The 57010-nt window shown below is 58.7% G+C and carries 50 protein-coding genes (1 of these 50 running past the window's edge); 21 read left to right on the forward strand and 29 right to left on the reverse strand.

What is annotated here, in order from left to right:
• Positions 1–931, reverse strand: the 5' portion of a protein-coding gene (locus tag ACMXYI_RS16990; RefSeq protein ID WP_415768078.1) for an IS4 family transposase. The gene continues 239 nt to the left of window position 1, outside the view; 931 of the gene's 1170 nt are visible here — the first part of the coding sequence; its start codon is at positions 929–931; its stop codon lies off the left edge, out of view.
• A 235-nt stretch (positions 932–1166) separates the two neighbouring features.
• On the opposite strand from ACMXYI_RS16990, the gene ACMXYI_RS16995 reads away from it, so the two are divergent.
• The 4 genes from ACMXYI_RS16995 to ACMXYI_RS17010 all read left to right on the forward strand — a co-directional run bounded on the left by ACMXYI_RS16995 (position 1167) and on the right by ACMXYI_RS17010 (position 5922).
• A complete protein-coding gene (locus tag ACMXYI_RS16995; protein WP_008146086.1) occupies positions 1167–1640 on the forward strand; it encodes a MarR family winged helix-turn-helix transcriptional regulator in 474 nt (157 codons plus the stop codon).
• Positions 1637–3106 carry an efflux transporter outer membrane subunit gene (locus tag ACMXYI_RS17000; RefSeq protein ID WP_415768219.1) on the forward strand — a complete coding sequence of 490 codons (1470 nt, stop codon included), beginning with the start codon at positions 1637–1639 and terminating at the stop codon, positions 3104–3106. The genes ACMXYI_RS16995 and ACMXYI_RS17000 overlap by 4 nt, the downstream gene beginning before the upstream one ends.
• 15 nt (positions 3107–3121) lie before the next feature.
• Positions 3122–4327, forward strand: a complete 1206-nt coding sequence (locus tag ACMXYI_RS17005) for an efflux RND transporter periplasmic adaptor subunit (RefSeq protein ID WP_415768220.1) — start codon at positions 3122–3124, stop codon at positions 4325–4327.
• A gap of 65 nt (positions 4328–4392) precedes the next feature.
• Positions 4393–5922, forward strand: a complete 1530-nt coding sequence (locus ACMXYI_RS17010) for a DHA2 family efflux MFS transporter permease subunit (protein ID WP_095128971.1) — start codon at positions 4393–4395, stop codon at positions 5920–5922.
• 124 nt (positions 5923–6046) lie between these two features.
• On the opposite strand, the gene lpxH is transcribed toward ACMXYI_RS17010, so the two are convergent.
• Both lpxH and ACMXYI_RS17020 read right to left on the reverse strand, forming a co-directional pair.
• Positions 6047–6799: a UDP-2,3-diacylglucosamine diphosphatase gene (gene lpxH / locus ACMXYI_RS17015; RefSeq protein WP_415768222.1), complete on the reverse strand. Its 753-nt coding sequence runs from the start codon at positions 6797–6799 to the stop codon at positions 6047–6049.
• Positions 6796–7302 carry a peptidylprolyl isomerase gene (locus tag ACMXYI_RS17020; protein ID WP_415768223.1) on the reverse strand — a complete coding sequence of 169 codons (507 nt, stop codon included), beginning with the start codon at positions 7300–7302 and terminating at the stop codon, positions 6796–6798. The genes lpxH and ACMXYI_RS17020 overlap by 4 nt, the downstream gene beginning before the upstream one ends.
• Before the next feature lie 260 nt (positions 7303–7562).
• On the opposite strand from ACMXYI_RS17020, the gene ACMXYI_RS17025 reads away from it, so the two are divergent.
• Together ACMXYI_RS17025 and cysS are read left to right on the forward strand one after the other, a co-directional pair.
• Positions 7563–9260 carry a glutamine--tRNA ligase/YqeY domain fusion protein gene (locus ACMXYI_RS17025; protein WP_415768224.1) on the forward strand — a complete coding sequence of 566 codons (1698 nt, stop codon included), beginning with the start codon at positions 7563–7565 and terminating at the stop codon, positions 9258–9260.
• A 17-nt stretch (positions 9261–9277) separates the two neighbouring features.
• Complete coding sequence (gene cysS, locus ACMXYI_RS17030) at positions 9278–10660, forward strand: cysteine--tRNA ligase (protein ID WP_415768225.1); 1383 nt, start codon at positions 9278–9280, stop codon at positions 10658–10660.
• A 128-nt stretch (positions 10661–10788) separates the two neighbouring features.
• On the opposite strand, the gene ACMXYI_RS17035 is transcribed toward cysS, so the two are convergent.
• A complete protein-coding gene (locus tag ACMXYI_RS17035; protein ID WP_415768226.1) occupies positions 10789–12639 on the reverse strand; it encodes a sigma-54-dependent Fis family transcriptional regulator in 1851 nt (616 codons plus the stop codon).
• Positions 12640–13066: 427 nt separating this feature from the next.
• Here ACMXYI_RS17035 and ACMXYI_RS17040 point away from each other — a divergent pair, with 427 nt between their 5' ends.
• From ACMXYI_RS17040 to ACMXYI_RS17065, 6 genes are all read left to right on the forward strand, one after another.
• Positions 13067–14161 carry an ABC transporter ATP-binding protein gene (locus tag ACMXYI_RS17040; protein ID WP_415768228.1) on the forward strand — a complete coding sequence of 365 codons (1095 nt, stop codon included), beginning with the start codon at positions 13067–13069 and terminating at the stop codon, positions 14159–14161.
• On the forward strand, positions 14161–15252 hold the full coding sequence (locus ACMXYI_RS17045) for an ABC transporter ATP-binding protein (protein WP_415768229.1): 1092 nt from the start codon (positions 14161–14163) through the stop codon (positions 15250–15252). The genes ACMXYI_RS17040 and ACMXYI_RS17045 overlap by 1 nt, the downstream gene beginning before the upstream one ends.
• 2 nt (positions 15253–15254) lie before the next feature.
• Positions 15255–16121, forward strand: a complete 867-nt coding sequence (locus ACMXYI_RS17050; RefSeq protein WP_030130907.1) for a carbohydrate ABC transporter permease — start codon at positions 15255–15257, stop codon at positions 16119–16121.
• Between the two features lie 8 nt (positions 16122–16129).
• Positions 16130–16930: a carbohydrate ABC transporter permease gene (locus tag ACMXYI_RS17055; protein ID WP_129436919.1), complete on the forward strand. Its 801-nt coding sequence runs from the start codon at positions 16130–16132 to the stop codon at positions 16928–16930.
• 10 nt (positions 16931–16940) lie between these two features.
• Entirely contained in the window at positions 16941–17213 is a 273-nt protein-coding gene (locus ACMXYI_RS17060; RefSeq protein WP_309677437.1) for a DUF2160 domain-containing protein, read from the forward strand.
• Positions 17214–17380: 167 nt separating this feature from the next.
• On the forward strand, positions 17381–19123 hold the full coding sequence (locus ACMXYI_RS17065; protein WP_415768230.1) for an ABC transporter substrate-binding protein: 1743 nt from the start codon (positions 17381–17383) through the stop codon (positions 19121–19123).
• A gap of 150 nt (positions 19124–19273) precedes the next feature.
• Here ACMXYI_RS17065 and ACMXYI_RS17070 read toward each other — a convergent pair whose 3' ends face one another.
• From ACMXYI_RS17070 to ACMXYI_RS17145, 16 genes are all read right to left on the reverse strand, one after another.
• Positions 19274–19588: a helix-turn-helix domain-containing protein gene (locus tag ACMXYI_RS17070; protein ID WP_415768231.1), complete on the reverse strand. Its 315-nt coding sequence runs from the start codon at positions 19586–19588 to the stop codon at positions 19274–19276.
• Positions 19578–19928, reverse strand: a complete 351-nt coding sequence (locus ACMXYI_RS17075) for a toxin (RefSeq protein WP_095128979.1) — start codon at positions 19926–19928, stop codon at positions 19578–19580. Before ACMXYI_RS17075 ends, ACMXYI_RS17070 begins: the two co-directional genes overlap by 11 nt.
• A 251-nt stretch (positions 19929–20179) precedes the next feature.
• On the reverse strand, positions 20180–21643 hold the full coding sequence (nuoN, locus tag ACMXYI_RS17080; protein WP_283180873.1) for an NADH-quinone oxidoreductase subunit NuoN: 1464 nt from the start codon (positions 21641–21643) through the stop codon (positions 20180–20182).
• A gap of 7 nt (positions 21644–21650) precedes the next feature.
• Positions 21651–23183, reverse strand: a complete 1533-nt coding sequence (gene nuoM, locus ACMXYI_RS17085) for an NADH-quinone oxidoreductase subunit M (protein ID WP_415768232.1) — start codon at positions 23181–23183, stop codon at positions 21651–21653.
• A gap of 39 nt (positions 23184–23222) precedes the next feature.
• On the reverse strand, positions 23223–25076 hold the full coding sequence (gene nuoL / locus ACMXYI_RS17090; RefSeq protein ID WP_415768233.1) for an NADH-quinone oxidoreductase subunit L: 1854 nt from the start codon (positions 25074–25076) through the stop codon (positions 23223–23225).
• On the reverse strand, positions 25073–25381 hold the full coding sequence (nuoK, locus tag ACMXYI_RS17095; RefSeq protein ID WP_007946416.1) for an NADH-quinone oxidoreductase subunit NuoK: 309 nt from the start codon (positions 25379–25381) through the stop codon (positions 25073–25075). The genes nuoL and nuoK overlap by 4 nt, the downstream gene beginning before the upstream one ends.
• Before the next feature lie 2 nt (positions 25382–25383).
• Entirely contained in the window at positions 25384–25887 is a 504-nt protein-coding gene (gene nuoJ, locus ACMXYI_RS17100; RefSeq protein WP_415768234.1) for an NADH-quinone oxidoreductase subunit J, read from the reverse strand.
• A 9-nt stretch (positions 25888–25896) separates the two neighbouring features.
• The gene (gene nuoI, locus ACMXYI_RS17105) at positions 25897–26442 is read right to left on the reverse strand and encodes an NADH-quinone oxidoreductase subunit NuoI (protein ID WP_200889382.1); all 546 of its coding nucleotides are present in this window, start codon (positions 26440–26442) and stop codon (positions 25897–25899) included.
• Between the two features lie 12 nt (positions 26443–26454).
• Positions 26455–27462, reverse strand: coding sequence for an NADH-quinone oxidoreductase subunit NuoH (gene nuoH, locus ACMXYI_RS17110; protein ID WP_008146046.1), 1008 nt, complete (start codon positions 27460–27462; stop codon positions 26455–26457).
• Entirely contained in the window at positions 27459–30173 is a 2715-nt protein-coding gene (gene nuoG / locus ACMXYI_RS17115) for an NADH-quinone oxidoreductase subunit NuoG (protein WP_415768235.1), read from the reverse strand. Before nuoG ends, nuoH begins: the two co-directional genes overlap by 4 nt.
• A gap of 137 nt (positions 30174–30310) precedes the next feature.
• Positions 30311–31666 (reverse strand): NADH-quinone oxidoreductase subunit NuoF, encoded by a 1356-nt coding sequence (nuoF, locus tag ACMXYI_RS17120; protein ID WP_008146041.1) that lies wholly within the window; start codon positions 31664–31666, stop codon positions 30311–30313.
• Positions 31663–32160 (reverse strand): NADH-quinone oxidoreductase subunit NuoE, encoded by a 498-nt coding sequence (gene nuoE / locus ACMXYI_RS17125; protein WP_008146039.1) that lies wholly within the window; start codon positions 32158–32160, stop codon positions 31663–31665. Before nuoE ends, nuoF begins: the two co-directional genes overlap by 4 nt.
• A gap of 2 nt (positions 32161–32162) precedes the next feature.
• Positions 32163–33947 (reverse strand): NADH-quinone oxidoreductase subunit C/D, encoded by a 1785-nt coding sequence (gene nuoC, locus ACMXYI_RS17130; RefSeq protein WP_415768236.1) that lies wholly within the window; start codon positions 33945–33947, stop codon positions 32163–32165.
• A gap of 72 nt (positions 33948–34019) precedes the next feature.
• Positions 34020–34694, reverse strand: a complete 675-nt coding sequence (locus tag ACMXYI_RS17135; protein ID WP_008146035.1) for a NuoB/complex I 20 kDa subunit family protein — start codon at positions 34692–34694, stop codon at positions 34020–34022.
• A gap of 10 nt (positions 34695–34704) precedes the next feature.
• On the reverse strand, positions 34705–35118 hold the full coding sequence (locus ACMXYI_RS17140) for an NADH-quinone oxidoreductase subunit A (protein ID WP_008146033.1): 414 nt from the start codon (positions 35116–35118) through the stop codon (positions 34705–34707).
• Positions 35119–35675: 557 nt separating this feature from the next.
• Complete coding sequence (locus tag ACMXYI_RS17145) at positions 35676–36437, reverse strand: SDR family NAD(P)-dependent oxidoreductase (protein ID WP_415768237.1); 762 nt, start codon at positions 36435–36437, stop codon at positions 35676–35678.
• A gap of 320 nt (positions 36438–36757) precedes the next feature.
• Here ACMXYI_RS17145 and ACMXYI_RS17150 point away from each other — a divergent pair, with 320 nt between their 5' ends.
• The 8 genes from ACMXYI_RS17150 (at position 36758) to ACMXYI_RS17185 (ending at position 44606) form a co-directional block, all read left to right on the forward strand.
• Complete coding sequence (locus ACMXYI_RS17150; protein WP_415768239.1) at positions 36758–37996, forward strand: aminotransferase class I/II-fold pyridoxal phosphate-dependent enzyme; 1239 nt, start codon at positions 36758–36760, stop codon at positions 37994–37996.
• A gap of 9 nt (positions 37997–38005) precedes the next feature.
• The gene (locus ACMXYI_RS17155) at positions 38006–38833 is read left to right on the forward strand and encodes an HpcH/HpaI aldolase/citrate lyase family protein (RefSeq protein ID WP_415768240.1); all 828 of its coding nucleotides are present in this window, start codon (positions 38006–38008) and stop codon (positions 38831–38833) included.
• 10 nt (positions 38834–38843) lie between these two features.
• On the forward strand, positions 38844–39368 hold the full coding sequence (locus tag ACMXYI_RS17160; RefSeq protein WP_415768242.1) for a MaoC family dehydratase: 525 nt from the start codon (positions 38844–38846) through the stop codon (positions 39366–39368).
• A gap of 129 nt (positions 39369–39497) precedes the next feature.
• Entirely contained in the window at positions 39498–40487 is a 990-nt protein-coding gene (locus ACMXYI_RS17165; protein ID WP_415768243.1) for an ornithine cyclodeaminase family protein, read from the forward strand.
• A 62-nt stretch (positions 40488–40549) separates the two neighbouring features.
• A complete protein-coding gene (locus ACMXYI_RS17170) occupies positions 40550–41527 on the forward strand; it encodes an NAD(P)-dependent oxidoreductase (protein ID WP_415768244.1) in 978 nt (325 codons plus the stop codon).
• Positions 41520–42263 (forward strand): class II aldolase/adducin family protein, encoded by a 744-nt coding sequence (locus tag ACMXYI_RS17175; RefSeq protein WP_415768245.1) that lies wholly within the window; start codon positions 41520–41522, stop codon positions 42261–42263. Before ACMXYI_RS17170 ends, ACMXYI_RS17175 begins: the two co-directional genes overlap by 8 nt.
• Complete coding sequence (locus ACMXYI_RS17180) at positions 42260–43405, forward strand: pyridoxal phosphate-dependent aminotransferase (protein WP_415768246.1); 1146 nt, start codon at positions 42260–42262, stop codon at positions 43403–43405. Before ACMXYI_RS17175 ends, ACMXYI_RS17180 begins: the two co-directional genes overlap by 4 nt.
• Positions 43362–44606 carry an MFS transporter gene (locus ACMXYI_RS17185; RefSeq protein ID WP_415768247.1) on the forward strand — a complete coding sequence of 415 codons (1245 nt, stop codon included), beginning with the start codon at positions 43362–43364 and terminating at the stop codon, positions 44604–44606. The genes ACMXYI_RS17180 and ACMXYI_RS17185 overlap by 44 nt, the downstream gene beginning before the upstream one ends.
• Positions 44607–44731: 125 nt before the next feature.
• Here ACMXYI_RS17185 and aceA read toward each other — a convergent pair whose 3' ends face one another.
• From aceA to ACMXYI_RS17230, 9 genes are all read right to left on the reverse strand, one after another.
• Positions 44732–46057 carry an isocitrate lyase gene (aceA, locus tag ACMXYI_RS17190; RefSeq protein WP_415768248.1) on the reverse strand — a complete coding sequence of 442 codons (1326 nt, stop codon included), beginning with the start codon at positions 46055–46057 and terminating at the stop codon, positions 44732–44734.
• Between the two features lie 507 nt (positions 46058–46564).
• Positions 46565–47326 (reverse strand): secretin N-terminal domain-containing protein, encoded by a 762-nt coding sequence (locus tag ACMXYI_RS17195; RefSeq protein ID WP_415768249.1) that lies wholly within the window; start codon positions 47324–47326, stop codon positions 46565–46567.
• A 160-nt stretch (positions 47327–47486) separates the two neighbouring features.
• A complete protein-coding gene (locus tag ACMXYI_RS17200; RefSeq protein WP_017339601.1) occupies positions 47487–47912 on the reverse strand; it encodes a GNAT family N-acetyltransferase in 426 nt (141 codons plus the stop codon).
• The gene (locus ACMXYI_RS17205) at positions 47905–49074 is read right to left on the reverse strand and encodes a JmjC domain-containing protein (protein WP_415768250.1); all 1170 of its coding nucleotides are present in this window, start codon (positions 49072–49074) and stop codon (positions 47905–47907) included. Before ACMXYI_RS17205 ends, ACMXYI_RS17200 begins: the two co-directional genes overlap by 8 nt.
• A gap of 86 nt (positions 49075–49160) precedes the next feature.
• A complete protein-coding gene (gene purB / locus ACMXYI_RS17210) occupies positions 49161–50531 on the reverse strand; it encodes an adenylosuccinate lyase (RefSeq protein ID WP_027925117.1) in 1371 nt (456 codons plus the stop codon).
• A gap of 126 nt (positions 50532–50657) precedes the next feature.
• Complete coding sequence (hflD, locus tag ACMXYI_RS17215) at positions 50658–51281, reverse strand: high frequency lysogenization protein HflD (RefSeq protein ID WP_008146025.1); 624 nt, start codon at positions 51279–51281, stop codon at positions 50658–50660.
• Complete coding sequence (mnmA, locus tag ACMXYI_RS17220; protein WP_415768251.1) at positions 51278–52423, reverse strand: tRNA 2-thiouridine(34) synthase MnmA; 1146 nt, start codon at positions 52421–52423, stop codon at positions 51278–51280. The genes hflD and mnmA overlap by 4 nt, the downstream gene beginning before the upstream one ends.
• Before the next feature lie 59 nt (positions 52424–52482).
• Positions 52483–52929 (reverse strand): NUDIX hydrolase, encoded by a 447-nt coding sequence (locus tag ACMXYI_RS17225; RefSeq protein WP_149630301.1) that lies wholly within the window; start codon positions 52927–52929, stop codon positions 52483–52485.
• A gap of 75 nt (positions 52930–53004) precedes the next feature.
• A complete protein-coding gene (locus ACMXYI_RS17230) occupies positions 53005–55230 on the reverse strand; it encodes an NADP-dependent isocitrate dehydrogenase (protein WP_415768252.1) in 2226 nt (741 codons plus the stop codon).
• A 496-nt stretch (positions 55231–55726) separates the two neighbouring features.
• Between ACMXYI_RS17230 and icd the strand changes: the two genes are divergently transcribed.
• Complete coding sequence (icd, locus tag ACMXYI_RS17235; protein WP_010458895.1) at positions 55727–56983, forward strand: NADP-dependent isocitrate dehydrogenase; 1257 nt, start codon at positions 55727–55729, stop codon at positions 56981–56983.
• Positions 56984–57010: the final 27 nt, after the last annotated feature.

Raw genomic sequence — 57010 nt, forward strand, 5'->3', positions numbered from 1 at the left:
GCTTGAGGTTTTGCTTGATCCACTTAAAAAACAGTTCGATCTGCCAACGTTGTTTGTACAGATCGGCGATCTCCTCCGCTGAGCGAGAGAAGTCGTTGGTGACCAGAATCAATGGCGTTTCGTGGTCCTCTCGGCGGATCTGAACCCGACGCACAGCCTGATTTTGGTAGAGATTCGGACGTCGAGTGTTCAGGTATTTCTTCCCGAACAATACCGATTCGTCCGCCTCAATGAATTCGGGTGCATCCTTTTCCCTCAAATTTTCTACCGGCTTTAGATTGGCGTTTTTCTTCAGTCGGGTGACGAAGAAAGAACCCATCTGATCAATCTGGTGCCACCAGTTGTAGTCGCAGTAACCCTTGTCGAAAACGTACGTCATACCTGCTTCAAGCGGCATGGTCAGGGCATCGCTCAGATCGTTGACGTTGGCGGCGGTGATGTTTACGTAAGTCGGGGCTGTTTGCTGTGGATCGATGGCCACATGTACCTTCAAGCCTTGGGTTATGCGGGTTTTCGTCGCGGTGGTCCATTCGTCAAAACCGGGTCCGCGCAGGCTGATCGAGGTCGAATCGATCAGGGTGATCATGGCTTCGAGCGACTTGCGCTGCTTGCGGCCAATGCCTTGAAGCAAGTGCTCACAGGCCAGCCGAAACGGCTCTGAGCTGCGCTTGTTCAACGCATCACAAAGGGTCGAACGCACCATGTTCTTGGCGTTGAGGTGGTGGCGATGGGGTTGCAGCGACTGCGAGGCTGTCGCCAACGTACGCAAGCTTTTGGCTTGCGTCAGCTGACCGTAAATCAGCGTGACGAGCAGATCCCAGGACGTGAATTGTTTGGCGTAACGATCAGCGCCACAGCGTTTGACGGCGGCTTTGAAGAGCTGATGAGGAAGGGCTTGAAGCATTTGCGCAAATCGAGTGCTGCTGAACATGGGCGAAAATCAAGTCTGAAAACCTGATTATTGCTTACGAAGCAGGCACAGCAAGGGGGAGCAAGCTCCCCCTTCGGTTTTTACCGGACACTAGTGACGCAGAGCGTGGGAACGATCAGTCGTGAGCCATTTATCAGCTAAATAGCAAGCAACCTAACTATTACGTTGACATTCGCTGCCTAGGCAGTAACATCTCGACATATATTCTCTGCCTAGGCAGCTAATTGGTGGTCAGATGAAACATTTCACCCCGGACGAATTCCACACTTGCCATCTCGGCCTCCTGCTCGGGCGCGCTGCGCTGCTCAAGGACCGGATCATCGACACGCACATGGAACCCCACGGCATCACCGCCGCGCAGTTCAAAGTGCTGATCATCATGGCCCAGTTCGGCGTCGATACGCCGGCCGAGCTGTGCCGTCACCTGTCGCTCGACAGCGGTTCGATGACCCGCATGCTCGATCGTCTGGAACAGAAAGGCTTCCTCGCCCGCCAACGCTCCGAGGCGGATCGCCGTCAGGTTCAGCTGGTGCTGACCGAACAAGGCCAGCAGTTGACTGACCGCCTGCCGGAGATCGGCGCCGACGCCATGAATGAACTGGCCGGCGCGATCACCCCAGAGGAGTTGCAGACCCTCGAACAGATCCTGAAGAAAATTTTGGTGGCAGCCGGTGACTCGATCACCCTGCTGCGGGTAGGTGACAAATGAGCAGTAGAACCCTGCGTACCGGCCTGAGCCTGGTGCTGGCGGCCATGACCCTGGCCGGTTGCGCCAGCTACAGCGGCCTGACCACCGAAGGCAAAAGCCTGGATGCGAAAACCCTCAAGGCCGGGCAATCCCTCAGCGGCGTGACCCTGTCGCCCGCGGCCTGGCCGAAAAGCGACTGGTGGAAAAGCCTCGGCGACCCACAGCTCGACGGCTTGATCCGCGAAGCCCTGCACGACAGCCCCGACATGCAAATCGCCGACGCCCGCGCCCACCAGGCCAGCGCTGCCGCGTATGCCGCCGATGCCGAGCGGATGCCGACCCTCGATGCCAGCGCAGGCGTCAGCCGCTCGCGTCTGGCCCGCGATCAAGACCCGAGCGGGCAGGGCGGCACCTATTCCACCGTGCGCAACATCGGCGCCGTTTTCAATTACAACTTCGACCTCTGGGGCGGTCAGCGTGATGCCTGGGAAGCCGCACTGGGCCAGGCCCGTGCTGCCGAAGTCGATCAGCAAGCCGCTCAGCTGACGTTGTCCGCCGACGTCGCTCGCGCCTACAGCGATCTGGGTCAGGCGCATATCGTCTATGACCTGGCCAATGAAGACCTCAAGCGCACCAAGCAAATGCTCGACCTGAGCCAGCGTCGCTTGAGCTCGGGGATCGACAGTCAATACCAGTTCCAGCAAACCGAAAGCCTGGAAGCCACGTCCGAAGCCAGCCTGATCGATGCCGAAAAACGCCTGCAAAGCGCGAAAATCGCTTTGGCCGTCTTGCTCGGTAAAGGCCCGGATCGCGGCAACGAAATCGCCCGGCCGAAAATCCTTCAGGCCAGCGCCGTCGCGTTGCCCTCGGTGCTGCCGGCCGAGCTGTTGGGTCGCCGTCCAGACCTGGTGGCCGCGCGTTGGCGGGTCGAGGCGGCGAGCAAGAACATCGACGCCGGCAAAACCCAGTTCTATCCAAACTTGAACCTTAGCGCCGCGGCCGGTGCCGAATCTTTGCTGGGCGACGCGATGTTCGGTTCGGCCAGTCGGTTCTTCAATATTGCGCCGACGATCTCGGTGCCGATTTTCGACGGCGGCCGCCTGCGTGCCGACCTCGATTCCCGCGACGCCGATTACGACCTCGCCGTGGCGCAGTACAACAAAAGCCTGGTGAAAGCCCTGGGTGATGTCAGCGACGCCATCAACCAGTTACGCGATATCGGCCGGCAAATCGGGGCTCAGCAGCACGCCACCGACATTGCCCAGGATTCTTACAACACCGTGGTCCAGCGGTACGGTTCCGGCATCGGGAATTACCTGGACGTGCTCAGCATCGAGCAGCAATTGCTCCAGGCCCAGCGTCAGCTGGCCAACCTGAATGCCGAGCAGATCGACCTGTCGATCCAACTGATGCAGGCGCTGGGCGGCGGCTTCCAGGGCGAAACCCTGACCGCAGCCAACGCAACCCCAGCCACGCAGCACAACTAATTCAAGGTATTTGTCATGGCCACTGCCGATACAACAACACAAACCCCTGACAACGCTCAAGACACGAGCAATTCGCGCAAACGCAAAGTCATGCTGGTCGTTCTGGCTATCGTGGTAGTCCTCGCCGGTATCGGCGTCTGGGGTTATCACGAATTCTACGGGCGCTGGAACGAAAGCACCGACGACGCCTATGTGAACGGCAACGTGGTGGAAATCACTCCGCTGGTCACCGGCACGGTGGTCAGCATCGGTGCCGACGACGGCGACCTGGTTCACGAAGGTCAGGTGCTGATCAACTTCGACCCGAACGACGCCGAAGTCGGTCTGCAAAGTGCCCAGGCCAATCTGGCCCGCACCGTGCGTCAGGTGCGCGGCTTGTACAGCAACGTCGACGGCATGAAAGCCCAGGTCAACGCCCAACAGGCCGAAGTGCAGAAGGCTCAGGACAACTTCAATCGCCGGAAAAACCTCGCCGCTGGCGGCGCGATTTCCCAGGAAGAACTGTCCCATGCTCGCGACGACCTGACCTCGGCGCAAAACGCCCTGGCCAACGCCAAGCAGCAACTGAAAACCACCAGTGCTTTGGTGGATGACACCGTGGTGTCGTCGCACCCGGACGTGATGTCCGCTGCCGCGCAATTGCGTCAGGCTTACTTGAACAACTCCCGCAGCACCTTGATCGCGCCGGTCACCGGTTACGTGGCCAAACGCTCGGTACAACTGGGCCAACGCGTCCAGCCGGGCACCGCATTGATGGCGGTCATTCCGCTGGATCAGCTGTGGATCGACGCCAACTTCAAGGAAACCCAACTGCGTGACATGCGCATCGGTCAGCCCGTAGACATCGAAGCCGACCTCTACGGCAGCGACGTGAAGTTCAGCGGCACCATCGACAGCCTCGGTGCGGGCACCGGCAGTGCGTTTGCCTTGCTGCCGGCGCAGAACGCCACCGGTAACTGGATCAAGATCGTCCAGCGGGTGCCGGTGCGGATTCACATCAACGCCGAAGAACTGGCCAAGCACCCGTTGCGGGTCGGCCTGTCGACTCAGGTCGATGTGAACCTGCGCGACCAGAGCGGCCCGGTGCTGGCGCAACAACCGCCGCAAAAGGCCTCGTTCAGCACCAACGTCTATGACCGTCAGTTGGCCGAGGCCGACGCGATGATCACTCAGTTGATCCACGACAACAGCGCTGCGGTCAGCAAAACCGTTCAACGCTGATTCGCCAATCCCTCAGCGGCGCCCGTTAAAAGGCGCCGCGCCAGCCAAGTTTCAAAGGATTCGCGATGAGCAATAACGCGTCTTTCACGCCGCCCAGCCTGCTGCTCAGCACCATCGGCCTGTCTCTGGCGACCTTCATGCAGGTGCTCGACACCACCATCGCCAACGTGGCGCTGCCGACGATTTCCGGCAACCTGGGCGTGAGTTCGGAGCAGGGCACTTGGGTGATTACTTCATTCGCCGTGAGCAACGCCATCGCGCTGCCACTGACCGGTTGGCTCAGCCGGCGTTTCGGCGAGGTGAAGCTGTTTCTCTGGGCGACGATTCTGTTCGTGCTGGCTTCGTTTCTGTGCGGTATCTCGACCTCGATGCCGGAGTTGATCGGCTTTCGGGTGCTTCAAGGTCTGGTAGCAGGTCCGTTGTACCCGATGACTCAAACGCTGCTGATTGCCGTCTATCCGCCCGCCAGGCGCGGCATGGCCCTGGCGTTGCTGGCGATGGTCACGGTGGTGGCGCCGATTGCCGGTCCCATCCTCGGCGGCTGGATTACCGACAGCTATAGCTGGCCGTGGATCTTCTTTATCAACGTGCCGATCGGTGTTTTCGCGGTGATGGTGGTGCGCCAGCAACTCAAGGCGCGGCCGGTGGAAACCAGCTACCAGCCGATGGATTATGTCGGTTTGATCACCCTGATCATTGGCGTCGGCGCGTTGCAGGTGATCCTCGACAAGGGCAACGACCTGGATTGGTTCGAGTCGAACTTCATCCTCATCGGCGCGGCCATTTCGGTGATTGCGCTGGCGGTGTTCGTGATCTGGGAAATGACCGACAAACACCCTGTGGTCAATCTGCGCCTGTTCGCTTACCGCAACTTCCGCATCGGCACGATTGTGCTGGTGTTGGGTTACGCCGGGTTCTTCGGGATCAACCTGATCCTGCCGCAATGGCTGCAAACCCAGATGGGCTATACCGCCACTTGGGCGGGTCTGGCGGTGGCGCCGATCGGGATTCTGCCGGTGCTGATGTCGCCGTTTGTCGGCAAATACGCACACAAATTCGACCTGCGACTGTTGGCTGGTCTGGCGTTCCTGGCGATTGGCCTGAGTTGCTTCATGCGTGCCGGGTTTACCAACGAAGTGGACTTCCAGCACATCGCTCTGGTGCAGCTGTTCATGGGGATTGGCGTGGCACTGTTCTTCATGCCGACCTTGAGCATTCTGATGTCGGATCTGCCACCGAGCCAGATCGCCGACGGCGCGGGCTTGGCGACGTTTCTGCGGACGTTGGGCGGTAGTTTTGCGGCCTCGTTGACGACCTGGATCTGGATTCGCCGGGCGGATCAGCACCACGCCTATATGAGCGAAAGCATCAGCACCTATGAGCCGGCTACCCGCGAGGCGTTGAACAGCCTGGGCGGGGCGAGCAATCCGGCGTATGCGCAACTGGATCATGTGCTGACCAGTCAGGCGTACATGCTCTCCACCGTGGATTACTTCACGTTGCTGGGGTGGGCATTCATGGGCTTGATTGTGCTGGTGTGGCTGGCGAAACCGCCGTTTGCGGCGAAGGCGGGGCCTGCTGCTTCCGGCCATTGAGTCACCACAATCCTCTGTGGGAGCGGGCTTGCCCGCGATGACGGTGTATCAGTCAACACAGGTGTTGAATGTGATTCCGCCATCGCGGGCAAGCCCGCTCCCACAAGGGTTTTGTGTTCGGCGGTTAGTTCGCGGGTGCTGCGAGTTGTGGCGGCGGTGCGAAATCAAACGGCGCCAACGCAAACCCTTGTTCATCCACCTGCAACGCCCACCCCTGACGATCCCAATCCCCCAACACAATCCGCTTGGCCGCCTGCTCGCCAATCTGCAATTTGTGAATGGCCGGGCGATGGGTATGCCCATGGATCAAGGTCTTCACGCCATAGGCCTGCATGATCCGGGGCACTTCTTCCGGCGTGACATCAACGATGTCATTGGCCTTCATCCGCGTCTGCGCACGGCTTTCACTGCGCAGCTTGCGCGCCAGTTTATGGCGAGTGTGCAAAGGCAAGTGCCGCAGGATGAACAGGGTGATCGGATTGCGCAGGTAACGACGCAGCTTCATATAAGCCTCGTCGCGGGTGCAGAGGCTGTCGCCGTGCATCAACAGCACCGGCTCACCGTAAAATTGCACGACACTCGGGTCTTTCAACAGCGTGCAGCCGGCCTGTTTACAGAAGGCCTGGCCAAGCATGAAGTCGCGATTGCCGTGCATCAGAAAAATGGCCGTGCCGCTGTCGCTGAGTTCGCGCAGGGCCTGGCAGATGGAACGCTGGAACGGCGTCATGGCATCGTCGCCAATCCACGCCTCGAAAAAGTCGCCCAGGATGTACAACGCACTCGCCGAGCGGGCGCGTCCGGCGAGCAAATCCAGAAACGCCCGGCTGATGTCCGGGCGCTCCTCTTCCAGATGCAAGTCTGAAATCAGCAGTATCACGCTTCGATGATCTCGGCTTTCTCGATTATCACGTCTTCTGCTGGTACGTCCTGGTGGCCGGATTTCATGGTGGTGGAAACACCTTTGATCTTGTCGACAACGTCGGTGCCTTCAACGACTTTAGCGAATACCGCGTAGCCCCAGCCTTGAGTGGTCTTGGCGCTGTGGTTCAGGAAGCTGTTGTCAGCCACGTTGATGAAGAACTGGGCGGAAGCCGAATGCGGCTCCATGGTGCGGGCCATGGCCACGGTGTACTTCTCGTTCGGCAGACCGTTGTCGGCTTCGTTCTGGATGCTTGGGCGCTTGTCTTTCTTTTCTTTCATGCCTGGCTCGAAACCGCCGCCCTGGATCATGAAGTTACCGATGACGCGGTGGAAAACAGTGTTTTCGTAGTGACCGGCTTTGACGTACTCGATGAAGTTGGCAACGGTCAGCGGTGCCTTTTCAGCGTTCAGTTCCAGGACGATGTCGCCATGGTTGGTGGTCAGTTTGACTTGGGTCATGATCGGTACTCTTTATATGAATTCGTGGGTTTCGGGGCGTTACAGCCCCCAACCGGTCTGGCCAGCAACAGCCAAGATGCGCAGTTTAGCGTGCCGGGCGCGAATTTCGAGGCTGTTTTTCATTTGCATCCGATTAAATGCAGCCGTTTTCGGGCCTGCTCTGTCAGCGACTTGACGGCATCGGCTATGATAAGCCCCTTTGTTTTAACAGCCGCTTTGATTTGGCCAACTGGCCGCGCACTTGTACGTTCAAGGATCCTATGAGCAAGCCCACTGTCGACCCTACCTCGAATTCCAAGACCGGCCCTGCCGTGCCGGTCAATTTCCTGCGCCCGATCATCCAGGCGGACCTGGACTCGGGTAAGCACACGCAGATCGTCACCCGTTTCCCGCCTGAGCCCAACGGCTACCTGCACATCGGTCACGCCAAGTCGATTTGCGTGAACTTCGGCCTGGCCCAGGAATTTGGCGGCGTCACGCACCTGCGTTTCGACGACACCAACCCGGCCAAGGAAGACCAGGAATACATCGACGCGATCGAAAGCGACGTCAAATGGCTGGGCTTCGAATGGTCCGGTGAAGTGCGCTATGCCTCGCAGTATTTCGACCAGTTGCACGACTGGGCCGTTGAGCTGATCAAGGCCGGCAAGGCCTACGTCGATGACCTGAGCCCTGAGCAGGCCAAGGAATACCGTGGCACCCTGACCGAGCCGGGCAAGAACAGCCCGTTCCGCGATCGCTCCGTGGAAGAAAACCTGGACTGGTTTGCCCGCATGAAGGCCGGTGAATTCAAGGATGGCGCACGTGTGTTGCGGGCCAAGATCGACATGGCCTCGCCGAACATGAACCTGCGCGACCCGATCATGTATCGCATCCGCCACGCTCACCACCACCAGACCGGTGACAAGTGGTGCATCTACCCGAACTACGACTTCACCCACGGTCAGTCGGACGCCATCGAAGGCATCACCCACTCGATCTGCACCCTGGAGTTCGAAAGCCATCGTCCGCTGTACGAGTGGTTCCTCGAGAACCTGCCCGTGCCGGCGCAACCGCGTCAGTACGAATTCAGCCGTCTGAACCTGAACTACACCATCACCAGCAAGCGCAAGCTCAAGCAACTGGTCGATGAAAAGCACGTTCATGGCTGGGACGATCCGCGCATGTCCACGCTGTCCGGCTTCCGCCGCCGTGGTTACACGCCGAAATCGATCCGCAACTTCTGCGAAATGATCGGCACCAACCGTTCCGACGGCGTGGTTGACTTCGGCATGCTGGAATTCAGCATCCGTGACGACCTCGACCACAGCGCCCCGCGTGCCATGTGCGTGCTGCGCCCGCTGAAAGTCGTGATCACCAACTACCCGGAAGGCCAGGTCGAGAACCTCGAACTGCCGTGCCACCCGAAAGAAGACATGGGTATGCGCGTTCTGCCGTTCGCCCGTGAGCTCTACATCGACCGTGAAGACTTCATGGAAGAGCCGCCAAAAGGCTACAAACGCCTGGAACCTGCTGGCGAAGTGCGTCTGCGCGGCAGCTACGTGATCCGCGCCGACGAAGCGATCAAGGACGCCGATGGCAACATCGTCGAACTGCGTTGCTCGTACGATCCGGAAACCCTGGGCAAGAACCCTGAAGGCCGCAAGGTCAAAGGCGTGGTGCACTGGGTGCCGGCCGCGGCCAGCGTCGAGTGCGAAGTGCGCTTGTATGATCGCCTGTTCCGTTCGGCCAACCCTGAGAAGGCCGAAGACAGCGCCAGTTTCCTGGACAACATCAACCCTGACTCGCTGCAAGTCCTCACCGGTTGTCGTGCTGAACCCTCGCTGGGCAATGCACAGCCGGAAGACCGTTTCCAGTTCGAGCGCGAAGGTTACTTCGTCGCGGATATCAAGGACTCGAAACCAGGGTCTCCGGTGTTCAACCGTACCGTGACCTTGCGTGATTCGTGGGGCCAGTGATTCAAGGAACCTCTAAAGTGCTTTCGATCTACAACACGCTCACCAAGAGCAAAGAAGTCTTCAAACCGCTGGATGGTAACAAGGTGCGCATGTACGTCTGCGGGATGACCGTGTACGACTACTGCCACCTGGGCCACGGCCGCAGCATGGTCGCGTTTGACCTGGTGACCCGCTGGTTGCGGTTCAGCGGCTACGACCTGACTTACGTGCGCAACATCACCGACATCGACGACAAGATCATCAATCGGGCCAACGAGAACGGCGAGTCGTTCGAAGCCTTGACCGAGCGCATGATCGCGGCGATGCACGAAGACGAAGCGCGCCTGAACATCCAGAAGCCGGACATGGAACCGCGCGCCACCGGGCATATCCCCGGCATGCACGCGATGATCCAGACCCTGATCGACAAGGGTTACGCCTACGCCCCGGGCAATGGCGACGTGTACTACCGCGTCGCCAAGTTCATGGGCTACGGAAAGCTGTCGCGCAAGAAAATCGAAGACCTGCGCATCGGCGCACGGATCGAAGTCGACGAGTCCAAGCAGGACCCGCTGGACTTCGTGCTGTGGAAAGGCGCCAAGCCGGGCGAGCCGAGCTGGCCTTCGCCTTGGGGTGACGGTCGTCCGGGCTGGCATATCGAATGCTCGGTGATGTCCACCTGCTGCCTAGGCGAGACCTTCGACATTCATGGCGGCGGCAGCGACCTCGAGTTCCCGCACCACGAAAACGAAATCGCCCAGAGCGAAGCGGCCACCGGCAAGACCTACGCCAACGCGTGGATGCATTGCGGCATGATTCGCATCAATGGCGAGAAGATGTCCAAGTCCTTGAACAACTTCTTCACCATTCGCGACGTGCTGGAAAAGTACCACCCGGAAGTCGTGCGTTACCTGCTGGTGTCGAGCCACTACCGCAGCGCGATCAACTATTCGGAAGACAACCTCAAGGACGCCAAAGGCGCGCTCGAGCGTTTCTACCATGCGTTGAAAGGCCTGCCGAGCGTGGCGCCTGCTGGCGGTGAAGCCTTTGTCGAGCGTTTCACTCAGGTGATGAACGACGACTTTGGTACGCCGGAAGCGTGTGCCGTGCTGTTCGAGATGGTTCGTGAGATCAACCGTCTGCGCGAGAGTGATCTTGATGCGGTGGCGGGTCTGGCAGCTCGCTTGAAGGAATTGGCTAGCGTGCTGGGTGTGTTGCAGCTCGAAGCTGATGACTTCCTGCAGGCCGGTGCCGAAGGGCGGGTTGATGCGGCAGAGGTTGATGCGCTGATTGCTGCGCGTCTGGCGGCTCGTGCTGGTAAAGACTGGGCCGAATCCGACCGTATCCGCGACCAGCTGACCGCCATGGGCGTGGTGCTGGAAGACGGAAAGGGCGGCACGACCTGGCGTCTGGCTGACTGATTACTGCGTTTGCTCCACTGATCGTTCCCACGCTTTGCGTGGGAATGCCTCAATGGACGCTCCGCGTCCGCTTCGGCATGGGACGCGGAGCGTCCCTGGCTGCATTCCCACGCGGAGCGTGGGAACGATCAGTCGCCTGACTGGCGCAATCGCTTGTAGAGGGTGTTGCGGCTTACTCCGAGTCTGCGGGCCAGATGGGAGATATTGCCTCCCGCCGCCTGCAACAACCGATTCAAATCCTCAGCATCATTCAAATCCACCGCCAACGGCTCCGGCGTTTCAACCGGTTCCATCTCCAGATCCACAAAAAAATCATCCGGCAAGTGCTCCGGCCGCACCGGTTGTTCCTCGGCCATGGCCAGCGCTACCTGCATCACGCTGCTGACCTGTCTTAAATTCCCCGGCCACGGATGACGGCTGAACAACTCCAGCACCTCTCGGCTCAACCCGGCCCACTGCGATGGTTCGCGGTGCTGTTCCCACAGACGTTTGAACAAGGCCTCTTTATCACTGCGTTCCCTAAGCGGCGGCAGTTCCAGGGTCAAACCACCAATCCGGTAGTACAAATCCTCGCGGAAGCGCCCCAACTGAACCTGCTCGCGCAATGAGCGGTTGGTCGCGGAAATAATCCGGATATCCACCGGGAACAACTCGCTGCTGCCCACCGGTTGCACGCAACGCTCCTGCAACACTCGCAGCAGCCGAGCCTGAGTCGGCAACGGCATATCGCCGATTTCATCAAGGAACAGGGTGCCTTTGTCGGCCTTGCGGATCAGCCCGATGCTGCCTTTCTGGTTGGCACCGGTGAACGCGCCTTTCTCGTAGCCAAACAGCTCGGATTCCACCAGTTCGGCGGGAATGGCTGCACAGTTGACGGCGATGAAGGGTTTTTTACTGCGCGAACTGGCTTGATGCAGGGCTTTGACGAAGACTTCCTTGCCGACCCCGGTTTCGCCGTGGATCAACAACGGAATGTCTTTCTCCAGCAACCGCTCGGCCTGGCGCACGGCTTTTTCCACGCGGCTGTCACCGAAATGCAGGGTGTTGAGGCTGATCGCTGCCGGTGTCGCCACCGTGGGTTCTGCGCTCTTTGTTTCAGAAAATACTCGCGCCTGAATCACTGCCTGTTTCGGCCGCTTCAACAGGCACTGGAAGCGGTTGCGTCCCGAGGTTTGCAAGGCGAAGGGCAGGCCGTCCGGCTGGTTCAGCAACTCCAGCAGTGAGACTTTGAACAGGCTTTCAACACTGACCCGCGACAGGCTGATGCCCAGCAGATTGTCGGCCCGACGGTTGGCGGACAGCACCTGACCGGTTTCATCAAAAATCAGCAGCCCGGCCCATTGACTGTCGAGGTTGTTCAGTCCGGTGTTGAAGGTCAGTTGGAAATGCTGGCCATGGAACAGGTTGAGGATCAGCCGGTTCTCCACGGTCTGACTCATCATCTTGACCATGCCGAGCGTGTGGGATGGCGGCAGGTAGCTGTCGCTGGACACATCCAGCACCGCGATCACCTTGCGTTCGGCATCGAAAATCGGTGCGGCGGAGCCGGTCATGAAACGGTTGGCCTTGAGGAAATGTTCGTCGTGCTCGATGTGCACCGCCTGTTCGCAGGCCAGCGCGGTGCCGATCGCATTGGTGCCGCTGCAACGCTCCATCCAGCTGGCACCGGCGCTGAAACCGCGGGTCAGGTTCGGCTCGATAAAACGCTGGGTGCCCCAGGACGTCAGCACCTGGCCCTGATTGTCGGCGAGCATGATCAGGCAGTTGGAGTTGCTGAGGATGTTCTCGTAGTACGGCAGGACTTCCTGGTGAGTGGTTTGCACCAGTGAGTGCTGGCTCTCCAGCAATTGCGCAATGCCCTCGGCCGGCAACTGATCGAACGCCGGGGCGCTCTGATGATTGAGGCCGAACGCGCGGCAACGGGACCAGGAGTCCTGGATGATGGCGTCGTGGGAGAGCGGCAAGGCGGGTGCGGCCATGGCAATCGATCTCTGAGCATTATTATTTTTGTTATAAGTAGCGCGATTCATGTAGCAGCTGGCGAAGCCTGCGTTCGGCGACGTAGTCGTCGTCAAACCTGTAAACGCGGTCATCCTGATACACCGCGACGCCTGATTCCACGACGACTGCGTCGCCGAACGCAGCCTTCGGCAGCTGCTACAAGGGCGCGCGCAATTCAGAATTTCCCGCAGTAAAAGCATCCGTAGAGTGTTGTTCACTATTGTTCATTGTCAACCGCCGGGTTGTTCAATTGTTCAGTCGCGGTTGTTCATTTCTGTTCAGCAATGAACGCAGTTTTTCTTCCACTTGAAGGATTCTCAAGCCGGATCAACGGCTTGCAGTTTCTGGCACGAATGTCGCTCTGTAGCTCCGGTCGCTTGACTCCAATAATAAAAAGGCCGAGCCATGTCATTAACCCTGGAGCACGTCAGCCGCACCGTCGAGGGCCAGACCTGGATCGATGATGCGTGCCTTAATTTCGAAGCCGGATCCTTCAACGTTTTGCTCGGGCGTACGCTGTCCGGCAAAACCAGTCTCATGCGCCTGATGGCCGGTCTGGACAAACCTGACAGCGGCCGCATTCTGATGAACGGCGTCGACGTCACCCAGCGCCCGGTGCGTTTGCGTAACGTGTCGATGGTCTATCAGCAATTCATCAACTACCCGACCATGACGGTGTTCGAGAACATCGCCTCGCCCTTGCGCCAGGGCGGCGTGTCCAATGAGCTGATCCAGAGCAAAGTGCTGGAAACCGCGAAGATGCTGCGCATCGAGAAATTCCTCCAGCGCCATCCGCTTGAGCTTTCCGGCGGCCAGCAACAGCGCACGGCCATGGCCCGGGCGCTGGTCAAGGATGCCGAGCTGATCCTGTTCGACGAGCCGCTGGTGAACCTCGACTACAAACTGCGCGAAGAACTGCGTCAGGAAATGCGCGAGCTGTTCAAGGCTCACCACACCATCGCTATCTATGCCACCACCGAACCCAACGAAGCCTTGGCGCTGGGCGGCACCACCACCATTCTTCACGAAGGTCGGGTGATCCAGAGCGGCAAGTCTTCCGAGGTGTATCACCAGCCGCAAACCGTGCTGGCGGCGGAGCTGTTCTCCGAGCCGCCAATCAACCTGATGCCGGGGCGTATCGCCGGCAACGAAGTCAGTTTCGCCAATTTCGTGCACTTCCCGCTCAACGTCGATTTGCGGCCGGTAGGCGAGGGCGAGTTTCGTTTCGGCGTGCGACCGAGCCACATCTCCTTGGTGCCGAGCAACGACGATGATCTGGAACTGGCGGTAACCGTCGAGGTGGCCGAGATCAGCGGATCGGAAACCTTCCTGCACGTGCGCAACGAGCATTTCCTGCTGGTGCTGCACTTGCCCGGCGTTCACGAATACGACGTCGATGCGCCGATTCGTATCTATATCCCGACCCATAAATTGTTTGTCTTCGATACGCAGGGGCGGCTGGTCCAGGCGCCCGGTCGTCGTATCGCGAGGGTTGCCTGATGGCCGAAATCCGTTTGCAGCACCTTGCCCACAGTTACACCCGCACGCCGACCGGCCCCGAGGATTACGCGATTCGCGAGATGGACCACGTCTGGGAGCAGGGCGGTGCCTATGCCTTGCTCGGGCCTTCGGGCTGCGGCAAGTCGACTTTGCTCAACATCATTTCCGGATTGCTCAGTCCGTCCCAGGGCCAGGTGCTGTTCGACAGCAAAGTGGTCAACGACCTGACCCCCGAGAAGCGCAATATCGCCCAGGTTTTCCAGTTTCCGGTGGTCTACGACACCATGACGGTGTTCGACAACCTGGCCTTCCCGCTGCGCAATCAGGGCATGGCCGAGGCGAAAATTCATAGCAAGGTGCAGGAAATCGCCGAAGTCCTCGACCTTCAGGCGTTGTTGTACAAGAAGGCGCGCAATCTTACGGCTGATGAAAAGCAGAAAGTCTCCATGGGCCGTGGGCTGGTGCGCGATGACGTGTCGGCGATTCTGTTCGATGAACCGCTGACCGTGATCGACCCGCACCTGAAGTGGAAGCTGCGGCGCAAGCTCAAGCAGATCCACGAGCAGTTCAACATCACCATGGTCTACGTCACCCACGATCAGCTCGAAGCCTCGACCTTCGCCGACAAAATTGCGGTGATGTACGGCGGGCAGATTGTGCAATTCGGTACGCCGCGAGAACTGTTCGAGCGGCCGAGCCACACCTTTGTCGGCTATTTCATCGGCAGTCCGGGGATGAACCTGATCGACGTACAGCCGCAACCCGGCGGTGTCGGTTTCGCCTCGACTCATTTGCCACTTTCCGAGCCTCAACAGAAACGCATCGCCGAATCCGAGTGGAAAACCCTGAAGGTCGGCATCCGTCCAGAGTTCGTGCATGTGTGGGACGAGCCGTTTGATGAGGCGATGCAGGCACAAGTCGTACACGTCGAAGACCTTGGCACCTACAAGATCATGACCCTGAACCTCGACGGCGCCCCTTTGAAAGTGCGCCTGGCCGAAGACAAGCCAGTGCCTGAGGGAACCGCCTACATCAGCTTTCCAACTCAATGGTTGATGGTGTATGCCGACGAATATCTCCTGGAGACGTAGCCATGAACAAGGTGCAGAACAACAAGGCCTGGTGGCTGGTGTTGCCGGTGTTTTTGCTGGTGGCGTTCAGTGCGGTGATCCCGATGATGACCGTGGTCAACTACTCGGTGCAGGACATCTTCGACCAGTCCAGCCGCTACTTCGTCGGCGCCGACTGGTACAAGCAAGTGCTGCTCGATCCGCGCCTGCATGACTCATTACTGCGTCAGTTCATTTACTCCGGCTGTGTGCTGCTGATCGAAATCCCGCTGGGCATCGCCATCGCCCTGACCATGCCGATCAAGGGCCGCTGGTCGTCGCTGGTGCTGATCATTCTGGCGATTCCGTTGCTGATTCCGTGGAACGTGGTCGGCACCATCTGGCAGATCTTCGGCCGGGCCGACATTGGATTGCTCGGCGCCAGCCTCAAGGCCATGGGGCTGAACTACAACTATGCAGCCAACACCATGGACGCCTGGGTCACGGTACTGGTGATGGACGTCTGGCACTGGACGTCGTTGGTGGCGCTGTTGTGTTTCTCGGGGCTGCGGGCGATTCCGGACGTGTACTACCAGGCGGCGCGGATTGATCGGGCATCGGCCTGGGCGGTTTTCCGACACATCCAGCTGCCCAAGCTCAAGAGCGTGCTGTTGATCGCGGTGATGCTGCGGTTCATGGACAGTTTCATGATCTACACCGAGCCGTTTGTGCTGACCGGTGGCGGTCCGGGGAATGCCACGACGTTCTTGAGTCAGACCCTGACGCAAATGGCGATCGGGCAGTTCGACCTCGGCCCGGCGGCGGCTTTCTCGCTGGTGTACTTCCTGATCATCCTGTTGGTGTCCTGGCTGTTCTATACGGCCATGACTCACTCTGACGCCAACCGCTGAGGTCTGCCATGAGCAAGAGAAAGCTTATTCCGCTGGTGATCTACATCCTGTTCCTGCTGGTGCCGATTTACTGGCTGCTGAACATGTCCTTCAAGAGCAACACCGAAATCCTCAGCGGCCTGACGTTGTTTCCGCAGGATTTCACCTTCGCGAACTACAAGGTGATCTTCACCGATCCGGCCTGGTACACCGGTTACCTCAACTCGCTGTACTACGTGAGCCTGAACACGGTGATTTCGCTGAGCGTGGCATTGCCGGCGGCGTATGCGTTCTCGCGCTATCGGTTCCTCGGTGACAAGCACCTGTTTTTCTGGCTCCTGACCAACCGCATGGCACCACCGGCGGTGTTTCTGTTGCCGTTCTTCCAGCTGTATTCCTCGATCGGGTTGTTCGATACGCACATCGCCGTCGCGTTGGCTCATTGCCTGTTTAACGTGCCGTTGGCGGTGTGGATCCTTGAAGGCTTCATGTCCGGCGTTCCTAAGGAAATCGACGAAACCGCCTACATCGACGGCTACAGTTTCCCCAAGTTCTTCGTGAAGATTTTCGTTCCGCTGATTGGTTCCGGGATCGGTGTAACGGCATTTTTCTGCTTCATGTTTTCCTGGGTCGAGCTGCTGCTGGCGCGAACGCTGACGTCGGTCAACGCCAAACCGATTGCGGCGGTGATGACGCGCACGGTCTCGGCGTCCGGCATCGACTGGGGCGTGCTGGCGGCGGCGGGGGTGTTGACTATCCTGCCAGGCATGCTGGTGATCTGGTTTGTTCGCAACCACGTGGCCAAGGGCTTTGCCCTGGGCCGGGTCTGAGGAGCTGATGATGGAATGGATGAGTTGGACCGGCCCTACGGCGGCGTTCTTCGGCGTCATTGCCTTGATCCTGGTGGGCATGACGACTTGGGAACTGCGTTCGCCGAGCATTCTTCGGCGTGGTTTGTTGCCGATTGCCACCACCCGTGGCGATCGGTTGTTTATCGGTCTTCTCGGCAGCGCCTACCTGCATTTGCTGGTAATCGGCGTCACCGACTGGAGCATCTGGGTTGCGTTCGCGTTGTCCCTGGTGTGGCTGTTGGCTGTGATGCGCTGGGGATAGGGTCTGTACGAGAACTCGCCGAGCGGCGATCAGGCAAGGCAAAAACAGGCGAGGTAGCGGAGTTGACTTTAGTCAATGAGCATTCCGAGCCTGTTTTTAACGCAGCATGATCGACGCGCAGGCAGTTCTCGTACAGAGCCTGCTCCGAAACCCTAAAAGGAGGTCTTATGTTCGACAAAAACAATAAGCTGCGACATAGCGTTTCATTGGCAGCCATGCTGGCACTCAGCGGGTTGAGCGCTGCAGCCTGGGCCGATGCCTATGAAGACGCGGCCAAGAAATGGATTGGCAGCGAGTTCAAACCGTCCACCCTGACCGAAGCCCAGCAGCTCGAAGAGTTGAAGTGGTTCATCAAGGCGTCCGAGCCATTTCGCGGGATGAGCATCAAGGTGGTCTCGGAAACCATCGCGACCCACGAATATGAATCCAAAACGCTGGCCAAAGCCTTTACCGAGATCACCGGGATCAAGCTGACCCACGACTTGCTGCAGGAAGGCGACGTGGTGGAAAAGCTGCAGACCCAGATGCAATCGGACAAGAACATCTATGACGGCTGGGTCAACGACTCGGACCTGATCGGCACGCACTTTCGCTACGGCAAAACCGAATCGATCACCGACCTGATGGCCAACGAAGGCAAGGCCTACACCTCGCCGACCCTGGACATCAAAGACTTCATCGGCATCTCGTTCACCACCGCGCCGGACGGCAAGATCTATCAGCTGCCCGACCAGCAGTTCGCCAACCTCTACTGGTTTCGCGCCGACTGGTTCGAGCGGGCGGATCTGAAAGCCAAATTCAAAGAAAAATACGGTTATGAACTGGGCGTGCCGGTGAACTGGTCGGCCTATGAAGACATCGCCAAATTCTTCAGTGAAGACATCAAGGAAATCGACGGCAAGCGCGTCTACGGTCACATGGACTACGGCAAGAAAGATCCGTCCCTGGGCTGGCGCTTCACCGATGCCTGGTTCTCCATGGCCGGCGCTGGCGACAAAGGCATTCCCAACGGCTTGCCGGTGGACGAGTGGGGCATCCGCGTCGAGGACTGCCATCCGGTTGGTTCCAGCGTGACCCGCGGCGGCGACACCAACGGCCCGGCGGCGGTCTATGCAACCACCAAATACGTCGACTGGCTGAAGAAATATGCGCCACCGGAAGCGGCGGGCATGACCTTCTCCGAATCCGGTCCGGTGCCGTCCCAGGGCAACATCGCGCAGCAGATCTTCTGGTACACCGCGTTTACCGCCGACATGACCAAACCGGGCTTGCCGGTGATGAACGCCGACGGCACGCCGAAATGGCGCATGGCACCGTCGCCGAAAGGTCCGTATTGGGAAGAGGGCATGAAGCTGGGTTATCAGGACGCCGGTTCCTGGACCTTCCTCAAGTCCACGCCTGAGAAGCAAAAACTCGCGGCCTGGCTGTACGCGCAGTTCGTGACCTCGAAAACCGTATCCCTGAAGAAAACCATCGTCGGCCTGACGCCGATCCGCGAGTCGGACATCAACTCGCAAGCCATGACCGACCTGGCACCGAAACTCGGTGGTCTGGTCGAGTTCTATCGCAGCCCGGCCCGCGTGCAATGGACCCCGACCGGGACCAACGTGCCGGACTATCCGCGTTTGGCGCAACTGTGGTGGAGCCACATCGCCGAAGCGGCCAGCGGCGAGAAAACCCCGCAACAGGCGCTGGATGGTTTGGCCAAGGATCAGGACGCGATCATGACCCGTCTGGAACGCTCGAAGGCGCAAGCCACCTGCGCACCGAAAATGAACCCCGAGCGCGACGCGCAGTACTGGTTGGACCAACCGGGTGCACCGAAGCCGAAACTGGCGAACGAGAAGCCTAAAGGCGAAACCGTGAGCTATGCCGAACTGCTGAAGTCGTGGGAGGCGGCGCGTAAATAACATCTGAGCTGTGAAACGCGAACGGCACCGCAAGGTGCCGTTTTTGTTTGTGGCTGATAGTCCGTCATCGCGAGCAAGTCGGATCGCGATAGGGGCATTCCAGGTATCAACTTTATCCAGCCGAACCAGCATCGTTGGAACCTAGACGGTTCAGGTCAAGGCGGCGAGTTGTTCAATCGTCTGCGGAAAACGTTCAACCAAGCGGATCAATGTCGTGGCTTGGGCATTCGGTGTTGCCCGTCCTTGTTCCCAGTTTTCAAGGGTTCGGGTGTTGGTGCGCAGGTACATGGCGAACACCGATCGGGAAAGGTTGAGCTGATTGCGGATGGCTACCACTTCCTCGGCAGTGATGGGTACAAGTTTTGGCAACTGAACCTTGTGGCTCCGCAGCGTGACCTTACCTTGGCGCTCGTCGGCCAAGGCTTCGAGGCCCTCCATCAGTTCGGAAAAAATGTCACGTTTCATAGTGGGTTCTCGTATTGATTTCTCGATCCAGCGTTTGTCTGAAAAGTTTTTTCTGGGCAGGCGTCAGATCGTCTTGCTCGTTTTTGCTGTACACCGTGAACAGCCAGAATTGATCGAAACCTGACCACCAGTAATAAATCACCCGTAATCCGCTGCGCTTGCCTTTGCCTCGTCGCTGGTCGGAGAAGCGGACTTTGCGCAAACCGCCCGTACCTTCCACGAGATCGCCCGCTTCCGGGTTTTTCAGCAGCTCCAGTTGAAAGCTGCGAAACAGTTCGTCGTCCAGGTAGTCATTTCTGTGCTTTTGAAATGCGGGTAATTCGATAAAAAGAGCGTCCATGTTCTGTACGTTACCTGCGTATATTTCTATCACAAGAATCGAATAGGTCAAGGTTTCTGTTCCTGCCAATTCGGTCAGGTCATTACGTTAAGTCGAAGGCAGGGAAGGGGATGTAGGACGCGGCTGATTCACCCGCGAGGGGATTCTGGATGTCTGGGAGGAGAGGGGAGAGGCTGGAGTGAGGTCTCACAAACGCAAAAACGGCACCCGAAGGTGCCGTTTCTGTTTTCTACCGAGTGTCGCTTAAGCGATCAACCCGCCAACCCCGCCTGCTGAACCAGGATCAGCAACGGCTGCGGATACAGACCGAGGAAGAACGCCAGTGCGGCGATCGCCAGCAGCATCACGCCGCCTGCACGTTGTTCCCAGTGCAGTTGCGCATCGTGGCGACGCAGGTTCGGTTCGATCAGGTACAGGGTGACCATGACGCGCAGGTAGTAGAAGACGCCGATGGCGCTGCCCAGTACCAGGGAACCGACCAGCCACCATTGGTGCGACTCGACACCGGTAGCGATGATGTAGAACTTGCCGATGAAGCCCGCGGTCAGCGGGATACCGGCCAGGGACAGCATCATCACGGTCAGTACGGCGGTCAGGTACGGACGGCGCCAGAACAGGCCGCGGTATTCGTACAAGGCATCCGCGTCACGGCCGTTGTACGGCGAGGACATCAGCGTGATCACGCCGAACGCGCCGAGGCTGGTGATCACGTAGGTGACCAGGTACACGCCAATGGCTTCCACGGCCAGACCCTTGCTCGCCACCAGGGCAATCAGCAGGTAACCGAAGTGAGCGATGGACGAGTAACCCAGCAGACGCTTGAGGTTGCTCTGGGTCAGGGCCAGCAGGTTACCGAACAGGATCGACGCGATGGCGATGATGGTCAGCACGTCGCTCAGTACACCGCTGCTCGCCGCGGGCGAGATCTGGAACAGACGCACCATCACTGCAAACACAGCGACTTTGGACGCGGTGGCCAGGAACGCGGCCACCGGTGCCGGAGCACCTTCGTAAACGTCCGGGGTCCAGAGGTGGAACGGTACCAGCGACAGCTTGAACGCCAGACCGATCAGCATCATGCCCAGGCCCAGTTGCGCCAGCGAGCTTGGCAGGCCGGTGGCGGCCAGGGCCTGGCCGATACCGACGAAGCTCAGGCTGCCCGAATCGGCGTAGAGCAGGGCCATGCCGAACAACAGGAACGCGGAACCGGCGGCCGACAGCACCATGTACTTGATACCGGCTTCCAGCGAACGTTTGTTGAAGAAGGCATAAGCCACCAGACCGTAGACCGGTACCGAGAGCAGTTCCAGACCGATGAACAACCCGGCCAGGTGCTGCGCGCTAACCAGTACCAGGCCACCAGCGGCGGCCATCAGAATCAGCAGGTAAAGTTCTTCACGGTTGCCCGGGTAACCCGAGCCGCCATCGCCGAGGTAGGCGTGGGCGAGGGTCACACAAGCGAGGGTGGCGACCAGGATCAGCGCCATGTACAGGCAAGCGAAGGTGTCGATCTGCAGCAGTGGAGTCACGGCCAGAGGCGCGACTTTCAGGGCTGGCAGGATCGACAGCAACGCCAGGTTCAGACCCGCCACGGAAATCAGGAAGGTCTGCGAGTGGTTGCGGCGCCAGGCGATTGCCAGCATCACCACGATGATCGTGGCGCTGGTGATCAACAACGGCGCAAGCGCGATAAAGTGTTGAGTCGTGAATTCCATAGCGCTCTTACCGGGCCGAAGCGAGTTGAGTGAAGGCGGTGCCGAGCCATTGCTGCACGCCATGCATCGTCGCAGCAGAGGTATCGAGGAACGGTTGCGGGTACACGCCAATGAAAATCAGCAACGCTGCCAGACCGACCACCATGATCAGTTCGCGACCATCCATGCCATGCAGCACCGCGTCCGATTTGGACGGGCCGAAGTAGGCACGGTGGATCATGATCAGCGAGTAGACCGAACCGAACACCAGACCGGACGTCGCGAGGATAGTGATCAATGGAGCGCTCGGGAACGTGCCGATCAGGATCAGGAACTCACCCACAAAGTTACCGGTCGCCGGCAAGCCCAGGGACGCGGCTGCGAAGAACAGGCTGACGGCCGGCAGGTAAGCGATCTTCGACCACAGGCCACCCATTTCACGCATGTCGCGGGTGTGGGTACGCTCGTACAGTTGACCACTGAGGATAAAGAGTGCCGCCGCCGACAGACCGTGCGCCAGCATCTGCATGACCGCGCCCTGCAGCGCCAGTTGGCTGCCGGAGTAGATGCCGATCAACACGAAACCCATGTGGGAAACGGAGGAGTAGGCGATCAGACGCTTGATGTCGGTTTGTGCAAAGGCCAGGAACGCACCGTAGAAGATCCCGATCAGACCGAGGGTCATGGCAATCGGCGCGAACTCGGCCGAGGCATTCGGGAACAGCGGCAGGGCGAAACGCAGCAGACCGTAAGCAGCTGTCTTCAACAAGATACCGGCCAGGTCGACCGAACCCGCGGTCGGCGCCTGGGCGTGAGCGTCAGGCAACCAGGAGTGGAACGGCACCACCGGCAGTTTCACCGCGAAGGCGATGAAGAAGCCGAGCATCAGGATGTACTCGGTGGTCAGCGACATCTTGGTTTTCAACAGATCGGCGTAGTTGAAGGTAATCACGCCGGTGTCGTTGAAGTTGACCAGGACCAGGCCCAGGATCGCCACCAACATGATCAGGCCGGAAGCCTGAGTGAAGATGAAGAACTTGGTCGCCGCGTAGATCCGGGTTTTCTTGCCGTCCGAAGAACTGTGACCCCAGAGCGCGATGAGGAAGTACATCGGCACCAGCATCATTTCCCAGAAGAAGAAGAACATGAACAGGTCGAGGGCGAGGAACACGCCGACGACACCGCCCAGGATCCACATCAGGTTCAAGTGGAAGAAGCCAACGTGACGCTGGATCTCTTTCCACGAGCAGAGTACCGAGAGGATACCCAGCAGACCGGTCAGCAGGATCATCAACAGCGACAGGCCGTCGAGAGCCAGGTGCACGCTGATGCCGAAGCGCTCGATCCAGACGTGCTTGAACTCAAGCACCCAGGTCGGATCGGCGCCAGGGGCCGGAGCAAATGAATAATTACCGTGGGCCCACAGCCAGAGGCCGAGTGCGAGTTCCAGGGTCATGGTCAACAGCGCAATCCAGCGGGGGAGGGTAGCGCCGAAGCGCTCACCCATCCAGCACAGCAGGCCGCCGATGAAGGGGATCAGGATTAGCCAAGGCAGAATCATGACGGGCTCAATTCCTTTCGCAAGTTCGCAAGGTTCATATCAGACCGCTACCAGCACGATGGCGCCGATGACCAGCACGGAGCCGGCTGCCATCGATGCCGCGTACCAACGCAGTTGACCGGTTTCGGTACGGCTCAGGGCGGTGTGACCGCCTTTGGCCATACGCGGGATCAGACCGATGGTCTGGTCGAGCGGGTCTCTGCGCAGTGCGTGGCTGATCGCAAGGTATGGCTTGACGAACAGTTTGTCGTAGATCCAGTCGAAGCCCCAGGCAGCGAACCACCAGGCCGAAAGGAAGCGGCCGATGCCGCTGTTGGCGATTGCAGTGACGAAACGACGCTTGCCGAGGAACAGCAGCGCGGCCAGCAGGATACCGGCCAGGGCAATGGCGCCCGAGGCGATTTCCAGACTGTGCTTGGCTTCGCCGCCGGCATGGCCGACGCTTTCCGGCAGCACGCCGTGCAGCGGTGGAACGATCATCGCGCCAATGGCGGTAGACAATACGATCAGCACCGACAGTGGCAGCCAGTGAGCGATGCCGTGACCGGCGTGCGCTTCGGTCTTCACTTCACCGTGGAACGCGATGAAGATCAGGCGGAAGGTGTACAGCGAAGTCATGAACGCACCGACCAGACCTGCGTAAAGCAGACCGTGGTTGCCGCTGGCGAACGCTTCCCAGAGGATTTCGTCCTTGGAGTAGAAGCCTGCGGTGACCAGTGGCAGGGCCGACAGAGCCGCGCCGCCGACGATGAAGCTGGCGTAGGCCAGTGGCAGTTTCTTCCACAGGCCGCCCATCTTGAAGATGTTCTGCTCGTGGTGGCAGGCAACGATCACCGCACCGGACGCAAGGAACAGCAGCGCCTTGAAGAAGGCGTGGGTCATCAGGTGGAAGATCGCGCCATCCCATGCACCAACGCCCAATGCCAGGAACATGTAGCCGATCTGGCTCATGGTCGAGTAGGCGAGGATACGTTTGATGTCGGTCTGAACCAGTGCGGCAAAACCGGCGAGTACCAGGGTCACACCGCCGACAACGCCAACCAGGTGCAGGATATCCGGCGCCAGGGAGAACAGGCCGTGAGTACGGGCGATCAGGTAGACACCGGCGGTCACCATGGTTGCGGCGTGGATCAGTGCCGAAACCGGAGTAGGACCGGCCATCGCGTCTGCCAGCCAGGTTTGCAGCGGCAGTTGCGCGGATTTACCGACAGCGCCGCCCAGCAGCATCAGGGTCGCCATGACCATCCAGAAGTCGCCGGCCTGGAATTTCTGTGGCGCCAGCACCAGCAGTTCCTGGATGTTCAGTGTGCCCAGTTGCGCGAACAGGATGAACAGGCCGATGGCCATGAACACGTCGCCGATCCGGGTCACGATGAAGGCTTTGAGTGCCGCGTTACCGTTGTTGCGGTTGCTGTAGTAGAAACCGATCAACAGGTACGAGCACAGGCCCACGCCTTCCCAACCGAAGTACAGGAACAACAGGTTATCGCCCAGGACCAGGAACAGCATGCTGGCGATAAACAGGTTGGTGTAGGCGAAGAAGCGCGAGTAACCGGCTTCACCGCGCATGTACCAGGACGCGAACAGGTGGATCAGGAAGCCGACGCCGACCACCACACCGAGCATGGTCAGGGACAGACCATCCAGGTACAGCGCGAAGTTAGGCGTAAAGCCTTCCACCGCCATCCACTGCCACAACACTTGCGTGTAGTGACCGCCTTCAGGTGGCGCGACGTTGAATTGCCAGATCACATAAGCCGTGACGATGGCAGACAAGCCGATGGAACCGACGCCAATCAGCGCCGACAGGTTTTCCGAGAGGCGGCCGCGTGAAAACGCCAGCAGCAGGAAACCTATGAGAGGGAATACGAAAGTCAGATAGAGAAGATTCATCCGCGCATCTCGCTGGCAGCGTCGATATCGAGAGTGTGGAAGCGGCGATACAGCTGCAACAGAATCGCCAGGCCAATACTGGCCTCGGCGGCTGCCAGGCTGATCACCAGGATGAACATGATCTGTCCATCCGGCTGCGCCCAGCGGCTACCGGCAACGATGAAGGCCAGTGCGGAGGCATTCATCATGACCTCCAGGCTCATCAGCACGAAGAGAATGTTGCGGCGGACCATCAGGCCGACCAGACCGAGGCAGAACAGGATGCCGGCGACCGCCAGACCATGCTCCATAGGGATAGCAGGCATCGTCATTGCTCCTTGGCTTCGTTGCGGCCCAAGTGGAACGCCGTGACGGCTGCGGCGAGCAGCAACATCGAGGCGAGTTCGACCACCAGCAGGTAAGGACCGAACAGGCTGATGCCCACGGCCTTGGCGTCTACGGTGGTGTGGCCGATGGCCTGGCCGCTGGTGTCGCTGAACAGCACGTACAGCAGTTCAACCAGCAGCAGGGCGCCGAGTGCGACCGGGCCGAGCCAGATGCCGGGCTTGAGCCAGACGCGCTCTTGCTGAACCGAGGCGGGCCCCAGGTTCAGCATCATCACCACGAACACGAACAGCACCATGATGGCGCCAGCGTAGGCGATCACTTCCAGCACACCGGCGAACGGCGCGCCGAGGGCGAAAAACGTCATCGCCACGGCAATCAGCGAAATGATCAGGTAGAGCAGGGCGTGCACGGGGTTGGTGTTGGTGATCACACGAAGCGTGGACACAACAGCGATACCCGATGCGAAATAGAAAGCGAATTCCATCTTTCTTCCTTAAGGCAGCAAGCTCTTCACGTTGATCGGTTCGGCTTCATTCTGCGCGGAGCCTTTTGGCTTACCGGCAATCGCCATACCTGCAACACGATAGAAGTTGTAATCAGGGTTTTTGCCGGGGCCGGAGATCAACAGATCTTCTTTCTCGTACACCAGGTCCTGACGTTTGAACTCGGCCATCTCGAAATCCGGTGTCAGCTGGATCGCGGTGGTCGGGCAGGCTTCCTCGCAGAGGCCGCAGAAAATGCAGCGCGAGAAGTTGATACGGAAAAATTCCGGGTACCAGCGACCGTCATCGGTTTCAGCTTTCTGCAGCGAGATGCAACCGACCGGGCACGCCACGGCGCACAGGTTGCAGGCTACACAACGCTCTTCGCCGTCGGGGTCGCGGGTCAGCACGATACGGCCACGGAAGCGCGGCGGCAGGTACACCGCCTCTTCCGGGTATTGCAGCGTGTCGCGCTTGCGGAAGGCGTGGCCGAAGATCATCACCAGGCTGCGAAGCTGGGTGAAGAAGCCATGCACGATGTCAAATATGTACTTCATGATTCTCTATCCTCACTGAGCCGCGACGGCGGGCGTGTTGAGCAACACGATCGCAGCGGTCACCAGCATGTTGACGAGGGTCAGCGGCAGGCAGAACTTCCAGCTGAAATCCATCACTTGGTCATACCGTGGGCGCGGAATCGAGGCGCGCAGCAGGATGAAGAACATGATGAAGAACGCGGTTTTCAGTGCAAACCAGATGAACGGGATCTGCGGCAGAATGCCAAACGGACCGTGCCAGCCACCGAAGAACAACGTCACCAGCAGCGCCGAAATCAACACGATGCCGATGTACTCACCGACGAAGAACATGCCCCATTTCATGCCGGCGTATTCAATGTGGTAACCGTCGGCCAGTTCCTGTTCCGCTTCCGGCTGGTCGAACGGGTGACGGTGAGTCACGGCGACGCCGGCAATGAAGAAGGTCAGGAAACCGAAGATCTGCGGGATGACGAACCACAGGTTCTGCGCCTGGTATTCAACGATGTCGCGCATGTTGAACGAGCCGACCTGGATCACGATGCCCATCAGCGACAGGCCCATGAACACTTCGTACGACACGGTTTGTGCCGAGGCCCGCAAGCTGCCCAACAGGGCGAACTTGTTGTTACTCGACCAGCCGGCGAACAGCACCGCGTAGACCGACAGACCGGCCATGGCGAAGAAGAACAGGATGCCGATGTTGATGTCCGCCACACCCCAGGTCGGGGTGATCGGGATGATCGCGAAGGCAATCAGCAAGGCGCTCATGGCCACGACCGGTGCCAAGGTGAAGATCACTTTGTCGGCGAACGGCGGGGTCCAGTCTTCCTTGAAGAACATCTTGATCATGTCGGCCGCAATCTGGAACGCGCCGAACGGGCCGACGCGGTTCGGACCGTAACGGTCCTGCCAGAGGGCGAGCAGACGACGCTCGACCCAGCTCAGCAGCGCGCCGCACACCACGACGGCGAGCAGAATCACGATGGCCTTGAGGACCGCGATGATCACGTCAATCACTTCAGGCGTGAACCAGGTCATTGAGCTGCCTCCTGCAGACCGTCAACGGATTTGCCAAAGATCGCTGGCGGAATGCCGGCGATACCGGCCGGCAATGCGACCAGACCGGCACCCAGCTCTTCGTTGATGCGCAGCGGCAGACGCAGGGTCTGGCCCGCAACGCTCAAGCTCAGCAGGGCGCCGTCATTGACACCCAAGCGGTCGGCTTCGGATTTGGCCAGCGACACGTAAGCGGCCGGGATGCGTTCCTGAACCGGCGCGGCTTTCGAAGAGTTCTCTTCGCTGCCGAACAGGTGGAAGAACGGCACAACCTGCCAGGTGCCCGGAGCCGGGTTGAACGCGCGAGGAACACTGGCGAACCAGTTCAGCGAATCACCGGTGCTTTCGATCAGGCGGGTGCCCGGGTCGCCAGCGCGGATGTGACCACCGACTTCGTCCTGGAACTTGTTCCAGGCTTGCGGCGAGTTCCAGCCCGGAGACCAGGCGAATGGCACTTGCTGACGCGGTTCGACCGAGCCCGAGTAACCTTCCATGGAGAACGAGAACGCGGTGTCGTTATCCTGGGAAGTACGCGGTTCGTGCACGCTGATGTCGGCGCGCATGGCGGTACGACCGGAGTAACGCAGCGGTTCGCGAGCCAGTTTCAGGCCCTTGATGCGGAATGCGGCGGACGGTGCGGCGCTGACAATGCCGGCCAGTTGCGGAGTGCTTGCGGCACAGGCAGCGGTGACGTGGTCCAGTTGGGTCCAGTCGATCGGCTGGTTCAACAGGGTAGCGCGCAGGGCATGCAGCCAGCGCCAGCCTTCGTGAACCATGATGCTTGCGTCGAGGTAAGTCGGGTCGAAGACCTGGAAGAAACGCTGGGCGCGGCCCTCCTGGCTGACCAGCGTACCGTCGCCTTCAGCGAAGCTGGCCGCTGGCAGAACCAGGTGCGCGCGATCGCTGGTGGCGGTCTTCTGATGGTCCGCCACGATCACCACTTTTGCGGCGTTCAGGGCAGCATCGACCTTGGCTTTGTCGGTACGGGTGTACAGATCGTTTTCCAGCACGACGATGGCGTCAGCTTTACCGTCGATCACGGCTTGCAGCGCGGCATCGACCGAGTCGCCACCGAGCATGGCCAGGCCGAGGCTGTTGGCTTCTGGCACGATCAGGCTGATGGAACCGTTCTTCTCGCGCAGCTTCAGGGCCTTGGCGATGTTTGCCGCGGCTTCGATCAGCGCCTTGGAACCCAGCGAGGTACCGGCAATGATCAGCGGACGCTTGGCGGCGAGCAGGGCGTCGGCAATACGCTTGGCCAGCTCAAGGGCTTCCGCGTCCAGGCCTTCAACGGCCGGCGCGCTGGCGTCGAGGGCGTGAGCCACGGCGAAACCGATGCGGGCCAGGTCGTCTGGCGCAGCGTGAACGCATTCTTCAGCGATGTCGTCGAGCTTGGTTTCAGCCAGGCTGGCGATGAACAGTGGGTTCAGCGCGTTCTGACCGATGTTCTTCACGGCGGCGTCGAGCCAAGGCTGAACGCGCATCGCGTCGGCCATGTCTTCGGCTTTGCCTTTGACCGATTGACGCAGGGACAGGGCCATGCGCGCAGCGGTCTGGGTCAGGTCTTCACCGAGGACGAAGATCGCGTCGTGGTCTTCGATGTCGCGCATGTTCGGGATCGGCAGCGGGCTGTCTTTGAGCACCTGCATGACCAGACGAATGCGTTCCAGCTCGGCGGCTTCGATACCGGAGTAGAAGTGCTCGGCACCGACCAGTTCGCGCAACGCGTAGTTGCTTTCGAGGCTGGCACGTGGCGAACCGATACCGACGATGTTGCGACCGCGCAGCAGATCGGCGGCTTTATCCAGCGCTTCGTCGAGGGTCAGCTTGGCGCCGTTGGCCAGCAATGCCTGACGCGGGCGATCCTTGCGGTTGACGTAGCCATAGCCGAAACGGCCACGGTCGCACAGGAAGTACTGGTTTACCGAACCGTTGAAACGGTTTTCGATGCGACGCAGTTCACCGTAGCGCTCGCCCGGGGAGATGTTGCAACCGCTGGAGCAGCCATGGCAGATGCTCGGCGAGAACTGCATGTCCCACTTGCGGTTGTAGCGCTCGGAGTGAGTCTTGTCGGTGAACACACCGGTCGGGCAGACCTCGGTGAGGTTGCCGGAGAACTCGCTTTCCAGGGTGCCGTCTTCAACGCGACCGAAGTACACGTTGTCGTGGGCGCCGAACACACCGAGGTCGGTGCCGCCAGCGTAATCCTTATAGAAGCGCACGCAGCGATAGCAAGCGATGCAGCGGTTCATTTCGTGGGAAATGAACGGGCCCAGTTGCTGGTTCTGGTGAGTACGCTTGGTGAAGCGATAACGGCGCTCGTTGTGGCCGGTCATCACGGTCATGTCTTGCAGGTGGCAGTGACCGCCTTCTTCACAGACCGGGCAGTCGTGAGGGTGGTTGGTCATCAGCCATTCAACGACGCTGGCGCGAAACACTTTCGCTTCTTCGTCGTCGATGGAGATCCAGCTGCCGTCGGTGGCGGGGGTCATGCAGGACATGACGATCCGACCACGCTTGTCGTTTTCGTCGGTGTACTGCTTGACCGCGCACTGGCGGCAAGCGCCAACGCTGCCTAGGGCTGGGTGCCAGCAGAAATAAGGGATATCGAGGCCTAGCGACAGACATGCCTGTAACAGGTTGTCTGCCCCATCGACTTCGAGCTCTTTGCCGTCTACGTGGATAGTGGCCATGGTTCAAAGTTCTTCGTTGGCCCGGTGTCAGCGGGCGTGGCTAATGGAATCTTGTTATTCGCGTGAATCAACACAGCCGCTTGCGGCGTCATCACACGACAAAGCGAAGGGCACGGACCCTTCGCTTTTTTAAGCGTTTACGCGCCGACTACGATCGGCCTTGCCAGAGGCGGGACGACGGCGCTGGTAGGCGCGATGCCGGCTTCGAACTCATGGCGGAAGTATTTGATTGCGCTGCCCAACGGCTCCACGGCGCCCGGTGCGTGAGCACAGAAGGTCTTGCCAGGGCCGAGGAAACCGACCAGACCCAGCAGGGTCTCGATATCGCCGGCTTGCCCTTCACCGTTCTCGATGGCGCGCAGAAGCTTGACGCTCCACGGCAAACCGTCACGGCACGGGGTGCAGAAGCCGCAGGATTCGCGGGAGAAGAACTCTTCCATGTTGCGCAGCAGGGAAACCATGTTGACGCTGTCGTCCACCGCCATGGCCAGGCCGGTACCCATACGGGTGCCCACTTTGGCGATGCCGCCGGCGTACATTTGTGCGTCCAGGTGTTCCGGCAACAGGAAACCGGTACCGGCGCCGCCTGGCTGCCAGCACTTGAGCTTGTAACCGTCGCGCATGCCGCCGGCGTAGTCTTCGAACAACTCGCGACCGGTGACGCCGAACGGCAGTTCCCACAGGCCCGGGTTCTTGACCTTGCCGGAGAAGCCCATGAGCTTGGTGCCCATGTCTTCACTGCCTTCGCGGGCCAACGATTTGTACCAGTCCACGCCGTCGGCAATGATCGCCGGCACGTTGCACAGGGTTTCAACGTTGTTCACGCAGGTCGGCTTGCCCCACACGCCAACGGCGGCAGGGAAGGGCGGCTTGGAGCGCGGGTTGGCGCGGCGACCTTCGAGGGAGTTGATCAGTGCGGTTTCTTCACCGCAGATGTAACGCCCGGCGCCGGTGTGGACGAACAGCTCGAAATCGAAGCCGCTGCCCAGAATGTTTTTACCCAAAAGGCCCGCTGCCTTGGCTTCTTCCACGGCACGGTTCAGGTGCTTGGCGGCGGTGGTGTATTCGCCACGCAGGAAGATGTAGCCACGGTAGGTTTTCAGCGCGCGAGCACTGATCAGCATGCCTTCGATCAGCAGATGGGGCAGTTGCTCCATCAGCATGCGGTCTTTCCAGGTGTTCGGCTCCATCTCGTCCGCGTTGCACAGCAGGTAGCGGATGTTGATGGATTCGTCTTTGGGCATCAGGCCCCACTTCACACCCGTGGGGAAGCCTGCACCGCCGCGACCTTTAAGGCCCGAGTCTTTCACGGTCTGGACGATGTCGTCCTGAGCCATGTCGGCGAAGGCTTTGCGCGCTGCGGCGTAACCGTTCTTGGCCTGGTACTCGTCGAGCCAGACAGCTTCGCCGTCGTCACGCAGTCGCCAGGTGAGCGGGTGAGTCTCGGCCGACCGCTTGATGCGGTTGGCAGGACCGAAGGATGTCAGGGTCATACGTAGCCCTCGAGCAATTTGGCAACGCCGGCAGGCTGCACATCACCGAATGTATCGTCGTCGATCATCAACGCCGGCGCCTTGTCGCAGTTGCCGAGGCAGCAGACCGGCAGCAGGGTGAAACGACCGTCGGCGGTGGTCTGACCCAGGCCGATGCCCAGATTGCTCTGGATTTCGCTGACTACAGACTCATGGCCGCCGATGTAGCAGACCATGCTGTCGCAGACGCGAATGATGTGACGGCCCACTGGCTGACGGAAGATCTGGCTATAGAACGTCGCCACCCCTTCAACGTCGCTGGCCGGGATGCCGAGGATTTCGCCGATGGCGTAGAGCGCGCCATCAGGCACCCAGCCACGTTCCTTCTGGACGATCTTCAGGGCTTCGATCGACGCCGCGCGCGGGTCTTCGTAGTGATGCAGCTCGTGCTCGATGGCCGAGCGCTCGGTTTCGCTCAGGGCGAAACGGTCTGTCTGGATAAGCGTGCTGTTCATGCTTAGCGGTCCACGTCGGCCATAACGAAATCGATACTACCCAGGTACGCAATCAAGTCCGCGACCATGCTGCCTTTGATCACCGAAGGGATCTGCTGCAAGTGCGGGAAGCTTGGGGTACGAATCCGGGTGCGGTAGCTCATGGTGCCGCCATCGCTCGTCAGGTAATAACTGTTGATGCCCTTGGTCGCTTCGATCATCTGGAAGGATTCGTTGGCCGGCATGACCGGGCCCCACGAAACTTGCAGGAAGTGCGTGATCAGGGTCTCGATGTGCTGCAGGGTGCGCTCTTTCGGCGGCGGCGTGGTCAGCGGGTGATCCGCCTTGTACGGGCCTTCCGGCATGTTGCGCATGCACTGCTCGATGATCTTGATGCTCTGGCGCATTTCTTCGACGCGCACGATGCAACGATCGTAGGCATCGCCATTGGCCGCCAGCGGCACTTCGAATTCGAAGTTCTCGTAACCGGAGTACGGGCGTGCTTTACGCAGGTCGAAATCGCAACCGGTCGAACGCAGGCCGGAACCGGTGACGCCCCATTCCAGGGCTTCTTTGGTGTTGTAGGCGGCGACGCCGATGGTCCGGCCACGCAGGATGCTGTTGTCCAGTGCGGCTTTCTGGTATTCGTCCAGACGCTTTGGCATCCACTCGATGAAGTCTTTAACCAGTTTTTCCCAGCCGCGTGGCAGGTCGTGAGCGACGCCACCGATGCGGTACCAGGCCGGGTGCAGACGGAAGCCGGTAATGGCTTCGATCACCGTGTACGCCTTCTGACGGTCGGTGAACGTGAAGAACACCGGGGTCATGGCGCCGACGTCCTGGATGTAAGTCCCCAGGAACAGCAGGTGGCTGGTGATCCGGAAGAACTCGGCCATCATGATGCGGATGACGTCGACCTTCTCTGGCACCTTGATGCCGGCCAGCTTCTCGACCGAGAGCACGTACGGCAGGTTGTTCATCACGCCGCCGAGGTAGTCGATACGGTCGGTGTACGGAATGAAACTGTGCCAGGACTGACGCTCGGCCATCTTCTCGGCACCACGGTGGTGGTAACCGACGTCCGGTACGCAATCGACGATCTCTTCACCGTCCAGCTGCAGAATGATGCGGAACGCACCGTGCGCGGAAGGGTGGTTAGGGCCGAGGTTGAGGAACATGTAGTCCTCGTTCGCACCGGAACGCTTCATGCCCCAGTCTTCAGGCTTGAAGCGCGCGGCTTCTTCCTCAAGCTGTTGTTTGGCCAGGGTCAGGCTGAACGGGTCGAACTCGGTGGCGCGTGCCGGGAAGTCCTTGCGCAGCGGGTGACCTTCCCAGGTCGGCGGCATCATGATGCGGGTCAGGTGCGGGTGACCGGCAAAGTTGATGCCGTACATGTCCCACACTTCACGCTCGTACCAGTTGGCGTTCGGCCAGATGCCGGTCACGGTCGGCACGCTGAGGTCGCTCTCGGACAAGGCGACCTTGATCATTACGTCACTATTACGTTCGATCGACATCAAGTGATAGAACACAGTGAAGTCGGCGCCGCTAGGCAGCCCTTGACGCTTGGTGCGCAGACGCTCGTCCACACCGTGCAGGTCATAGAGCATGACGTACGGCTTGGGCAGGTTGCGCAGGAAGGTCAGGACTTCGACGAGTTTGGCACGGGCAACCCAAAGCACCGGCATGCCGGTGCGGGTAGGCTGGGCGGTGAACGCCTCGGGGCCAAAACGGTTGTTCAGTTCGACGACCACATCCTGGTCGTCTGCCTTATAAGGCGGGATGTACAGAGCACTGCCTGTAGTCATGGTTATTTATCGCTTTCGGTCAACGTAAAGAATGAAGCCAGGTTCTCGTTCTATAAAAGAAGCAGGTCTGGATCAGACTTCGTCGGGGCTGCGCAGGTTGGTGACTGCGATTCGCTGTTCGCGGCGCTGTTCCTTTTGCGAAGGCATCTCGGCGCGGTATACGCCTTGATCGCCGACGACCCAGGAAAGCGGACGACGCTCCTGTCCAATCGACTCCTGCAACAGCATCAAGCCTTGCAGAAAAGCTTCAGGGCGGGGCGGGCAGCCAGGCACGTAGACGTCCACGGGCAGGAACTTGTCCACCCCTTGAACGACTGAGTAGATGTCGTACATGCCACCGGAGTTGGCGCACGAACCCATGGAGATAACCCATTTAGGTTCGAGCATTTGCTCGTAGAGACGCTGAATGATCGGCGCCATCTTGATGAAGCAGGTACCGGCGATAACCATGAAATCCGCCTGACGCGGCGATGCCCGGATAACCTCGGCGCCAAAGCGCGCGATGTCGTGGGGCGCCGTGAAGGCGGTGGTCATTTCCACGTAGCAGCACGAAAGACCGAAGTTGTACGGCCACAGGGAGTTCTTGCGCCCCCAGTTGATCGTGCCGTTAAGCACGTCTTCGAGCTTGCCCATGAAAATGTTTTTGTGAACTTGATCTTCTAACGGATCGGAAACGGTTTCCCGTTCGCCAATCGGATACTGCTCGTTAGGAGCATCGGGGTCGATCCTGGTGAGATTGTATTGCATTGCCAAAGCCTCATTGTTTCAGCTTCGCTTGCCGCTTAAGACGAGCTGCCGGAGCCCAGTCAAGGGCGCCCACTCGAAATAGGTAGACAAGACCTGCCAACAGAATTGCTATGAAAACGAGAGCTTCGACGAATCCGGTCCAGCCGCTTTCGCGGACGGACACAGACCAGGCAAAGAGAAAAAGGGCTTCGATATCGAAGATCACGAAGAGCATCGCGACCAGATAGAATTTTGCAGAGAGCCGCAAGCGGGCGCCACCTGTAGGTAGCATGCCGGACTCGAACGGTTCGTTTTTGCTGCGGCCCCAGGCTTTTGACCCGAGGAGGCTGGAGACGCCGAGCATGAAGGCACAAAGGCCGACGACGCCCAGAAGGAAAATGGCAAAGCCCCAGTTGTGGGCCATGAGTCCTGTCGCTTCGGGCATGCTGGTAATCCTTAACAGAGAGCAAAGGTCTCTGAGCTTGAAAAGAAACAAAGCAGTGACGATATGTCGCAGCAATCAATCCCGCTGATTTTATGGCACAACACCGTGCAAGTAAAATTCCTATAGCGAAATTATTTATAGGAATAAGGACATAGCGCACCTCCAAAACCCTGTAGCCCATGCGGTTCGGGCATTAGCCGGCATTTCATCAATTATGTTTTGTAGGGAATGTAACGAACATAGTTTTGTCTAAATGATAATCAATATTGTTTGGCTTGGTTTTTAAAGTGTTTAACGGGTGGGTGGTAGGGAAGTTGTCTTGTGTGCGCGTTACTGCAAGTAGCGGGCGGGATCGTTTTACCGCCTTTTCCTGATCGGGAAACTGCTCTGTATCAAGGTTTTTTGCACAGTTTTGAAGGTTGATGCGTTCCCTCTGGGGGCGGCGGTACTCGTTAAATCCCAGGCAAAAAAAACGCCCCGAACCCGTCAGGGCACCAGATGTGCGGCGTTGCGGTCAGCTTTCATTCGGTTCGCAACGGCCGTTTGTTCCGGGATCTCTATATGCAGCTGTGACCCCCATCAATTACCAGGTCTGCACCGGTCATCCATGAAGACTCATCCGATGCCAGGAGGATGGCGGCGCCTGCCATATCTGAAGGAATTCCGGCGCGCTGCATGGGAATGTCCTTTTTTCTGTTCTGCCATACCTCTGGGGCGTCCCGCCACTGGTTGGCGTTACCACTGGTCGCAGTCAGGCCGGGCGAAATCGTATTGACTCTGATGCCATAGGGAGCCAGTTCTAGCGCGCAGCTTCTTGTGAGCATGGTTAGCGCTGCTTTGCTCGCCTGATAGGCTGGCATTCGGCTGACCGCTTTGAAGGCACTGACCGATGAAATGTTGATGATGCTACCGCCCTGTTTACGAGCAATGCAGTCTTTTGCAAAGCATTGAGTCATAAAGAAGGGAAAACGGAGATTGACGTCAAGGGTCTGTTCGTATTCGTCTTCACTCAGCTCCAGAAAAGGAGTGCGGGTAATGAAGGCAGGATTATTGACGAGTATGTCTAATGGCCCGATGGTGGCGTGCGCTTTCTCAAGGAGTGCATCAGTGCTAATGCTCGCAGCATCCATGAGGGTGAAACCGGCCCGCTGGCCAAGGTGCTCGGCTAATGCAATGACTGCACGAGCCCCAGCTTCATCGGTACGGGCAGTGATGAAAACATCGGCGCCCTGCGCAATGAATGTTTCGGCGATAGCTCTTCCAATACCTGCCGATGCGCCAGTTATAAGTGCTCGCTTGCCCCTTAGTCTTCCATTCATAAGTGATTCTCTGCAGGACGCATCTGGCCGCGCGCGTACGGCGGGCGGAGTTGGTTTATCTGATTTGTGAGAGACCTTAGTAAAGCTGATTATCACAATTTCAAGATGCTTGATCGTTTTTCAGGGGATTCCTACAGATCATTCCTTTGCTGTTGAAGGGCTTTTCTTAAATGTGGGTAAAAGTTGGATTCGTTAAGTTGGTGGTGAATTTTTATTAGGTAGGATCAATAGCTAGACAGGTGGGGTCGTATTGGGTGTTGGCTGTGAGTGTTGGTTACTCGGATGTTCCTGTTATATAGGCTCTTATAAAGAAGTCGTGTATGTCAGAGCAAAAAAACAAGTATACAAATACCGCCAGGTCCGTCGAAATTGGCAATCCCTCCTGGGTGCTTGCGCAAGATTCGGGGCTTACCGATTTGAGTATCGAGCATACTCGGCAGGGTCGCATGCAAGACCAGAGCGGTCATGAGTTCATGAATATGTGCTCTTGTTCATATTTGGGGCTTGAGGTCGATGAGCGTCTGGCGCGACGTGCCGCAGACTATGTGTTGAGTTGCGGTACCGTGAACTTGCCCACCTCGCGTATCAGAATAAGATTGAAAGAGCTCGATGAGCTTGAAGACGCCTTATCTGCCCATTTCAATTGTCGAGCCTTCACAGCGACTTCCTGCAGCGCGGGCATCGTCGCGTCTCTGCCCCTGCTGGCAGCGGGCATGTTCACTGATGGCCAGCGCCCCGTTTTGATCTTTGATAAACATGCCCATTTTGCACTGAACCAGGTCAAGGCCATCTGTGGTGATGAAACGCAGGTTGTCACGTGCAATCACAATGACGTCGATTTTATTGAGGACATGTGCAATCGTCATCCTTTGGTCGCGTATGTTGCTGACGGTGCTTACAGCATGGGGGGGAGTGCACCTGTTGAGCGGCTGTTGGCTTTGCAGGACAAGTATGGGTTGTTTCTCTACTTTGATGACTCTCATTCATTGAGTGCCTACGGCGAGCGGGGTGAAGGCTATATTCGTACTTTCATGCCTGAGCTCAATCCACGGACGATACTTGTTTATTCATTGGCCAAGGCATTTGGCGCCAATGGTGGCGGCATATTCATGTCAGAGAAGGCCAACTACCAGAGCATTTTCCGTCGTTTTGGCGGGCCGATGTCCTATTCGCAATATCTGAATCCTGCCGCTATAGGCGCGGCCATGGCTTCCCTGGATATTCATAAGACCAGTGAGCTTGGCGTTTTGCAGCAGAAACTTAGTTCCAATATTCGTCTGTTCGACAGCTTGTTTGAGACGGAACACGCGGGGTCGGGTCTACCGATTCGGGTTATTCCATTGGACAGTCCGGATATGGCGATTGCTGTTTCCGAGGGCGTTTTCAAACGAGGTTATTACACCTCGGCAGTATTCTTCCCCATCGTGGCCAGGAACAAATCCGGTTTGCGCGTGATGATGCGTGCAGACATGTCTCAAGGCGATGTCCGGTGTTTCTGCGCCGCTGTCCAGGCAGCGGTCGGAGAGGCCCGCCTGAATCTGAAAGCTGTCCAGCGTTGAGAGATCGCAATGACTAATCCCACACCAAGAAGTTTGCTGTATTGCTCCGCCTTGCACCCTGAGCAATATGCAAAGAGTGCTCTGACGGATGTCATGGTGATTGATCTGGAGGACGGTGTTCCGCTCCGCAGGAAAGCTGAAGCCCGGTTGTGTGTCGAGCAGTTCTATCGGTCCTCAGTTGCGCAGCGTACGGCACTGCGTATCAATCCTCTGCGTGATAATCAAGGGTTGCTCGATCTGCTGCTGGTGCAATCACTTGAACAGCGGCCCGAGTTCATCGTCTTGGCAATGACCGAAGCGGCGGCCGAGATAGAGGTAGTGCGCGCCAATTTAAGTCGTGATGGAGAAAGTCCGAAAATCCTGGTCACCGTCGAAACACCGGCCTGTCTGCGGGATATTTACGCCATTGCATCCAGCGCCGACGGACTGATCTTTGGTTCCGCCGACTATGCGGCCAGCCTGGGTGTACGGATTGGTGGCTGGAGCAACATCCTGCATGCGCGTGGGAGCATCGTCGCGGCTGCCAGCGCAGCGGGTATTCCCGCGTTCGACACCGCTTACTTCAATCTCGATGACGAATCAGGGCTACTGAAGGAATGCCAGGACACCCGGGAGTTGGGATTCAGTGGCAAGACCTCCATTCACCCAAGGCAGATCCCCATTATCAATGAGGTGTTCACCCCTTCCATCGCGGAGTACGAACATGCCCTGGCCGTTGTGCAGGCTGCGCAAAGCAGTGGTGAAAAAATCACCCGGTTGAAGAATCTGATGGTGGGGCCGCCATTCGTGAAGCAAGCCCGCAAACTCATCCAGCGCGCCCAGGAACTGGGTCTTTGAGGAGAACGCCATGGAGTCGATGATTCCGGCCCACGAACGGATCGGTGCTAACCGCTACCGTGAGTCCTATGGGCTGCATTACGAGGAGTTTGTGGTGGGGGATGTGTTCGAGCACCGCCCCGGCCGTACTGTGACTGAGCTGGATAACATCTGGCAGTCACTGATGAACATGAACAACCATCCGGCACATATCGACGTTGCTTACGCCCAGCGCACCGAATTCGAGAAGTTACTGGTCAACAGCTCGGTGACCTTGTCGATTATCAGCGGCATGACGGTAGCGACAATGAGCGCCCGGGCGATCGCCAACCTGGGCTGGGACGAAATTCGCCTGCCAAATCCGGTCTATGTCGGCGACACCTTGTACGCCGAGAGCGAGGTTGTCTCCAAGCGTGAATCCCGATCGCGTCCGGGCCAAGGCATCGTCACCATCAGGGTCATTGGTCGTAAGCAGGATGCCACTCCCGTGATCACTTACCTGCGCACCTTTCTGGTTCCAAAGCAGGGATATTCCCAGGACTACCCCGTCGGCTAGACGCCTGTCTTCAGCGGTGTTTCAGCCACCGGGATTGCGATGCCGGTGACTGGAGGCACTCAAGTATGAGTGCTGCCGGCCCGAGGATGGCCGGTACCTTCGAAAAGCTTTGATGGAAAAGGAAAAGCCATGCTGCTTCTTAATCGCGAAGATATCGGGCGTTGTGTCGAGTTGCCAAGGCTTGTTCGCGCACTCGAAAAAGCCCACCGAGGCTTTTCGCTCTCGGCCCCCGTGGTTCCGCAACGCTCGATCATCACTCACGAGCGACAAAAAGCATTCTCTTTGTTCATGCCGGCCTTTTTGCCCGCAAGCCAGACGCTGGGCATCAAAGTGTCGTCGTTTCATCCCGGCAACGCTGTGCACGGGCTCTCGGCGGTCAATGGCGCGGTCTTGCTGATCGATATCGAAAGCGGGAGGTTATTGGCGATGCTCGACAGTGCAGCCCTGACGGCGATTCGTACCAGTGCCATGAGTGCGCTGGCGACGGACAAGCTCTGCCTGCGGGTGCGGCTCAATCTGGCGGTGATGGGGGCCGGGGCTCAGGCCGCGGCGCATATCAAGGCGATGGCCGCTATCAGGGATCTTGGGCAGGTCAGGATATTTTCCCGTTGTCTGGCCCGCAGTGTCGCTTTGGCCGAGCGCCTGTCCATTGAGCTTTCGCAGCCGGTCGAGGCTGTCGAACGCATGGAGGATGCGCTGGCTGACGCGGACATTGTCTGCACGACAACTTCCCATGACAGTCCGCTGCCTTTGATCGGGGCGCATCAGCTCAAACCCGATGCCCATATCAATGCCATTGGCGGCAGTACGCTGCAGGCGTGTGAAATCGATCCCCGGTTGCTGGGCAATGCTCAGGTTCATGTCGATCATTTGGACGCCGCGTGCCGCGAGTCGGGCGAAATTGCCCAGGCGTTGGCGTTGTCGGTGATTGATCGCAAGGACATCCGTGAGATCAGTGCCTTGACTGTCGAGCAGCGTTCGCCGGTAACCCGCAAACAAGGTCTGAGTTACTTCCGCAGCGTTGGACATGCCAGTCAAGACATGGTGATTGCTGCCTGCCTATATGACGTGGCCAGGGCCGGGCACATCGGCAAACAGTGCGACTACCTCAGCGCCTGAAAGTCGCCAGGCGCGAAATTTTGCATCGGGAATGCTACCGACTAGGGAAGGAAGAGATGCCTATGAATATTCTGATGATCGATTCGCAGAGAGTGAATTATGTCGACCCTGGGGAGTATGTCCGGGGTTCGGAGCATCAGCGCTATAGCCTGGAGGTGACATCCAGGCCCTCGGATGAGCAATTGGCCCGGGCCGACGGGATCATCGCCTTTCATTCGGTGGTCGTCGATGCGCCGCTGGTTGCCAGGATGCATCGTTGCCGCGCATTGGTTAAGGCAACCATCGGCCTCGATGATGTGGATGTCGAGGCATTGAGCGTGAAAGGCATTGTTTGCTCCAACATCGGCTCCGTGGGAGCGGAGGAAGTCGCGGAGCACGCCATGGCGTTGATCCTCTTCGCCCAGCGCAAGCTTTTCGACTACGCCAGGCACACTCGGCAAGGCGGCTGGAGCTGGCGAGCCCATGCCGACGAGGTGAAAGCCTGTGCAGACACGGTTCTGGGGTTGATTGGTTATGGCGCGACAGGGCGAGCATTGGCGCGCAGAGCGGCGGCCCTGGGTTACCGGATCTGCTTTTACGATCCCGGGGTCGAGCGCTGTGTCGAAGGTATTGCTCAGGGGGGCACGCTGGATTCGTTGCTCGATACAGCAGATGTCATATCACTGCATCTGCCTCTCACCCCGGACACCGTGCATTTAATGAACGATGCGAGATTTTCACGGATGAAGCACGGTGCGACCCTGGTCAATACCGCGCGAGGAGGCATCGTCGATACCGATGCTCTGCTCCGGGCCTTGCAGGCCGGGGTCGTGTCCATGGCACTGCTGGATGTCGTACAGGAGGAACCGGCGCCTCCCCAGGCCCTGATCGAACATGAGCGTGTGTTATTGACGCCGCATGCCGCCTTTTACAGCGAGCGTTCTCTGGCCCAATTGAAGGCCGATGCCCTGGAAACGGTGCTGAGTCTGCTACAGGGAAAAATAGTCAAAACAGTGGTTAATCCCGATTGCGTATCGGGGGAGGCAAAGGGATATGCCTGAATTGAAACCTGCGGGATTTGAATCTTCCCGAGCCGGGTTGCCGGCCTGGTTCGACGTGGCGATCGGCAACAGCATTGTTCAATACGGTCAGCGCCTGGCGGCGCGACAGCTGCTGGTCAATACGCTGGGCAATATCGCTGTCCGCAGCCACTGCGCGCATTGGCAGCGGGAAGTGATCTACACCAAACACCGCGGCATCTCCCTGGAAGAGTGCGGTCTTGAACATCTGTCTGTGTTGGATATGCAATCCGATGAGCTTTTGCACGGTTGTTTCAGACCCAGCCTGGGGCACCAGATGCACCGGGAAATCATGCGTTGTCGCGCCGATGTCAATGCGACGGTGCATCTTCATCCCAATGAAGTCATTTCCTTCTTCGCTGTCATGCAGTGGCGTGAGATGGAGTACGTGTCGAACGACACGGCACTGGTAATGGGCAAGCCGCCGTGCATTCTCGGCGCGGGTATGAATGTCGAGCAGGATGTCGGTGCGATTGGCCGCTGCGCCAATGACACCAACTGCATTGTCATGCCCAGTCATGGCATTACCTGTTTTGGCCGCGACCTGTCCGAGGCGTTTCATCGTGCCGTGGCATTCACCGCGGAAATCAGCCGGTTGATTACCAGCCAATACCTGTCGGCGGCCACGGGGAAGTCGGTGGTGTATGCCAGCGGTGAAGAGGTCAGGCAGATGTATGAGCTTGGCGAACAGGTGATCTATGGAGGGATGCACAAATGAAGTTTCACGATCACATCTCGTGTTCCGGATTATGGAAAGCGCCGGAGCGCGATCTTTCATCGGTATTGCTGGATCTGAATGAAAACCAGTTTTTACATAAGTTTCTGGCAGGGTTTATTGCCACCGAATTGAAGCCCCAGGATCTGTTTACCTACCCCAATTATCAGCCGCTCCTTAACGAGCTGGCAAAGTACTGCAAGGTTTCGACCGACAGTTTGCTGCTGACCAATGGGGCGGATCAGGCAATCGATCTGGTGATACGGTTACTGTTTTCGCCTGGGGATCGGGTGGTTGTTCCCTCTCCGGTTTTTTCCTTCTATTACCAGATGCTCGACGTCAATGGCGTGGTGCCGGCGATCGTGGGTTTCGAGAAACAAGCCGAAAAATTCGTGCTGCCCACCGAGGCTGTACTCGAATCCTTACAAACCAGCCAGGGACTGATCCTGTGTAATCCCAACAATCCCCTGGGCGTATGCACCGATCCTGAGCAATTGAAAGTTCTTGTCGAGGCTTGTGTAAGGCAAGACAAGCCGATGATCGTTGACGAATGCTACTTTGAGTACCTGCAACAATCATGTCTGGATACGTTCAGCGCCGTCAGGCAGCTATTTGTCATTCGTTCGTTCTCCAAGTACTTCGGTCTTGCCGGGTTGCGCCTGGGGTATGTAGTCACGCGACCGGAATCAATCCGTGAACTGATGAAGGTGCGCGGCCCCTGGGATGTAAACCATGTGGCCGTGAAAGCTGCGCTGTTCTGCTTGCAGAATCAGGAAACCTTGCAGCAGGCGCACGACAATCTCGCGCAGATCAAGAGTGAAATTATCGAAGTCTGCCGGGCCAACTCGATCGTCGTGTACGAGAGCGATACGAACTTTCTGCTGCTGCAAGATGAGCACGATGGTCGTCTGGCCGACGCTTTCGCTCAGGCCAATATCCGCGTCAGCAACTGTTCACAGTACCCTCACAGCTTCGGCCTGCTCCACAATATGCTGCGTGTGGTTGTTCCTTCGGCGTCGGATCTCAAAACATTCCTGATGGCAATATTGCGAGGGAGCGGCAGTGCGGCTTGCTTGAGCGATGTGAAAATAGAGCGCCGGATTGACGAAAGACCAGCGTTGCGCGCTTGCGGAGCATCGAGGTGATCCTCAAGTGACGAGATTGCTCAAAAGATTCGGTCTGGCGGCAGGGATGCGTAATATCGTTTTTCTCCGGTTGCTGTTCGTCATGGCAAATGCGCTGGGGCCTTTTGCGGCCTTGTTTTTCCAGCGTCACTACCAACTCGACAGTTCGGCGGTGGCGTTGGTGATCACGCTGATGTCGGCGTTCTATCTGGTGGGTAATCTGTTGGGTGGGGCACTGGTTGGTCGTTGTTCCTTCCGGGCGCTATTGATCTGTACCTCGTCCTGTTCATCGTTGTTTTTGTTGTTCGCTGCCGCATTCAGCTCATCGATTGCATCCATTGCGATGGTGTTGTTGTTCATGCTGTGCGCGGGTCTGATCACGCCGGTGTTCAGTATTCTCACGTCCTTGGCGGCGGACGAAAGCAATCGCATCGCCTCTTTTGGCTATTTGCACCTGGCCAGCAATCTGGGGGGGGCGTTGCTGTTCGTGATGGGTGGGTACTTGCTCGGCCTCGATAGCCACTATCTGATGCTGTTTGCGATGGTCGCCAGTGTGTTGTGCCTTTCAGCGAGTGTCTTTCTGGTGCTGCCGGAACGCCAGAGCGCAGTGACTGAAGCCAGAAGGGATTTCATTGGCGCTATGGTCGATGTGCCAAGGATCGTGATCGTTGCGGGCGCCATGTTCTTTGCGTTGTCTGTGCTGGATGCGCAGCGCGAATATCAGTTGCCACTATGGCTTGATGGGGTGACGGCGGGGAAGGCCGCCGGCCTGTTCGGTGCGGTGGGTATCGTCAATGCATTGCTGGTGATCGTGTTGACGCAACCACTGATTGCATTGACATCGCGTTTCGGGGCGCTCACCAATCTGTCCCTGGCGGCGGTTTTTTACGGTATCGGATTTGGCGCCTATGCCTTTTTCGAGCAGACCGTTCTGATCCTGTCGTTTGTTTTCTTCTGGACGCTGGGTGAGATCCTCGGCATTACCTACGTCACTGCGTTGATTGCGCAGAAAACCACATTGCAAACCCAGGCCAGTCTGTTCTCCCTTATTCCTATCCTGCTGGCGGGGGCGAGGATGGTGTCCGTAGGTATTGGCGCCTCGCTGATCACCGGGATCGGTTTCCAGCTGAGCTGGAGTATCTACGGGCTGTTGGGCATCTTGTTCGGGGGAGGTTGTCTACTGCTTGCTGCCAGGAGAAACCGCTACGCGACCTCAGTATGATCCGGCGAAGTGATGGAAAAAACGCGGACAAAAAAACGCCCCGAACCAGTCGGGGCGTCAGATATGCGGCGTTGCGGTTAGCTTTCTATTCGGTCCGCAACGGCCGTTTGCTCAGGTGAAGCAGATCAGTGGAACTGTTCTTCTTCAGTCGAACCGGTCAGCGCGGTTACCGAAGACGAACCACCTTGAATCACGGTGGTCATGTCGTCGAAGTAGCCGGTGCCCACTTCCTGCTGGTGAGCCACGAAGGTGTAACCCTTGGCAGCGTCAGCGAACTCTTGCTCTTGCAGCTTCACGTAGGCAGTCATGTCGTTGCGGGCGTAGTCGTGCGCCAGGTTGAACATGCTGTGCCACATGTTGTGAATGCCGGCCAGGGTGATGAACTGGTGCTTGTAACCCATGGCAGACAGTTCGCGCTGGAACTTGGCGATGGTCGCGTCGTCCAGGTTTTTCTTCCAGTTGAAGGAAGGCGAGCAGTTGTACGACAGCAGTTGGTCCGGGTATTCCTTTTTGATCGCTTCGGCGAAGCGACGAGCCTCGTCCAGATCCGGCTTGGCGGTTTCGCACCAGATCAGGTCGGCGTACGGAGCGTAAGCCAGGCCGCGAGAGATCGCTTGGTCCAGGCCGGCGCGTACTTTGTAGAAGCCTTCCTGGGTACGTTCGCCAGTCACGAATGGCTGGTCGTACGGGTCGCAGTCGGAAGTCAGCAGGTCAGCCGCGTTAGCGTCGGTACGAGCCAGGATGATGGTCGGAGTACCGGCAACGTCAGCTGCCAGACGAGCAGCGGTCAGCTTCTGTACAGCTTCCTGGGTAGGAACCAGTACCTTGCCGCCCATGTGGCCGCATTTTTTCACGGAAGCCAGTTGGTCTTCGAAGTGAACGCCAGCGGCGCCTGCTTCGATCATGCTCTTCATCAGCTCGTAAGCGTTCAGTACGCCGCCGAAACCGGCTTCAGCGTCAGCCACGATCGGAGCGAAGTAGTCGATGTAACCTTCGTCGCCCGGGCCTTTGCCTGCTTTCCACTGGATCTGGTCAGCACGACGGAACGAGTTGTTGATGCGCTTGACCACGGTTGGAACCGAATCCACCGGGTACAGCGACTGGTCCGGGTACATCGATTCGGCGGAGTTGTTGTCCGCAGCGACTTGCCAGCCCGACAGGTAGATCGCCTGGATACCGGCTTTAACTTGTTGTACAGCCTGGCCGCCGGTCAGGGCGCCCATGCAGTTGACGAAATCTTTATCAGGACGGAAGGATGGCTTGGCGCCCTGGGTCACCAGGTTCCACAGCTTCTCGGCGCCCAATTTTGCAAAGGTGTGCTCAGGTTGAACCGAGCCACGCAGGCGGACGACGTCAGCAGCGGAGTAAGCGCGTGTCACGCCTTTCCAGCGTGGGTTTTCAGCCCAATCTTTTTCGAGGGCTGCAATTTGCTGTTCGCGTGTCAGTGCCATGGGGATAAACCTCGTCGCGTCTTTAATCGAAAGTGGTTCTGGGTGGACAATTCCTGCGTGCCAAGTACGCAGTTAGAAGCGTAAAAGGCTGCTCGCTGACCAGAAGCTTAGGTGGTCAAGTCGGATTCGGCGGGGATGGCGACGGGATGAACGATGGGCTCGAGGGGAAGTGAGCAGGTAAGGGCGAACTGGCGAGCGCATTCGGGCGTCGTGGGCCTTGGTACGAACTTCAGTGTGGAGCCGGGTTACCTAATTACGCTTCCGTCCCTCGGGACAACTTCGTTCCAGTCGGCAACCTCGTCAAACACACCTTGTGGGCGGTACAGACACGAAGCGGCTCGCGGGGTTGGTGCGAACGGCGCCTCGAAGGCCCTTGCCAGGGCCCCTGATTAGCGGGAGCGAGGCCATCATGCCTTTGCTTTTTTGTATCGTCAAACGTTTTGTAGTGCTTTTTTTATGGCACTACATCTTTGGTCTAATACGACTAATCAGTCAGTTTTCGGTGGTTTAGTCCAAAGTATCGACTTTCACCCGCAGGGTCATGTCATCGCGGCCCTGAGTCGAGTAGCTGCGGGTCTGGCCCTGTTTGTCGGCCTGAGTCTGGCGGTTTACGCCGGCCAGGGTGATCCATTCACCCAGTCGTCCTGTGACAGTTGTGTCGGTACTTTGCACATTCACTACATCGGGACGTTCCTGGCTCATGCGGTCACGATTGGTACTGATCGCCAGGTGAACGATATCGCCGGTGACACTGGCGGTGACGTAGAAACCCTGGGTGACGTTGCGATATTCAGTCTGGCTGCGCAGGTCTCCGTAGGAATCGGTCTGAGTGCTGGTCAGCGGCACGCTCTGGCCGACCTGGATCAGTGCCGGCGCGCCTTCGCTGGCCTGGATCTGCTGAATCCCGCCGTCACGGCTGTCGGTGCTGCGGTTGATGATGCGCGTCTGGCTCGGTTTGGCGCCATTTACCGAGTAACCCTGATCGCCCTGAAAGTTGTTTTCGTTGGTGTCGACAGTGATCAGCAGGCGCTTGGGTCGGGTGTCAAGTTGGGCGATAAGGGCTTTAAGTTCGTCGATCTTGCGCTGATCGGCATTGACAATTAGCTGATTGCCGTAGGCGCTGACCTGGCCATCCTTGCCGATGAAATCCTGTGCCATCGGCAGCATGTCGGCACTGGTGTGGTAGTTCAGTGGCACGATCTCGGTGGCTGCCATGACCGAAAAACTGCAGGTCAGCAGCAGCGTGGTGAGCAGGGTGCGTAGGGACATATCCGTTATCTCCGACATCTTGAAGTGTTGATATTGCCAGTTTGTCGGCCCGGCGTGGGGCAAGTTGAATCGTAGACAGCAAAACGCCCCGGCATCCGAGGATGGCGGGGCGTTTTGTGGTGTTCCCTGTGGTGAGGGGATTAATCCCCACCACAGGGTTTCAGGCGGAGTGCCGCACCATGTCCACATGCGGAATCCCGGCTTCCAGGAATTCCTCACTGACCAGGCTGAAGCCCAGGCGCTCATAGAACGCCGTGGCCTGTACTTGCGCGCTCAACATCTGCTGCTTGAGCCCGCGCTTCTCGGCTTCACCGATCACCGCTTGCATCAGCGCATCGCCGACTTTCAATCCGCGCCAGTCTTTCAGCACAGACACCCGGCCGACGTGGCCATCGGGCAGCAGGCGGGCGGTGCCAATCGGAAAGTCGCCTTCGAAGGCCAGAAAATGCACCGCCGTCGCGTCATCAGCATCCCATTCCAGCTCAGGTGGAACAGATTGCTCGGCGATGAACACCGTCTCACGAATGCGCCGGATCTCGGCGTTGTCCTTTTGCCAGTCTGCGACACGTACGTGAATTTTATTCATCAGCAAACCCCAGGCTGCCTTGCTTGACCAGTTCGCACAGCAAGCCACGACCGTCTTCGTCGTTCAGCCAGTCGCCAAGGTTGTCGGTATGCAGGGCATCGGCGGCGCAAATCATTTTCAGCAACTCGCGCAGTTTGCCCGGCAGATAACGGCTCTGGCCGCTGGCGAACAGCAGCAGGTCGTCATCAACTTCCGACCAGGCCATGCGCGCGCTCGGGTTGCGGATAAGCACAGCGCCTTGCTCGAGGCTGGCGAGCAGGTCTTCTTCTTCGACGTCTTCCGGGCCCGCGACCAGTTCCGGGTAGCGCGGCTCGGTCATGAACTGGCCGAACCAGGTCAGCAGCAGGCGCTCGTCACTCATGTGCTCGGCCAGCAAGGCTTTCAGGCGATCGAGGGCGTCGTGCTGGATCTGATTCGGGTCGACAGCAGGCAGGGCGTCGGCGTCGGTGTAACGCTCTTCGTCCGACAGGAACTGGCTGAGGAAGTCGGTGAAGTGGGTCAGCACTTCAGCGGCGCTCGGTGCGCGGAAGCCGACCGAGTAAGTCAGGCAGTCATCGACGGCTACACCGCAATGGGCCAGGCGCGGCGGCAGGTAGAGCATATCGCCCGGTTCCAGAACCCACTCATCGGTGGCTTCAAAGTCGGCGAGGATGCGCAGGTCGGCGTGTTGCAGCAGCTTGCTCTCGGAATCGCACATCTGGCCGATTTTCCAGTTGCGCTTGCCGTGGCCTTGCAGCAGGAACACGTCGTAGTTATCGAAGTGCGGACCGACGCTGCCACCTGGGGCGGCGAAGCTGATCATTACATCGTCGATACGCCAGCTCGGCAGGAAGCGGAAGTTCTCCAGCAGCTCGGCGACTTCCGGTACGAACTGGTCAACGGCTTGAACCAGCAGGGTCCAGTCGCGTTCCGGCAGTTTGCTGAACTCGTCTTCGGCGAACGGGCCGCGGCGCAATTCCCAAGGGCGCTCGCCATTTTCGATGATCAGGCGCGACTCAACTTCTTCTTCCAGCGCCAGGCCGGCCAGTTCGTCGGCGTCGATCGGGCTTTCGAATTCAGGAATCGCCTGACGGATCAGCAGGGGTTTTTTCTGCCAGTAGTCGCGCAGGAATTCGCGCGCCGTGATGCCGCCCAGAAGTTGAAGAGGAATATCAGGATTCATGTGTAACCTATTGAAAAAAAGTACTTTTCAGACGGGAATAAAAACGCCCGGCGCTGCCGGGCGTCTCAAAAGGGTAAAACGGTCGATCAGATGCGTTTGGCTTGCTCTACAGCGTTGCCGATGTAGTTCGCCGGGGTGAGCAGTTTCAGCTCGGCCTTGGCGGCGGCTGGCATGTCCAGGCCGTCGATGAAAGTTTGCAGTGCTTCAGGGCTGATACCCTTGCCACGGGTCAACTCTTTCAGCTTTTCGTACGGGTTTTCGATGTTGTAGCGACGCATCACGGTCTGGATCGGCTCGGCCAATACTTCCCAGCACGCGTCCAGGTCGGCAGCAATCTTCTGAGCGTTGAGCTCGAGTTTGCTGATGCCCTTGAGGCTGGCTTCGTACGCGATCACGCTGTGGGCGAAGCCGACACCGAGGTTGCGCAATACGGTGGAGTCGGTCAGGTCGCGCTGCCAGCGGGAAATCGGCAGCTTGCTCGCCAAGTGCTGGAACAGTGCGTTGGCGATGCCCAGGTTGCCTTCGGAGTTTTCGAAGTCGATCGGGTTGACCTTGTGCGGCATGGTCGACGAACCGATTTCGCCAGCGATGGTGCGCTGCTTGAAATAACCCAGGGAGATGTAGCCCCAGATGTCGCGGTCGAAGTCGATCAGGATGGTGTTGAAGCGTGCGATCGCGTCGAACAGCTCGGCGATGTAGTCGTGCGGCTCGATCTGCGTGGTGTACGGGTTGAAGCCCAGGCCCAGCTCGTCTTCGATGAAGGCGCGGGCGTTCTCTTCCCAATCGATCTCAGGATAGGCCGACAGGTGAGCGTTGTAGTTGCCGACAGCGCCGTTGATCTTGCCCAGCAGCGGAACGGCCGCGACTTGAGCGATTTGACGCTCCAGACGGTAAACCACGTTCGCCAGCTCTTTGCCCAGGGTGGTCGGCGAAGCCGGTTGACCGTGGGTGCGCGACAGCATCGGCACGTCAGCGAAACGGATGGCCAGTTCGCGGATGGCTTCGGCGGTCTGGCGCATCAGCGGCAGCATCACGTCATCACGGCCTTCGCGCAGCATCAGGGCGTGGGACAGGTTGTTGATGTCCTCGCTGGTGCAGGCAAAGTGGATGAATTCGCTGACAGCAGCCAGTTCCGGCAGCTTGGCCGCTTGCTCTTTGAGCAGGTATTCGATGGCTTTGACGTCGTGGTTGGTGGTGCGCTCGATCTCTTTGACACGCTCGGCGTGCTCCAGAGCGAAGTTTTCCGCCAGGGTGTTCAGCACAGCGTTGGCTTCGGCGGAGAACGCCGGCACTTCGCTGATGCCTGGGTGAGCGGCCAGGCGCTGGAGCCAGCGTACTTCAACCAGAACGCGAGCACGGATCAGGCCGTATTCGCTGAAAATTGGGCGCAGGGCCTGGGTTTTGCCGGCGTAGCGGCCGTCAACAGGGGAAACCGCAGTGAGCGAAGAAAGCTGCATGGGGTGTTCTCGGACAGTCGGGCAACGAAATGGGGCGCGTATCATACATGAAAAAAACCGCCGGTCCGTTGCCAACTGACCAGCGTCTTACGCGTTACAAATTACAAAGGGTCTTGCGGGCGCGGTTCAGCTGCTGCGCATCAGCGGGTAAAGCTCTTTCAGCAACTTGCGACGGCTGATCACCAGCTGCCAGCGATGACCGCCCAACTGCCGCCACAGGCGCGCTGAACGAATTCCGGCCAGCAACAGGGCGCGGATTTTCGAAGCGTTGCTCGGTTGCTGCAGATTGCGCATGTCACCATGCACCTGAATTCGCTGGCGCAGGGTGCTCAGGGTGTCCTGGTACAGCGCACCGCAGGCGGCAATCACGTTCTCGTGCGCCGGACCGAAGTGCTCGACCTGGGACTGAATCTGCGGCAAACGCTTGCCGATTTCGTCCAGCATGTCGTTGCGTTTGGCCAGCTGGCGCTCCAGCCCGAGCATCGCCAGCGCATAGCGCAGCGGTTCGCGCTGAAGGGTGCTCGGGTCGCGCTCCAGGGCGCCGATCAATGCGCGGTAACCTTCACGCAGATTGATGTCGTCGCCGCCGTACACTTCCAGGGTGTCTTTGGGGTCGCGAATCAGCAGGCTGCCGAGCATGCACGTCAGGCCGGCTTCGGCGGTCTGGCCGGTCTTGGCGATCTTGTCGACCAGCACGGCGGCGAGGAACACGCCGCCCAGTGCCGTCAGTTGCTCCTGAGTCGGGCTCATTGCTGCTCGCCTTGAACAGTGCCTTTGCTGGTCCACGGCTCCGCGACTTCGATCACGCCGCCGCCAAGACAGATTTCACCGTCGTAGAACACCACAGACTGGCCTGGGGTGACCGCGCGTTGCGGGTCATCGAAGGTCGCGCGATAGCCGGTGGCGGTTTTTTCCAGCGTGCACGGCTGGTCGCTTTGGCGATAGCGAACTTTAGCGGTCAGCCGGCGCGGTTCGCTCAGGTCGATCGGGTTGACCCAATAGATGTCCGAGGCGAGCAGGGCGCGGGAGAACAAGTACGGGTGATCATTGCCTTGGCCGACGATCAGCTCGTTGTGCTCCAGGTCTTTGATCAGCACGTACCACGGCTCGTCACTGGCGTCTTTCAAACCGCCGATGCCCAGGCCCTGGCGCTGACCGATGGTGTGATACATCAAGCCGTGGTGACGGCCAATGATTTCACCTTCGGTGGTCTTGATCTCGCCCGGTTGGGCTGGCAGGTACTGCTTGAGGAAGTCGCTGAAGCGGCGCTCGCCAATAAAGCAGATCCCGGTGGAATCCTTTTTCTTCGCGGTGGCGAGTTCGTGTTTCTCGGCAATCGCGCGCACTTCGGGTTTTTCCAGCTCGCCGACCGGGAACAGGGTCTTGGCGATCTGTTCGCCGCCAACGGCGTGCAGGAAGTAGCTCTGGTCCTTGTTCGGGTCCAGGCCCTTGAGCAGCTCGGTGCGGCCATCGATATCGCGGCGACGCACGTAGTGACCGGTGGCGATCAGGTCGGCGCCGAGCATCATGGCGTAGTCGAGGAACGCCTTGAACTTGATCTCGCGGTTGCACAGGATGTCCGGGTTCGGCGTGCGACCGGCCTTGTATTCGGCCAGGAAGTGCTCGAACACGTTGTCCCAGTACTCGGCAGCGAAGTTGGCGGTGTGCAGCTTGATGCCAATCTTGTCGCACACGGCCTGGGCGTCCGCCAGGTCATCCATGGCGGTGCAGTATTCCGTTCCATCGTCTTCTTCCCAGTTCTTCATGAACAGGCCTTCCACCTCATAACCCTGCTCGATCAGCAGGAGAGCGGAAACGGAAGAGTCCACGCCGCCGGACATGCCGACAATGACGCGCTTCTTTTGTATGTCAGAAGGGGCTGGATCACGCATAGGGATTCAATGAGTGTCTTGAAAAAGGACGCGATTCTAACAGGCCGAAGCCCGCAAGGCTAAAGAGAAGGGCGGATCAGCTCGAGACCGAAGAGTTTGCCGTCCAGATAATCATCAATACAGCGGATGATCAGCTCACTGCGCCAGTTTGCGCGCTGTGCCAGCAGTTCGTCACGCGTCAGCCATTTTGCGCCGACGATGCCGTCGTCCAACTGATAGTCGGGGTGATGCTTGAGCGGTTTTGCGGTGAAACAGACCCGCTGGTAAGTCACGCCGTTGCTCGGGGCGGTGTAGAGGTAAATGCCCACCACGCCGGTCGGCTCGACGTCCCAGCCGGTTTCTTCGAGGGTTTCGCGTACGGCGGCTTCGATCAGGGTTTCGTCCGGGTCCAGATGACCGGCGGGCTGGTTGAGCACCGTTCGTCCGCCCTTGGACTCTTCGACCATCAGGAAGCGGCCGTTGTCTTCGACGATGGTCGCGACGGTGATGTGGGGTAGCCAATCCATAATTAAAACCTCCTGTTGGGGGGCAGAAACAGAAACCCCGGCGCAGGGCCGGGGCTTCTTTGCATCCTTACAACCTTAAACCAGCGCAGCGATCGCGGCGTTGAAAGTGTTGCTTGGGCGCATGGCCTTGCTGATCAGCTCGGCATTGGCGTGGTAGTAACCGCCGATGTCCACTGGCTTGCCCTGAACGGCGTTGAGCTCGGCAACGATGGTTGCTTCGTTCTCGGCCAGGGTCTTGGCCAGTTCGCCGAACTGCGCTTGCAGTGCAGCGTCTTCGGTCTGGGCAGCCAGGGCTTGAGCCCAGTACAGCGCCAGGTAGAAGTGGCTGCCGCGGTTGTCGATGTTGCCGACTTTGCGCGATGGCGACTTGTTGTTGTCCAGGAACTGGCCGGTGGCCTGATCCAGGGTCTTGGCCAGCACCAGCGCTTTAGGGTTGTTATAGGTAACACCCAGATGCTCAAGGGAAGCGGCCAGGGCCAGGAACTCGCCCAGGGAATCCCAGCGCAGGAAGTTTTCTTCCAGCAGTTGCTGAACGTGCTTCGGTGCCGAACCGCCGGCGCCGGTTTCGAACAGACCGCCGCCGTTCATCAGCGGAACGATCGACAGCATCTTGGCGCTGGTGCCCAGTTCCATGATCGGGAACAGGTCGGTCAGGTAGTCGCGCAGTACGTTGCCGGTCACCGAGATGGTGTCCTTGCCTTCGCGAGTGCGGCCCAAGGTGAAGGCCATCGCGTCGACTGGCGACATGATGCGGATGTCCAGGCCGGAAGTGTCGTGATCCTTCAGGTAAGCCTGAACTTTCTCGATCACTACACCGTCGTGGGCGCGCATTGGGTCCAGCCAGAAAATCGCTGGAGTTGCGCTTGCGCGAGCACGGTTGACGGCCAGTTTGACCCAGTCCTGGATCGGCGCGTCTTTGGTCTGGCACATGCGGAAGATGTCGCCGGCTTCAACCGACTGTTCCAGCAGGGTGCGGCCAGCGCCATCGGAAACCCGAACTACGCCGTTGGCCTTGATCTGGAAAGTCTTGTCGTGGGAGCCGTACTCTTCAGCTTTTTTCGCCATCAGGCCAACGTTTGGCACGCTGCCCATGGTGGTTGGATCGAAAGCGCCGTGCAGCTTGCAGTCTTCGATCACCGCCTGGTAGATGGTGGCGTAGCAGCGATCCGGGATCACAGCCTTGGTGTCGTGCAACTGACCGTCAGTGCCCCACATTTTGCCGGAGTCACGGATCATCGCTGGCATCGAGGCGTCGACGATAACGTCGCTCGGCACGTGCAGGTTGGTGATGCCTTTGTCGGAGTTGACCATGGCCAACGACGGACGAACGGCGTAGACCGCCTGGATATCCGCTTCGATCTGTGCTTGCTGCTCAGCCGGCAGGGCTTTGATGCGAGCGTACAGGTCGCCGATGCCGTTGTTCAGGTTGAAGCCGATCTGCGCCAGCACGTCAGCGTGCTTGGCCAGTGCGTCTTTATAGAACTCGGCAACGATCTGGCCGAACATGATCGGGTCGGAGACCTTCATCATGGTGGCTTTCAAGTGAACCGACAGCAGCACGCCTTTGGCTTTAGCGTCTTCGATCTCGGCAGCGATGAAGCTGCGCAGAGCGTTTTTGCTCATGACCGCGCAATCGAGGATCTCACCGGCTTGCACGGTGGTTTTTTCTTTCAGGACGGTGGTGGTGCCGTCTTGGGCGATCAATTCGATTTTGACGGCGTCAGCGGCGTCGATCAGGGCAGCTTTTTCGCTACCGTAGAAATCGCCGGTGCTCATGTGCGCGACGTGGGACTTGGAGTCCGCAGCCCAGGCGCCCATTTTGTGCGGGTGCTTGCGCGCGTAGTTCTTGACCGACAGCGGTGCACGACGATCGGAGTTGCCTTCGCGCAGAACCGGGTTCACGGCGCTGCCCTTGATCTTGTCGTACCGCGATTTGGCGAGCTTGTCGGCGTCGCTGGTCACGGTTTCCGGGTAGTCAGGCAGTGCGAAGCCCTGGGCTTGCAGTTCCTTGATCGCGGCCTGCAGTTGCGGAACCGAAGCGCTGATGTTCGGCAACTTGATGATGTTGGCTTCAGGCGTAACGGCCAGGTCGCCCAGTTCGGCGAGGTGGTCGGCTACGGCTTTGTCACCCAGTTGCTCGGGGAAGCTGGCCAGGATGCGCCCTGCAAGAGAGATATCGCGGGTTTCCACGGCGATATCAGCGGAGGCGGTGAAGGCCTCTACGATAGGCAACAGTGAATAGGTGGCGAGGGCGGGAGCTTCGTCGGTGAAGGTATAGATGATCTTCGAGCGGGTGGGCATATTCGGATTAACTCTCTCTTCTTTGCTAAAGCGTGCGCAGAAAAACTCGAGGGGCGCCGGGTAAGCGCGTTCGTTCAAAGTCATCCATGAGCCGAATGTCGAGATTTCTTCGCGGTGATGTTGGGTGCATCAGTCGAGCGTCAAGCGGGTGGGTTGCGGTAACAACCCTGCTTTTTCAGGCCCCAAACCTCGTAATAGAGAGGTCGGCCATTGTGACTCTGTGGTCAGCGGGCGGCATTATACATAGGTAGCTGGCAATCTGCCGATGGTTCATATGCAACGATTGTCGTCCATTGGTCTAAAGGTCGCAGGGGCGAGTGGGGCGTAGAGTCTTGCACCGTGCTTGAGTTTGGCGCTTTTCCCTTTGCTTTCAGGCTTGTACGTCGCGAACTGTGCAGCTTTGCGGCAGATGGTTGGAACATAGGGTTTGCGTGCCGATTTAACTGGGGTACGCTCGAACGAAGCCAGATGTTCAATCCAAACAATGGAGTTCAGCATGGGATACAAGAAGATTCAGGTTCCAGCAGTCGGCGACAAAATCACCGTCAACGCGGACCATTCTCTCAATGTTCCTAACAACCCGATCATCCCCTTCATCGAAGGTGATGGTATTGGCGTTGATATCAGCCCGGTCATGATCAAGGTTGTCGATGCTGCTGTTAAGAAGGCTTACGGCGGCGAGCGCAAAATTTCCTGGATGGAAGTCTACGCCGGGGAGAAAGCGACTCAGGTTTACGATCAGGACACCTGGCTACCCCAGGAAACCCTGGACGCAGTTAAAGATTACGTGGTTTCCATCAAGGGCCCTCTGACCACCCCGGTCGGTGGCGGCATCCGTTCCCTGAACGTGGCCCTGCGTCAGCAACTCGACCTTTATGTCTGCCTGCGCCCTGTGCGTTGGTTCGAAGGCGTGCCTAGCCCGGTCAAGAAGCCAGGCGACGTCGACATGACGATCTTCCGTGAGAACTCGGAAGACATCTACGCCGGTATCGAGTGGAAAGCCGGTTCGCCGGAAGCGACCAAAGTCATCAAGTTCCTTAAGGATGAAATGGGCGTCACCAAGATCCGTTTCGACGAAAACTGCGGTATCGGCATCAAGCCGGTTTCGCTGCAAGGTACCAAGCGTCTGGCGCGAAAAGCTCTGCAGTATGTGGTCGACAACGACCGCGACTCGCTGACCATCGTGCACAAAGGCAATATCATGAAGTTCACCGAAGGTGCCTTCAAGGAATGGGCCTACGAAGTGGCGGCTGAAGAGTTCGGCGCGACCCTGCTCGATGGCGGTCCGTGGATGCAGTTCAAAAACCCGAAAACCGGCAAGAACGTTATCGTCAAAGATGCCATCGCCGACGCCATGCTCCAGCAGATCCTGCTGCGCCCGGCCGAATACGATGTGATCGCGACCCTGAACCTGAACGGCGACTACCTCTCCGACGCCCTGGCGGCGGAAGTGGGCGGTATCGGTATCGCACCGGGTGCCAACCTGTCTGACACCATTGCGATGTTCGAAGCGACCCACGGTACTGCGCCGAAGTACGCTGGCAAGGACCAGGTCAACCCGGGTTCGCTGATCCTGTCCGCAGAGATGATGCTGCGTCACATGGGCTGGACTGAAGCGGCTGATCTGATCATCAAGGGCACCAACGGCGCGATTTCGGCCAAGACAGTGACCTATGACTTCCACCGTCTGATGGAAGGCGCGAAGCTGCTGTCTTCTTCGGCGTTCGGTGATGCGCTCATCTCGCATATGTAAGCCGCATATGTAAGCGAATCAGCATTA

Origin of the sequence: Pseudomonas lyxosi, from assembly GCF_047758685.1 — a bacterium.
Taxonomy (GTDB): domain Bacteria; phylum Pseudomonadota; class Gammaproteobacteria; order Pseudomonadales; family Pseudomonadaceae; genus Aquipseudomonas; species Aquipseudomonas lyxosi.

Excerpts from the sequence above, each read along its gene's own strand:
- purB (WP_027925117.1), bottom strand. The coding sequence starts at position 50,531 with ATGCAGCTTTCTTCGCTCACTGCGGTTTCCCCTGTTGACGGCCGCTAC.
- ACMXYI_RS17035 (WP_415768226.1), bottom strand. The coding sequence starts at position 12,639 with ATGGCCGCACCCGCCTTGCCGCTCTCCCACGACGCCATCATCCAGGAC.
- ACMXYI_RS17055 (WP_129436919.1), top strand. The coding sequence starts at position 16,130 with ATGAGCAAGAGAAAGCTTATTCCGCTGGTGATCTACATCCTGTTCCTG.
- aceA (WP_415768248.1), bottom strand. The coding sequence starts at position 46,057 with ATGGCACTGACACGCGAACAGCAAATTGCAGCCCTCGAAAAAGATTGG.
- ACMXYI_RS17230 (WP_415768252.1), bottom strand. The coding sequence starts at position 55,230 with ATGCCCACCCGCTCGAAGATCATCTATACCTTCACCGACGAAGCTCCC.
- ACMXYI_RS17075 (WP_095128979.1), bottom strand. The coding sequence starts at position 19,928 with ATGGACGCTCTTTTTATCGAATTACCCGCATTTCAAAAGCACAGAAAT.
- ACMXYI_RS17145 (WP_415768237.1), bottom strand. The coding sequence starts at position 36,437 with ATGAATGGAAGACTAAGGGGCAAGCGAGCACTTATAACTGGCGCATCG.
- nuoK (WP_007946416.1), bottom strand. The coding sequence starts at position 25,381 with ATGCCTGCTATCCCTATGGAGCATGGTCTGGCGGTCGCCGGCATCCTG.
- nuoL (WP_415768233.1), bottom strand. The coding sequence starts at position 25,076 with ATGAATCTTCTCTATCTGACTTTCGTATTCCCTCTCATAGGTTTCCTG.
- ACMXYI_RS17060 (WP_309677437.1), top strand. The coding sequence starts at position 16,941 with ATGGAATGGATGAGTTGGACCGGCCCTACGGCGGCGTTCTTCGGCGTC.
- icd (WP_010458895.1), top strand. The coding sequence starts at position 55,727 with ATGGGATACAAGAAGATTCAGGTTCCAGCAGTCGGCGACAAAATCACC.
- ACMXYI_RS17070 (WP_415768231.1), bottom strand. The coding sequence starts at position 19,588 with ATGAAACGTGACATTTTTTCCGAACTGATGGAGGGCCTCGAAGCCTTG.
- nuoI (WP_200889382.1), bottom strand. The coding sequence starts at position 26,442 with ATGAAGTACATATTTGACATCGTGCATGGCTTCTTCACCCAGCTTCGC.
- ACMXYI_RS17180 (WP_415768246.1), top strand. The coding sequence starts at position 42,260 with ATGAAGTTTCACGATCACATCTCGTGTTCCGGATTATGGAAAGCGCCG.
- ACMXYI_RS17155 (WP_415768240.1), top strand. The coding sequence starts at position 38,006 with ATGACTAATCCCACACCAAGAAGTTTGCTGTATTGCTCCGCCTTGCAC.
- nuoG (WP_415768235.1), bottom strand. The coding sequence starts at position 30,173 with ATGGCCACTATCCACGTAGACGGCAAAGAGCTCGAAGTCGATGGGGCA.
- nuoN (WP_283180873.1), bottom strand. The coding sequence starts at position 21,643 with ATGGAATTCACGACTCAACACTTTATCGCGCTTGCGCCGTTGTTGATC.
- nuoJ (WP_415768234.1), bottom strand. The coding sequence starts at position 25,887 with ATGGAATTCGCTTTCTATTTCGCATCGGGTATCGCTGTTGTGTCCACG.
- ACMXYI_RS17000 (WP_415768219.1), top strand. The coding sequence starts at position 1,637 with ATGAGCAGTAGAACCCTGCGTACCGGCCTGAGCCTGGTGCTGGCGGCC.
- ACMXYI_RS17140 (WP_008146033.1), bottom strand. The coding sequence starts at position 35,118 with ATGCCCGAAGCGACAGGACTCATGGCCCACAACTGGGGCTTTGCCATT.
- nuoH (WP_008146046.1), bottom strand. The coding sequence starts at position 27,462 with ATGACCTGGTTCACGCCTGAAGTGATTGACGTGATCATCGCGGTCCTC.
- ACMXYI_RS17135 (WP_008146035.1), bottom strand. The coding sequence starts at position 34,694 with ATGCAATACAATCTCACCAGGATCGACCCCGATGCTCCTAACGAGCAG.
- ACMXYI_RS17065 (WP_415768230.1), top strand. The coding sequence starts at position 17,381 with ATGTTCGACAAAAACAATAAGCTGCGACATAGCGTTTCATTGGCAGCC.
- ACMXYI_RS17150 (WP_415768239.1), top strand. The coding sequence starts at position 36,758 with ATGTCAGAGCAAAAAAACAAGTATACAAATACCGCCAGGTCCGTCGAA.
- ACMXYI_RS17020 (WP_415768223.1), bottom strand. The coding sequence starts at position 7,302 with ATGACCCAAGTCAAACTGACCACCAACCATGGCGACATCGTCCTGGAA.
- ACMXYI_RS17200 (WP_017339601.1), bottom strand. The coding sequence starts at position 47,912 with ATGAATAAAATTCACGTACGTGTCGCAGACTGGCAAAAGGACAACGCC.
- mnmA (WP_415768251.1), bottom strand. The coding sequence starts at position 52,423 with ATGCGTGATCCAGCCCCTTCTGACATACAAAAGAAGCGCGTCATTGTC.
- ACMXYI_RS17040 (WP_415768228.1), top strand. The coding sequence starts at position 13,067 with ATGTCATTAACCCTGGAGCACGTCAGCCGCACCGTCGAGGGCCAGACC.
- ACMXYI_RS16995 (WP_008146086.1), top strand. The coding sequence starts at position 1,167 with ATGAAACATTTCACCCCGGACGAATTCCACACTTGCCATCTCGGCCTC.
- nuoM (WP_415768232.1), bottom strand. The coding sequence starts at position 23,183 with ATGATTCTGCCTTGGCTAATCCTGATCCCCTTCATCGGCGGCCTGCTG.
- ACMXYI_RS17160 (WP_415768242.1), top strand. The coding sequence starts at position 38,844 with ATGGAGTCGATGATTCCGGCCCACGAACGGATCGGTGCTAACCGCTAC.
- ACMXYI_RS17010 (WP_095128971.1), top strand. The coding sequence starts at position 4,393 with ATGAGCAATAACGCGTCTTTCACGCCGCCCAGCCTGCTGCTCAGCACC.
- ACMXYI_RS17205 (WP_415768250.1), bottom strand. The coding sequence starts at position 49,074 with ATGAATCCTGATATTCCTCTTCAACTTCTGGGCGGCATCACGGCGCGC.
- nuoF (WP_008146041.1), bottom strand. The coding sequence starts at position 31,666 with ATGACCCTGACATCCTTCGGTCCTGCCAACCGCATCAAGCGGTCGGCC.
- ACMXYI_RS17225 (WP_149630301.1), bottom strand. The coding sequence starts at position 52,929 with ATGGATTGGCTACCCCACATCACCGTCGCGACCATCGTCGAAGACAAC.
- nuoE (WP_008146039.1), bottom strand. The coding sequence starts at position 32,160 with ATGAACAGCACGCTTATCCAGACAGACCGTTTCGCCCTGAGCGAAACC.
- ACMXYI_RS17005 (WP_415768220.1), top strand. The coding sequence starts at position 3,122 with ATGGCCACTGCCGATACAACAACACAAACCCCTGACAACGCTCAAGAC.
- hflD (WP_008146025.1), bottom strand. The coding sequence starts at position 51,281 with ATGAGCCCGACTCAGGAGCAACTGACGGCACTGGGCGGCGTGTTCCTC.
- nuoC (WP_415768236.1), bottom strand. The coding sequence starts at position 33,947 with ATGACTACAGGCAGTGCTCTGTACATCCCGCCTTATAAGGCAGACGAC.
- ACMXYI_RS17025 (WP_415768224.1), top strand. The coding sequence starts at position 7,563 with ATGAGCAAGCCCACTGTCGACCCTACCTCGAATTCCAAGACCGGCCCT.
- ACMXYI_RS17170 (WP_415768244.1), top strand. The coding sequence starts at position 40,550 with ATGAATATTCTGATGATCGATTCGCAGAGAGTGAATTATGTCGACCCT.
- ACMXYI_RS17050 (WP_030130907.1), top strand. The coding sequence starts at position 15,255 with ATGAACAAGGTGCAGAACAACAAGGCCTGGTGGCTGGTGTTGCCGGTG.
- ACMXYI_RS17165 (WP_415768243.1), top strand. The coding sequence starts at position 39,498 with ATGCTGCTTCTTAATCGCGAAGATATCGGGCGTTGTGTCGAGTTGCCA.
- ACMXYI_RS17195 (WP_415768249.1), bottom strand. The coding sequence starts at position 47,326 with ATGTCCCTACGCACCCTGCTCACCACGCTGCTGCTGACCTGCAGTTTT.
- ACMXYI_RS17175 (WP_415768245.1), top strand. The coding sequence starts at position 41,520 with ATGCCTGAATTGAAACCTGCGGGATTTGAATCTTCCCGAGCCGGGTTG.
- ACMXYI_RS17045 (WP_415768229.1), top strand. The coding sequence starts at position 14,161 with ATGGCCGAAATCCGTTTGCAGCACCTTGCCCACAGTTACACCCGCACG.